51 protein-coding genes, 3 pseudogenes and 1 riboswitch are annotated in these 57,671 nt (G+C 36.3%); of the genes and pseudogenes, 42 read left to right on the forward strand and 12 right to left on the reverse strand.

Annotation, left to right across the window (positions count from 1 at the left end; genetic code table 11):
• Window positions 1-256: 256 nt before the first annotated feature.
• Window positions 257-1,747 (reverse strand): DHA2 family efflux MFS transporter permease subunit, encoded by a 1,491-nt coding sequence (locus ACIQ0C_RS22240; RefSeq protein ID WP_403064090.1) that lies wholly within the window; start codon window positions 1,745-1,747, stop codon window positions 257-259.
• Window positions 1,748-2,277: 530 nt separating this feature from the next.
• Between ACIQ0C_RS22240 and ACIQ0C_RS22245 the strand changes: the two genes are divergently transcribed.
• The 5 genes from ACIQ0C_RS22245 to ACIQ0C_RS22265 all read left to right on the forward strand — a co-directional run bounded on the left by ACIQ0C_RS22245 (window position 2,278) and on the right by ACIQ0C_RS22265 (window position 7,255).
• On the forward strand, window positions 2,278-3,096 hold the full coding sequence (locus tag ACIQ0C_RS22245) for a TIM barrel protein (RefSeq protein WP_403064093.1): 819 nt from the start codon (window positions 2,278-2,280) through the stop codon (window positions 3,094-3,096).
• 24 nt (window positions 3,097-3,120) lie between these two features.
• Window positions 3,121-4,464 carry an amino acid permease gene (locus ACIQ0C_RS22250; RefSeq protein WP_403064096.1) on the forward strand — a complete coding sequence of 448 codons (1,344 nt, stop codon included), beginning with the start codon at window positions 3,121-3,123 and terminating at the stop codon, window positions 4,462-4,464.
• Window positions 4,465-4,600: 136 nt separating this feature from the next.
• Window positions 4,601-5,614 carry an SIS domain-containing protein gene (locus tag ACIQ0C_RS22255; protein WP_402842222.1) on the forward strand — a complete coding sequence of 338 codons (1,014 nt, stop codon included), beginning with the start codon at window positions 4,601-4,603 and terminating at the stop codon, window positions 5,612-5,614.
• A gap of 62 nt (window positions 5,615-5,676) precedes the next feature.
• The gene (gene frlD / locus ACIQ0C_RS22260; RefSeq protein ID WP_403064222.1) at window positions 5,677-6,459 is read left to right on the forward strand and encodes a fructoselysine 6-kinase; all 783 of its coding nucleotides are present in this window, start codon (window positions 5,677-5,679) and stop codon (window positions 6,457-6,459) included.
• A gap of 67 nt (window positions 6,460-6,526) precedes the next feature.
• Window positions 6,527-7,255, forward strand: coding sequence for a GntR family transcriptional regulator (locus ACIQ0C_RS22265; protein ID WP_403064099.1), 729 nt, complete (start codon window positions 6,527-6,529; stop codon window positions 7,253-7,255).
• A 56-nt stretch (window positions 7,256-7,311) separates the two neighbouring features.
• Here ACIQ0C_RS22265 and ACIQ0C_RS22270 read toward each other — a convergent pair whose 3' ends face one another.
• Both ACIQ0C_RS22270 and ACIQ0C_RS22275 read right to left on the reverse strand, forming a co-directional pair.
• The gene (locus ACIQ0C_RS22270; protein ID WP_403064102.1) at window positions 7,312-7,485 is read right to left on the reverse strand and encodes a hypothetical protein; all 174 of its coding nucleotides are present in this window, start codon (window positions 7,483-7,485) and stop codon (window positions 7,312-7,314) included.
• Window positions 7,486-7,528: 43 nt separating this feature from the next.
• Complete coding sequence (locus ACIQ0C_RS22275; protein WP_403064105.1) at window positions 7,529-8,035, reverse strand: DinB family protein; 507 nt, start codon at window positions 8,033-8,035, stop codon at window positions 7,529-7,531.
• Window positions 8,036-8,348: 313 nt separating this feature from the next.
• On the opposite strand from ACIQ0C_RS22275, the gene ACIQ0C_RS22280 reads away from it, so the two are divergent.
• The 4 genes from ACIQ0C_RS22280 (at window position 8,349) to ACIQ0C_RS22295 (ending at window position 12,107) form a co-directional block, all read left to right on the forward strand.
• Window positions 8,349-8,555: a hypothetical protein gene (locus ACIQ0C_RS22280; RefSeq protein WP_048678486.1), complete on the forward strand. Its 207-nt coding sequence runs from the start codon at window positions 8,349-8,351 to the stop codon at window positions 8,553-8,555.
• A gap of 858 nt (window positions 8,556-9,413) precedes the next feature.
• Window positions 9,414-9,593, forward strand: a complete 180-nt coding sequence (locus ACIQ0C_RS22285) for a hypothetical protein (RefSeq protein ID WP_403064109.1) — start codon at window positions 9,414-9,416, stop codon at window positions 9,591-9,593.
• A gap of 64 nt (window positions 9,594-9,657) precedes the next feature.
• On the forward strand, window positions 9,658-11,031 hold the full coding sequence (locus tag ACIQ0C_RS22290) for an aspartate aminotransferase family protein (RefSeq protein WP_403064112.1): 1,374 nt from the start codon (window positions 9,658-9,660) through the stop codon (window positions 11,029-11,031).
• A 215-nt stretch (window positions 11,032-11,246) separates the two neighbouring features.
• Window positions 11,247-12,107, forward strand: a complete 861-nt coding sequence (locus ACIQ0C_RS22295) for a MurR/RpiR family transcriptional regulator (RefSeq protein ID WP_402842237.1) — start codon at window positions 11,247-11,249, stop codon at window positions 12,105-12,107.
• Window positions 12,108-12,177: 70 nt separating this feature from the next.
• Here ACIQ0C_RS22295 and ACIQ0C_RS22300 read toward each other — a convergent pair whose 3' ends face one another.
• Window positions 12,178-13,584 carry an amino acid permease gene (locus tag ACIQ0C_RS22300; RefSeq protein WP_403064115.1) on the reverse strand — a complete coding sequence of 469 codons (1,407 nt, stop codon included), beginning with the start codon at window positions 13,582-13,584 and terminating at the stop codon, window positions 12,178-12,180.
• A gap of 228 nt (window positions 13,585-13,812) precedes the next feature.
• Between ACIQ0C_RS22300 and ACIQ0C_RS22305 the strand changes: the two genes are divergently transcribed.
• From ACIQ0C_RS22305 to ACIQ0C_RS22330, 6 genes are all read left to right on the forward strand, one after another.
• Window positions 13,813-14,604, forward strand: a complete 792-nt coding sequence (locus tag ACIQ0C_RS22305; protein WP_403064118.1) for a nitrilase-related carbon-nitrogen hydrolase — start codon at window positions 13,813-13,815, stop codon at window positions 14,602-14,604.
• A 549-nt stretch (window positions 14,605-15,153) separates the two neighbouring features.
• Complete coding sequence (locus ACIQ0C_RS22310) at window positions 15,154-15,762, forward strand: TetR/AcrR family transcriptional regulator (RefSeq protein WP_403064121.1); 609 nt, start codon at window positions 15,154-15,156, stop codon at window positions 15,760-15,762.
• Window positions 15,763-16,007: 245 nt separating this feature from the next.
• Window positions 16,008-16,715: an aspartate/glutamate racemase family protein gene (locus tag ACIQ0C_RS22315; RefSeq protein WP_403064124.1), complete on the forward strand. Its 708-nt coding sequence runs from the start codon at window positions 16,008-16,010 to the stop codon at window positions 16,713-16,715.
• A gap of 148 nt (window positions 16,716-16,863) precedes the next feature.
• Window positions 16,864-18,183 carry a purine-cytosine permease family protein gene (locus ACIQ0C_RS22320; protein WP_403064127.1) on the forward strand — a complete coding sequence of 440 codons (1,320 nt, stop codon included), beginning with the start codon at window positions 16,864-16,866 and terminating at the stop codon, window positions 18,181-18,183.
• A gap of 26 nt (window positions 18,184-18,209) precedes the next feature.
• Complete coding sequence (locus tag ACIQ0C_RS22325) at window positions 18,210-19,304, forward strand: S-methyl thiohydantoin desulfurase family protein (RefSeq protein WP_403064130.1); 1,095 nt, start codon at window positions 18,210-18,212, stop codon at window positions 19,302-19,304.
• On the forward strand, window positions 19,304-20,884 hold the full coding sequence (locus ACIQ0C_RS22330; protein WP_403064133.1) for a hydantoinase/oxoprolinase N-terminal domain-containing protein: 1,581 nt from the start codon (window positions 19,304-19,306) through the stop codon (window positions 20,882-20,884). Before ACIQ0C_RS22325 ends, ACIQ0C_RS22330 begins: the two co-directional genes overlap by 1 nt.
• 397 nt (window positions 20,885-21,281) lie before the next feature.
• On the opposite strand, the gene mscL is transcribed toward ACIQ0C_RS22330, so the two are convergent.
• A complete protein-coding gene (mscL, locus tag ACIQ0C_RS22335; RefSeq protein ID WP_403064136.1) occupies window positions 21,282-21,680 on the reverse strand; it encodes a large conductance mechanosensitive channel protein MscL in 399 nt (132 codons plus the stop codon).
• 532 nt (window positions 21,681-22,212) lie between these two features.
• Here mscL and ACIQ0C_RS22340 point away from each other — a divergent pair.
• Window positions 22,213-22,557 carry a hypothetical protein gene (locus tag ACIQ0C_RS22340; RefSeq protein ID WP_403064139.1) on the forward strand — a complete coding sequence of 115 codons (345 nt, stop codon included), beginning with the start codon at window positions 22,213-22,215 and terminating at the stop codon, window positions 22,555-22,557.
• A gap of 117 nt (window positions 22,558-22,674) precedes the next feature.
• Here the strand turns inward: ACIQ0C_RS22340 and ACIQ0C_RS22345 are convergent, their stop codons facing one another.
• A complete protein-coding gene (locus ACIQ0C_RS22345) occupies window positions 22,675-23,511 on the reverse strand; it encodes a DUF2935 domain-containing protein (protein ID WP_402842265.1) in 837 nt (278 codons plus the stop codon).
• Between the two features lie 390 nt (window positions 23,512-23,901).
• The gene (abc-f, locus tag ACIQ0C_RS22350) at window positions 23,902-25,539 is read right to left on the reverse strand and encodes a ribosomal protection-like ABC-F family protein (RefSeq protein WP_403064142.1); all 1,638 of its coding nucleotides are present in this window, start codon (window positions 25,537-25,539) and stop codon (window positions 23,902-23,904) included.
• Window positions 25,540-25,951: 412 nt separating this feature from the next.
• Between abc-f and ACIQ0C_RS22355 the strand changes: the two genes are divergently transcribed.
• The gene (locus tag ACIQ0C_RS22355) at window positions 25,952-26,722 is read left to right on the forward strand and encodes a GH25 family lysozyme (protein ID WP_403064145.1); all 771 of its coding nucleotides are present in this window, start codon (window positions 25,952-25,954) and stop codon (window positions 26,720-26,722) included.
• Window positions 26,723-26,979: 257 nt separating this feature from the next.
• On the opposite strand, the gene ACIQ0C_RS22360 is transcribed toward ACIQ0C_RS22355, so the two are convergent.
• Entirely contained in the window at window positions 26,980-27,159 is a 180-nt protein-coding gene (locus tag ACIQ0C_RS22360; protein ID WP_402842273.1) for a small, acid-soluble spore protein, H family, read from the reverse strand.
• Window positions 27,160-27,468: 309 nt separating this feature from the next.
• Between ACIQ0C_RS22360 and ACIQ0C_RS22365 the strand changes: the two are divergent.
• Both ACIQ0C_RS22365 and ACIQ0C_RS22370 read left to right on the forward strand, forming a co-directional pair.
• A pseudogene (locus tag ACIQ0C_RS22365) lies at window positions 27,469-28,188 on the forward strand (penicillin-binding transpeptidase domain-containing protein); the annotation flags it as partial.
• A 275-nt stretch (window positions 28,189-28,463) separates the two neighbouring features.
• Window positions 28,464-29,210 carry a TerC family protein gene (locus ACIQ0C_RS22370; protein WP_403064148.1) on the forward strand — a complete coding sequence of 249 codons (747 nt, stop codon included), beginning with the start codon at window positions 28,464-28,466 and terminating at the stop codon, window positions 29,208-29,210.
• A gap of 167 nt (window positions 29,211-29,377) precedes the next feature.
• On the opposite strand, the gene ACIQ0C_RS22375 is transcribed toward ACIQ0C_RS22370, so the two are convergent.
• Window positions 29,378-30,517, reverse strand: coding sequence for a LuxR C-terminal-related transcriptional regulator (locus ACIQ0C_RS22375; protein WP_403064151.1), 1,140 nt, complete (start codon window positions 30,515-30,517; stop codon window positions 29,378-29,380).
• A 285-nt stretch (window positions 30,518-30,802) separates the two neighbouring features.
• Between ACIQ0C_RS22375 and ACIQ0C_RS22380 the strand changes: the two genes are divergently transcribed.
• From ACIQ0C_RS22380 to ACIQ0C_RS22410, 7 genes and pseudogenes are all read left to right on the forward strand, one after another.
• Window positions 30,803-31,558 carry an SDR family NAD(P)-dependent oxidoreductase gene (locus ACIQ0C_RS22380; protein ID WP_403064154.1) on the forward strand — a complete coding sequence of 252 codons (756 nt, stop codon included), beginning with the start codon at window positions 30,803-30,805 and terminating at the stop codon, window positions 31,556-31,558.
• Between the two features lie 55 nt (window positions 31,559-31,613).
• A complete protein-coding gene (locus tag ACIQ0C_RS22385; protein WP_402842284.1) occupies window positions 31,614-32,357 on the forward strand; it encodes an SDR family NAD(P)-dependent oxidoreductase in 744 nt (247 codons plus the stop codon).
• 1,440 nt (window positions 32,358-33,797) lie between these two features.
• On the forward strand, window positions 33,798-34,307 hold the full coding sequence (locus ACIQ0C_RS22390; RefSeq protein WP_402842286.1) for a DoxX family protein: 510 nt from the start codon (window positions 33,798-33,800) through the stop codon (window positions 34,305-34,307).
• Between the two features lie 606 nt (window positions 34,308-34,913).
• On the forward strand, window positions 34,914-36,113 hold the full coding sequence (locus tag ACIQ0C_RS22395) for a C40 family peptidase (RefSeq protein ID WP_403064158.1): 1,200 nt from the start codon (window positions 34,914-34,916) through the stop codon (window positions 36,111-36,113).
• 418 nt (window positions 36,114-36,531) lie between these two features.
• Entirely contained in the window at window positions 36,532-36,687 is a 156-nt protein-coding gene (locus tag ACIQ0C_RS22400) for a DUF1572 family protein (protein WP_367233714.1), read from the forward strand.
• 32 nt (window positions 36,688-36,719) lie between these two features.
• Window positions 36,720-36,794 (forward strand): annotated as a pseudogene (locus tag ACIQ0C_RS22405) (hypothetical protein); the annotation flags it as partial.
• Between the two features lie 534 nt (window positions 36,795-37,328).
• Window positions 37,329-37,751, forward strand: a complete 423-nt coding sequence (locus ACIQ0C_RS22410) for a hypothetical protein (RefSeq protein ID WP_403064161.1) — start codon at window positions 37,329-37,331, stop codon at window positions 37,749-37,751.
• A 560-nt stretch (window positions 37,752-38,311) separates the two neighbouring features.
• On the opposite strand, the gene ACIQ0C_RS22415 is transcribed toward ACIQ0C_RS22410, so the two are convergent.
• Window positions 38,312-38,482, reverse strand: a complete 171-nt coding sequence (locus tag ACIQ0C_RS22415; protein ID WP_402842295.1) for a hypothetical protein — start codon at window positions 38,480-38,482, stop codon at window positions 38,312-38,314.
• Window positions 38,483-38,814: 332 nt separating this feature from the next.
• Entirely contained in the window at window positions 38,815-39,285 is a 471-nt protein-coding gene (locus ACIQ0C_RS22420) for a DinB family protein (RefSeq protein WP_403064164.1), read from the reverse strand.
• 452 nt (window positions 39,286-39,737) lie between these two features.
• Here ACIQ0C_RS22420 and ACIQ0C_RS22425 point away from each other — a divergent pair, with 452 nt between their 5' ends.
• From ACIQ0C_RS22425 to ACIQ0C_RS22445, 5 genes are all read left to right on the forward strand, one after another.
• Window positions 39,738-40,214, forward strand: coding sequence for a NucA/NucB deoxyribonuclease domain-containing protein (locus ACIQ0C_RS22425; RefSeq protein WP_403064167.1), 477 nt, complete (start codon window positions 39,738-39,740; stop codon window positions 40,212-40,214).
• Between the two features lie 403 nt (window positions 40,215-40,617).
• Entirely contained in the window at window positions 40,618-40,740 is a 123-nt protein-coding gene (locus ACIQ0C_RS22430) for a hypothetical protein (RefSeq protein ID WP_402842304.1), read from the forward strand.
• A 267-nt stretch (window positions 40,741-41,007) separates the two neighbouring features.
• Window positions 41,008-41,292: a DMT family transporter gene (locus tag ACIQ0C_RS22435; protein ID WP_403064170.1), complete on the forward strand. Its 285-nt coding sequence runs from the start codon at window positions 41,008-41,010 to the stop codon at window positions 41,290-41,292.
• 391 nt (window positions 41,293-41,683) lie between these two features.
• Window positions 41,684-42,070 (forward strand): SMU1112c/YaeR family gloxylase I-like metalloprotein, encoded by a 387-nt coding sequence (gene gloA2, locus ACIQ0C_RS22440; RefSeq protein ID WP_402842309.1) that lies wholly within the window; start codon window positions 41,684-41,686, stop codon window positions 42,068-42,070.
• A 286-nt stretch (window positions 42,071-42,356) separates the two neighbouring features.
• The gene (locus ACIQ0C_RS22445; RefSeq protein WP_403064174.1) at window positions 42,357-43,241 is read left to right on the forward strand and encodes a DMT family transporter; all 885 of its coding nucleotides are present in this window, start codon (window positions 42,357-42,359) and stop codon (window positions 43,239-43,241) included.
• A gap of 80 nt (window positions 43,242-43,321) precedes the next feature.
• Here the strand turns inward: ACIQ0C_RS22445 and ACIQ0C_RS22450 are convergent, their stop codons facing one another.
• Window positions 43,322-44,008, reverse strand: a complete 687-nt coding sequence (locus tag ACIQ0C_RS22450) for an ArsR/SmtB family transcription factor (protein ID WP_403064225.1) — start codon at window positions 44,006-44,008, stop codon at window positions 43,322-43,324.
• 340 nt (window positions 44,009-44,348) lie between these two features.
• Between ACIQ0C_RS22450 and ACIQ0C_RS22455 the strand changes: the two genes are divergently transcribed.
• The 11 genes and pseudogenes from ACIQ0C_RS22455 to ACIQ0C_RS22505 all read left to right on the forward strand — a co-directional run bounded on the left by ACIQ0C_RS22455 (window position 44,349) and on the right by ACIQ0C_RS22505 (window position 57,508).
• Window positions 44,349-44,657, forward strand: coding sequence for a hypothetical protein (locus tag ACIQ0C_RS22455; RefSeq protein WP_403064177.1), 309 nt, complete (start codon window positions 44,349-44,351; stop codon window positions 44,655-44,657).
• A gap of 139 nt (window positions 44,658-44,796) precedes the next feature.
• Window positions 44,797-45,561 carry a hypothetical protein gene (locus tag ACIQ0C_RS22460; RefSeq protein ID WP_403064180.1) on the forward strand — a complete coding sequence of 255 codons (765 nt, stop codon included), beginning with the start codon at window positions 44,797-44,799 and terminating at the stop codon, window positions 45,559-45,561.
• 924 nt (window positions 45,562-46,485) lie between these two features.
• On the forward strand, window positions 46,486-47,898 hold the full coding sequence (locus ACIQ0C_RS22465; protein WP_403064183.1) for a DHA2 family efflux MFS transporter permease subunit: 1,413 nt from the start codon (window positions 46,486-46,488) through the stop codon (window positions 47,896-47,898).
• 1,841 nt (window positions 47,899-49,739) lie between these two features.
• Window positions 49,740-49,842, forward strand: a riboswitch (purine riboswitch).
• 241 nt (window positions 49,843-50,083) lie between these two features.
• Window positions 50,084-51,313, forward strand: coding sequence for an HD domain-containing protein (locus tag ACIQ0C_RS22470; RefSeq protein WP_403064186.1), 1,230 nt, complete (start codon window positions 50,084-50,086; stop codon window positions 51,311-51,313).
• A gap of 15 nt (window positions 51,314-51,328) precedes the next feature.
• A complete protein-coding gene (locus ACIQ0C_RS22475) occupies window positions 51,329-52,585 on the forward strand; it encodes a cytochrome P450 (protein ID WP_403064189.1) in 1,257 nt (418 codons plus the stop codon).
• 173 nt (window positions 52,586-52,758) lie between these two features.
• The gene (locus tag ACIQ0C_RS22480) at window positions 52,759-53,394 is read left to right on the forward strand and encodes a dienelactone hydrolase family protein (protein WP_403064192.1); all 636 of its coding nucleotides are present in this window, start codon (window positions 52,759-52,761) and stop codon (window positions 53,392-53,394) included.
• Window positions 53,394-54,596 (forward strand): MFS transporter, encoded by a 1,203-nt coding sequence (locus ACIQ0C_RS22485; RefSeq protein WP_403064195.1) that lies wholly within the window; start codon window positions 53,394-53,396, stop codon window positions 54,594-54,596. The genes ACIQ0C_RS22480 and ACIQ0C_RS22485 overlap by 1 nt, the downstream gene beginning before the upstream one ends.
• A complete protein-coding gene (locus ACIQ0C_RS22490; RefSeq protein WP_403064198.1) occupies window positions 54,583-55,008 on the forward strand; it encodes a hypothetical protein in 426 nt (141 codons plus the stop codon). The genes ACIQ0C_RS22485 and ACIQ0C_RS22490 overlap by 14 nt, the downstream gene beginning before the upstream one ends.
• 828 nt (window positions 55,009-55,836) lie before the next feature.
• A complete protein-coding gene (locus ACIQ0C_RS22495) occupies window positions 55,837-56,031 on the forward strand; it encodes a hypothetical protein (protein WP_403064201.1) in 195 nt (64 codons plus the stop codon).
• Window positions 56,032-56,552: 521 nt separating this feature from the next.
• Window positions 56,553-56,672 (forward strand): annotated as a pseudogene (locus ACIQ0C_RS22500) (CGNR zinc finger domain-containing protein); the annotation flags it as partial.
• A gap of 335 nt (window positions 56,673-57,007) precedes the next feature.
• Window positions 57,008-57,508, forward strand: coding sequence for a DinB family protein (locus ACIQ0C_RS22505; RefSeq protein ID WP_403064204.1), 501 nt, complete (start codon window positions 57,008-57,010; stop codon window positions 57,506-57,508).
• Window positions 57,509-57,671: the final 163 nt, after the last annotated feature.

Consider the following 57,671-nt stretch of genomic DNA (forward strand, 5'->3'; position numbering starts at 1 on the left):
AAGGGAGACCCCACAGGCGCAAGTGCGCCGAGGAGGCTCCCGGACCGCCCGCGGAAAGCGAGTGCCTGAAGTGGAAATCAACGTCAAAATTTGTAAAAGCCAAAAAAACTGTAGACAAACTCGATTATCATCGAGTTTGTCTACAGTCTGAGAGACTCTAAAAGAGTCTCTTTTGCCTTGTTTCATGGGGCAAGTCAGTTTAATGATATAAGAATTTTTTTACCTTGGAAAATAGGTTGATTTTAGCTTTGGTTATTCAAAGTGCTTTTTTTGTTAGGCGATTTGTAATGGTATCTTCTTGTGGTGAAGTTTGCCGTATATAAAAGGCCAGTATGAATGCAACTACGGTCAAACCTGTTGCGATCATGAATGCATCATCCACTCCCATTACGCTGCCTTGTTTAATGGCCATGGCCATTTGTGATGCATTATCTGGGGATATGTTCCTTTGAGATAAGATTTCCTGTACATGTTTCGTTCCCTGGTTTGACATGATGGACACAAAGAATGCCATGCCAACAGCACCTGCCACCATTCTCAATGTATTGACCATTGCTGTTCCATATTTATTTAGGCTAAGTGCCAATTCATTTAATCCGGCAGTGAAGATAGGCATCATCAGTATCGACATTCCGAACATTCTAATGGTATATACCCACACCACATAAGAATATGACGTATCTGTTTGAAGCCGCGTTAAAAGATAGGTTGTAATGATAGTGATGGCAAGTCCGCTCACTGCAAGCCATCTCGCACCAAATCGATCAAACAGCTTACCTGTGATAGGAGACATGATCCCCATTAAAATCCCGCCAGGCAATAGCATGAGACCGGATTCCATCGGAGTGAACCCACGGATATTCTGCATATAGATTGGCATGATGATCATTCCGGAGAACATACCCATAGTTGCGATGATGTTGATGATTGTCGTTAAAGTGAACATCCGATACCGGAAGATTCTAAATTCCAAAATAGGATGAGATACAGTGAATTGCCTCCAGACAAATAAAACTAAACTGATTCCTCCGACAAGGAACATCGTCAGTACTTCGGGACTGGCCCAGCCCTTGGTGCCGCCTGTAGCAAATCCATAAAGAACTCCGCCGAATCCGATAGTGGATAGAATTACACCCAGTTTATCGAGTTTAGGCCGGCTGGTTTTCCCTACTTTTTTAATGATGAAAATGGCAAAGATGAAGTCAAGCAGGGCGAATGGGAAAATGATGAAAAACAGAACCCGCCATGAATAGTTTTGGATGATCCATCCTGATAATGTCGGTCCTACAGCTGGGGCAAAATTCATCGCGATTCCAAATATGCCCATTGCGAAACCGCGTCTGTTAGGCGGAAATAAAGTGAAAATTACATTTGTAATCAACGGGAATAAAATCCCCGCACCTGCAGCTTGAACCACACGTCCGATCAATAAGACGGAGAAGCTGGGGGCAATTCCACATAAAAAAGTTCCTAATGCAAAGAGTCCCATCGAAGCAAGATATAATTGTCTTGTATTGAATCGTTCCATTAAGAAAGCGGTAATCGGGATGACAATCCCATTGACCAATAAGAAGATTGTAGTAAGCCAATTAGCTGTTGCAGCTGATATGTCAAAGTGAGTCATTAATTGAGGTAATGCGATATTGATTAAAGTCTGATTTAAGAAAGCGACTAGAGCACCAGCCAGCATCACCGCAAACATGGGGCCTGTACGAATTTTAGTGATGGCTGTTTTGTCGTGATTCATTATTATGGCACGTCCTTTCCGCTAGGATAGTACAAATTGTACTGTCTGCTATTTTTAAAAGTTATAGAAACTAATTCGTCTCACGAAGTATTAGTGTAACCAACCTATATTTTCCAATAAAATACACCATTTAAGGAGATTCATCTCAATTTACGGCTTTTTTGAGGTGTTTATTCTTTATTAACCACTCACTTGACGATATTTCAGGATACATTCTCTTGGAAATCCCCCAGGTTAACATCCATTCTACAGGTATATCATATTTCAAACAATAATCACCAATATAATACTTGCAATGAACCAGAGAAATTTTTTGCACTAGGTATAAATACTTTAACATTCTACCATTCGTATTCACTAAAAAATAGTTAATTGATAAAAAGGTGTGATGAACAATAAAAGCATGCCTTTTCCGTATTTTGTGAATTATTATTTTTTTGAATATTCAAAATAATAATTGCAATCATTGTATTGGTTAATTATAATACAAAACATAACAAATAAAAAGTCGTTTTGAGGGGGTGAAAGAATTGAATATTGCAGGGATGAATATCACTTTTAGGCATTTCCCTTTTCATTATTTTTTGGATTGCATGGACAACCTTGGGATTAAAAGCATTGAATTATGGGGTGGGGAGCCGCATTTGTATGTTTATCGCAACATACTAGGAAATATAAGGAGTTTGAGAAGGGAAATTAAATCTAGAAATATGAAAATCATCTGCTATACTCCTGAACAATGTATTTATCCTTATAACATTGCATCCTCGGATGCTCATTGGCGAAAAAAAAGCATTGAATATTTTATGGAAAATCTATACGCCGCGCTGGAGTTAGACACAAACATGATGCTTATCACTTCTGGAATAGGGGACTTTTCTGTTTCACAAGAGGAATCATGGAAGTATGCAAGTGACTCAATCTTTCAATTAACCAAAGTAGCTGAGAATGAAGGTTTGATTCTTGCTTTAGAGCCATTGACAAAATATGAATCCAATCTAGTAATTGACTCTAAGGGGCTAAAGAAAATGTTAGAGGAAATCCAATCTCCTTCGCTAAAAGGAATGATAGATACAGTTTCCATGCAACTGGCAGGTGAAACACTTGATGAGTACTTTTCCTTTCTTCCCGAATTAAGCCATTTTCACCTAATGGATGGAGATGGTCAATCAGATACGCATTTGGCACTAGATGATGGTGTTTTAAATTGGAGAGAATATTTAAAAAGCCTTCAAAGCCATCGTTACAAAGGGAGTTGTACTCTAGAGATTATGGGATCGAATTATTATCAAAATCCAAGTGATGCAATCATGAAATCTATTGAAAAAGTAAGGGAATTGGGAATTTAATCATCTAATTTGGAGGAACTCTTTATGAGTAATGGCACACTTACACGAAAACTGGGTTTTTGGTCTGCTCTGGCTATTGCTGTTGGAACTACTATAGGGTCGGGTATTTTTGTCTCATCTGGTGATGTTGCAAGGGCTGCGGGTACTCCTTCCATTTCTATTCTAGCGTGGATAATAGGCGGGGTGATTGCCATACCGCAAGTAATGGTACTGGCGGAGTTATCGACGGCATACCCCCAAAATGGAAGCGGTTACGTTTATTTGAATAAAGCTGGGTGGAGGCCCTTGGCATTTTTATATGGATGGGCCACTTTCTGGGCTTTGGATCCTCCATCCATATCGATTATGGCTTTAGCGATTGTTTCTTATTTAGCAACCTTTTTCCCATTTTTCTCAGGAGTTGCCGGGAAATTATTGGGTATTGCGATCATCCTGCTCATCACATCGATTCATTATCGAAGTGTGAAAGAAGGAGGCCTTTTCCAAGTCATCATCACGGCTATCAAAATCATTCCTTTCCTGATCGTCATTGTGCTGGGAATAATGTATATGAACCCTGGTAACTTTGCTTATACTCCAGGACCTGGTGCCCAAAAGTCAAGTTTAATAGGCGGTGTATCTGCAACCACATGGGCATATACGGGGATGGCTGCGATTTGTTTCATGGCTGGGGAGTTCAAAAATCCAGGGAAAATACTTCCCCGAGCTCTTATTAGTTCGGTATTCATCGTGTTGGCTTTATATACGCTGCTAGCCATTTGTGTCATCGGCTTGATGCCATTTGAAGAATTAATCAACTCCAATGCGGCTGTTTCCGAAGCTGTAAAATATATTCCGGGATTATCGGAAATTGCATCATCATTTGTGGCCATTACAGCGATTATTGTTATCTTGGGTTCGCTGAGCTCTTGCATAATGTTTCAGCCACGCCTTGAATATGCAATGGCAAAGGATGGACTATTCTTTCAACGCTTTGCAAAAGTCCATCCTAAATATGAAACTCCAAGTTTCTCCATCATCGTTCAGGTAACGTATGCATGTATACTTGTGTGCTTCAGTAATTTAACAATGTTACTTGGCTATTTCACACTGATTCAATTGGTTATTAACATTATGGACTTTGCGGCAGTTTATAAATGCCGTAAAAGGGACGATTATAACCCAATCTATCGTATGCCAATGTGGAGATTAACGACGGTTTTAGCTATTCTTGGAGCATCATGGCTGGCTTGGGGAACATTTACTTGGGCGCCTATCCAAGGAGTGATTGCAGCATTGATCGTCATCGCAACAGGTCTGCCGGTTTACTATTATTGGGAAAGGAAATATGGATCCAAGAAAAATAACGACAGCGATATCGTGGCTTAGCAGAATGTTAAGGGAAGTTAGGCCTTCTTTTGACAAACACACAGAAAATTAAAGAATAAAACAATTGTACAAATTATTATGTTTAGATATAATACAAGACATAACAAATAAAGAATATACAGGGAGGAAGATGTTGATGCTGAAGTTTGATGAAGAGTTATTTCTAAATCTTGTAGAAAAAGAGGGCCTTGCTTTTAGAAGCCAGATTGAAGAAATCGTAGATGGAATCACAAAAAGGGGTTTCAGCAATATTTTCCTGATCGGTGCTGGTGGCACGATAGCCATGATGTATCCATATGAATACATTTTAAAATCGAATTCTAACATTGATGTCCATGCAGAAATTGCTGCTGAGTTCATGGTGATGAATCATAAGCATTTCAGCAAAGATTCAGTCTGTATTTTTACATCTGTATCCGGGACAACTCAAGAAACAGTTGCAGCGGCTGAGTATTGTAAAGAAAAAGGGGCCACTACAATCGCTTTAGTTGCTGAGCCAAATACTCCGTTAACACAAATTGCGGATTACTGTATAACGACAGGTTCTGAAACGCACTCTTTTGATACTTTCTTTATGCTTTTGTACATGGTCGTCTTCCGTTTCATGTATAACAACAATGAATTCCCGCAATATGAACAATTCACGAAGGAGGTTTCTCTACTTCCGCGTGCAATTCTAGATGCGGTTAAATCTTTTGACAAAAAAGCGGAGGAATTTGCCATTACACATAAAGACACGGATTACCACATGATGGTCGGTTCTGGTAACCTATGGGGAAATACTTATTCATATGCCATGTGCATTTTAGAGGAAATGCAATGGATTCAAGCGAAATCCATCCACGCTGCAGAGTTTTTCCATGGTACGCTTGAACTTGTTGTTGAAGATACCAGTGTTATTTTACTAAAAGGGGAAGATGAAACAAGACCGCTGATGGACCGTGTAGAGAGATTTGTAGAAAAAATCTCTAAAAATGTAACGGTTATTGATACGAAAAGCTTTGAAATGGAAGGAATCAGCGAAGAATTCAGAAAGCACTTTTCTGTTAGCATCAACTGGTCAGTATTAAGTCGAATCAGCGTTTACCTTGAGCGTGAAAGAAATCATCCATTAACACTTAGAAGATACTATCGCCAAATGGAATATTAAGATATGTGGAGCACTACTTAGTAGTGCTCATTTCTTAAGTTTAAAGAAAGCGGGGGAAAATGATGAGAACGATTACAGTCGGAGATAACTGTATGGATGTCTATCAAAAGAGCGGGGAGGTCTATCCTGGCGGTAATCCTTTAAATGTGGCTGTCTATTTAAAAGGGTTAGGTGCTGAATCTGCTTATATTGGCTGGGTGGGATCCGATCAATACAGTGAAAAAATGGTTAAAGCGATTCAGGAAAAAGGTGTTGATATTTCTCATCTTTCGCGGAAAGAAGGAAAAACAGCTGTTACTTTTGTTGAAATGGTAGGAAATGACCGTAGGTTTGGAGAATACGACGAAGGTGTCATGAAACATTTCTGCTTAACGACGGAAGAACTCCATTACATTCAAACATATCAGCTCATACATTCAGGGATTTGGGGACATGCGGATAAGTACTATTCCTTTTTTAAAGAAAATGGAATGCTCACGTCATTTGATTTCTCAGATCAGCTAGATCACGATCTAGTGAAGACTTTACCGCAGTTTGTTGATTATCCTTTTTTCTCTTATACGAAGGATGATGCTTTTATCCGCGAATTTTTAAAGGATGTAAAAAATCAAGGATCTAAAATTGCTGTCGCCACTTTAGGTGAAAATGGTTCAATTGCCTATGACGGCATTCAATTTTATCAATGCGGTGTCGTTGAAGCGAATGTGGTGGATACTATGGGTGCGGGGGATTCCTTCATTTCTGGTTTTATTTATGGATTATTGAAAGGCCAATCCATCGGTAATTGCTTAGAATTGGGCACAGAGTCTGCTGCGAAAACAATTAGCTATTTTGGTGCGTGGTGACTGGGACTGTAAATAATGTATAATAGGTAGTAAATAATAAATTTTGACGGATAAGGATGAATCTAATATGAATTTAAATCCTTCAACCCCCCAGCCACTATATATGCAAATAAGGCAAATGTTGAAGAATGATATTCAGAACGGTAAATACAAACCAGATGAACAGATCCCAACCGAAGCGGAGCTTTGTGAAACTTATAACGTTAGCCGCATTACCATACGAAAAGCAATAGAGGAATTGGTGAAGGAAGGAACACTGACACGTATTCCGCGCAGGGGTACCTTTGTTGGATCTAATAAGTTTCATAATGAGTTGTTATCCATAAGTGGATTCTCAGAGTTTAGTCATCAGCTTGGGAAGATACCGAATTCCCGGATTTTAAGGAGTGAGGTCATAGCCGCACCAAAAGATGTTGCAGGTCATCTCCTCATTGAAGAAGGAAGCCCCGTTCTCGAACTTGAGCGACTCATGTATGTAGATGAGCGTCCGCTTTTCTACGATACCGCTCATTATTCGTTACTTCGTTTTCCGGATTTAGAAAAGAAGATTGCAAGGGATGAATCAACTTATAAGATTCTTTTGGAAGATTACCATACCGAAATAGTCAGTAACGATAAAATTATAGACGTGATTGGTGCTACAAAAATCTATGCTAAATATTTAGAATGCGATATTGGCGCAAATTTATTTAGAATAGTGAAGATTGCTTTCGATGCAAACGACCAACCTGTGCATCTCTCAACTTTCATGTGTGAAACGAACAAGGTCAATCTGACTGTTCATCGGGCAAAATAGGTCATGCCAATAATTTGGCATGACCTATTTAAACATCTAGTTTTGATTTTGGTGGATTACTCCTTCAACTTTTCCTCATCCCAACTTTCTTCTTTGATCATCGCACTTAAAATATCCTTACAATTAAAACATAAGATATTCTTGTTATCTAAAAGAATACCGTTCAGAAAACCAGCCGTACAATACACATCATGTGCACAGCGAACACAAGAGCCAACTAGTTCATCCATTGATACATCCCCCTATTCAGGAAATGGTATATAGCTTGGTGTTTTATTTTGTATATAGGTAAAGGCCAAAATCTTGCATAACGGAAGTGTGCCCCATTTGCCGTAACATGGTAGCTATATTGCCACGATGATATGATCCGTGAGTGACAACGTGTAATACCGATTCGGAAATGGTAGTTTCAAGCAATCCGGCATATGGGTTATCCACAACAATTACCTTTTCCAAATCCTCTGTACTCAGAAGTGCTTTGTTTCTTTCGTACAAGTCCATAAATATTTTTTTCATTTCCTCAATACTTTTCTTTTCCACATCTTCTTTTAATTGATTAGAAGATGCCATTGCTTCCTTCATACTTTTACCTGAGATAATATCAAACCACGCGTAATCTGTGAGATAAATGTGAGACAACACTTTTGATACCGACGAAAAACCACTCTGAATTTCCTTATGGTAAATGTGTTCTGGAAGTTCATATAACCGATCGATAATGACTCCATTTGCCCACGCGTGATAGTTATACATTTCTAATAATGGCTCGGGGTGATTCATTAAAAAAACCTCCATATACACTAGTTTTTTCGTATTGAACAATTATGCAGTAAGAACAAAAGTATTCAGGTGAATTCAATACAGTATATTCATTAATATGTTGTTCTCTAATTTATATAACAATTCCTCCTAATGATTCTACCGGTATATGTGCCCCTCAAATGTAATATATATAAATAAGGGGTTTTGAGATAATACGAACAGCGAACAATCTGATTATAAAATGAATAGATAGTGGAGCATCACATATAGGCATTTTTTCTTGCAGGAAAATAGCTCCCTATATCGAACTGATAGTAAAGGAGATGGTAATATGAATCTGAGGATCAAATATAGGCTTTATATCCATGTAGACGGAAAACTTATTCCAGAACAGTATGACCGATACGAGATACTAAACGTCAGAGAAGGTATAGATCCAAATGATACTAAGGATTACCAAGAGCTTACTAAAAAATTGAGTAAGTCGATTAATCGTCCCTTAAATGAATTTGAAATAAAAAACTATGAAACAATGTAAGTGCACCCCTTCTGGAGGGAAACGAATATTTCGTTTTCAATTTTTTCTCATTCATTAGAACGAAATTCTTAAAGTTTAAAAGTGTAAAAAATAACAGAAACGCGTTTATATACTGTAGCGTGCTATATGAGCCTCCTCCTTATATTAATAAATGTAAAAATATAAGGAGAGAGGAGATTTATGATCATGCGCATAATCAGTAGTCTTTTTAGTAGGCTGGATTATAGAAAATGGGTATAAATAATCATGGGAGATCTTTGTCTACCAAACGCCTTTTAAATGTTTTTCGAATCAAATGTTTAGCAATATTGTTTAGCACCGTTTAAGCTAAAACCTCCAAGGTGATCAGTCCAATTTTTCTAACCTTTACTAGTAGCTTTCTGCGAACGGTCGGAAGTGTCTTGGGTGGGTATATTTTGAAAAAGACCACGATAGAATATGTAATCAATACAACATCTCCAATTAGCTGCGGTGCTATAGGAATTTCAGCCCTTATCTTGGGTAGTTGCCAAGGAAGATGCAATTATGATTGAAGTGCTGGGTGAATAAAACGCGAATTAAGCGCTCCATTTTTGGGAGCGCTTAATTCGCGTTTTTTCATTAAAGTCATCATCTTGAACAATAATTTAGTCAAAATTATTGATTGATCTGGAATTTTTGGTTTTTTAAATAGTCGTTGAATCTACTTCACCCTGATGTATCATATTTCTTTGAAATGTTGCAATAAAAATGCCTTTATTATCCTTGACTTTGAAATATTTATTTCATATTATTATTTATAATGAAATGAATATTTAAATCCAATCTTTGTATAACTTTTTAATTGGATTTAAAAACACATATAAACGTGGGGTGATTATGGGGTTGCTTTTTGAGGGGTTAGCTGCTAATGATCATATAAACATTGCAGTTCTGGATGAATTAGCGAAAGCAGAAGTCGTGGTTGTTATGAAGGAAATGGAATTAAAGTTACTAGAAAGTATGTTTTTGGCCGAGGCATTTTCATTTGTATACCTTATCTGGCCCTCATCTTCTTAAAGTATGGTTGTTTAATCAATATTATTTAAATGAAAATAATAATTTTTTAAAGGGGAAATCAATTATGATCCTGCAAAACAACTCTTTATTATCAGAAAAAACAAATAAATCGGCTGAACTATTTGAAAAAGCCTGTGAAGTGATTCCAGGCGGTGTTACAGCACATATTAAATACTTCCCGCCACATCCACTAATGATGGAAAAAGGAAAAGGCAGTAAGTTATATGATGTAGATGGTAATGAATATATCGATTATTTATTATGTTATGGAGCCCTTATTTTAGGTCATGGTCATCAACAGGTATTAGATGCTGTGACAAAACAAATGATGGAGTCTGGAACTACCATATTCGGTACGCCCCACAAGATGGAAACAACAATGGCGGAAAAATTGGTAGAGTTATATCCTGGTATTGAAATGGTTCGTTATACGAATTCGGGCTTAGAAGCTACGCTTCTTGCGATTCGTACCGCGGTGGCTTATACCGGAAAACCGAAATTGGCGAAGTTTGAAGGACATTATCATGGAGGATATGATCAAGTATTGGTGAGTGTTAACCCTGATATGGATCAAGCAGGAAACGCAACAGCTCCAAAAGCGGTAGGAGAATCAAGAGGAATGCCAGATTACTATATTGAAAATACCATCATTCTTCCATTCAATGATTTAGAATCCACCGAAAAGATTTTACGTGCCCATGCTCATGAATTAGCAGGTGTTATTTTAGAGCCGATTCAAGGAGGGTTCATTCCTGCTGAACAAGAATTTATGGAAGGACTTCGAAGAATAACAGAAGAACTTAATATAGTGCTTATTTTCGATGAAGTAAAAACAGGATTCAGGATATCAATTGGGGGAGCTCAAAAAGTATATGGCATTAAACCGGATATTACTACCTTAGGAAAAGTACTGGGCGGCGGATTCCCAGTAGGGGCAATCGGCGGTAAAAAAGAAATAATGATGATTACCTCAGTTAGAGGCGGAAGGGATATTTTAACAGCTGGGGAAGATAATGTAAATAAACAAAATCCTTTATATCACAGTGGAACATACAATGGTCATCCAACCATATTGGCTGCCGGTTTAGCAACTATTGACTTATTAGAACAAGAAGGAACAATGGAAGATTTATTTGCTAAGACGCAATCATTACGTAAGGAACTTGAGAATGTGTATGAAAAACATGGCTTAAACATGCAAACGGTCGGTATGGGAAGTATCTTTAACATTATCTTAGCCGAAGGTCCGATTAAAAATTATCGTGATATGAGCAGGGCAAATACGAAATCAAGGAAAGAAATTGACTATGAGTTATTAAAATTAGGTATTTATACAAAGCCGCTTAATCGTTATTCGATGTCTGTTGTACACACGGATGAAGATATACGTCGAACTGTGGAAGCACATGACGAAGCTATTGGGCGGATCCTGAAATAATTCAGTTTAGCTAAGTCCTAGATGAAAAGTGAATTATACAAGGCCTGATCAAAGCAATTTTAATTGATCTGGTCTTTTTTTATCCCACGATAATACTTGCAATTAACTTGACAACAAAGGATGAAAAAACCTATTGTTAAAATATAAAACATACAGAAAAGGGTTACACGATACTCCCGCAATACATAAATATAAATAAAGGGGCGCTCTTTTTAATGTCAAACGTCTATCAAAACATCGCTGGACAAATAGGGGAAATGAGTAAGTCCCACGTGAAAATAGCTACATATATATTAGAGAATCAAACGACCGTTCCTTTTTTTACAGTTGGAAAATTAGCAAAAATGGCTGGGGTCAGTGATGCCACTGTTGTTCGGTTTGCAACCTCGCTTGGCTATTCGGGCTATCCAGAGATGCAGCAGTATATGCAAAATTCTGTTAAGCAGCAGCTAACAACGACAGAGCGATTAAAGATGTCCCAAAAAGTATACAATAAAGAGTCTTCAGGGGTATACGAAGTTTTCCAAGATGATATCGCAAACATAAAATCCACTATGGAGAAATTGGATGAAGATGCTTTCCATCAAGCGGTGAAATGCTTATTACAGGCGAAAAGGGTATATGTAATCGCAAACCGAAGTGCCACTTCACTGGGTGTGTTTTTGGAGTATTATCTTCAAATCGTTCTCAATAATGTGGAACTCCTGCAGTCATTAGAGAATTCATCGGAAAAGTTATATAATTTAAGTGAAAAAGATGTAGTGATTGGTGTCAGTTTTGATCGATATACGAAAAGTACCATTCAAATGTTTTCTTTTGCAAAGGAAAAAAATGCGACAACAATTGCCATTACTGATAATTTACTATCACCGCTAATTCCTCATGCGGACATTCCGTTGACAGCATCCAGTCAGATGCCGAGCTTTATTGACTCTTTTGTTGCACCATTAAGCTTGATCAATGCTTTAATAATGTTTGTCGGAAAAGAAAAGCAGGAAGATATCCACGATCGATTGGAAGTTTTAGAAGACATCTGGAGTCATTTTGATGTTTTTCAAAGAAAGAAAATGCAATAGAAAGAAGCCTTGCTTTTCCAATGTGGAAGAGTAAGGCTTTTTATTGATCCCAATAATACTCTGCCTTAACTTATTTCAAAGGAGGCAAATTACTGGATAGTTTACTTTTCTCCTCTGCGCTGCTGATATTCTTTTTTCCAAAAAAATGAGTCAACACAATGATAACCACAGTTAGTAATAGTGTTGAATAAAGCTGGCTTCTTGTAGAATCGATAAATGCCATTGAAATCAATATGATGGAAATCCCCAGGATTGTAGCATATGTCAAATATGGGAACAACCACATCTTCACTTTTAGAGCATCAGGATTTTCTCTTTCTAATTTTTTTCTCATCCTTAACTGAGAAATGGATATAACCAAATATACTAGTAAAATAATCGCTCCTGATGAATTAACTAGAAACAGAAAAACTAATTCAGGGGAAACATAACTCATCACTACAGCAATATAAGAAAATAGGGTAGCTGCAAAAACAGCTCTGGCAGGAACGCCTTTATTATTCAACTTGCTAAAATATTTAGGGGCATTCCCCTTTTTTGCTAAAGAAAAGAGCATTCGGGATGTAGTATATAATCCAGCGTTTAGACATGATAAAACAGCTGTTAATACGATGAAATTCATGAGGTGTGCTGCAAAAGGGATACCTAGGTTTTCTAAAACCGCAACAAATGGACTCTGTAATACATTAGCGGAATTCCAAGGAAGCAATATCACGACTACGGCTATTGAGCCTACATAAAAGATCAGGACACGCCATATTGTACTATTGATAGCTTTAGAGACGGACTTAACAGGATCCTTTGATTCTGCTGCTGCAATAGTGGCTACTTCTGTACCGGCAAAAGAGAAAAATACAGTGATGACTCCGACAAAAACGGAACTTATTCCATTAGGGAAAAATCCCCCATTTTGCACAAGGTTTGATACGCCAACCACCGATGATTCCCCTGAAAATCCGAATATATAAGATACTCCCAATATTAAAAAGGCGATAATGCTCGCTACTTTAATCATGGCAAACCAATATTCGAATTCTCCAAATGACTTCACTGAATAAATATTTGTCAAAGTCAGTGCGATTGTCAAGGCCAAAGCAAGAAACCATAAAGGAATGCCTGGATACCACATATTGATGATAGCTGCTCCTGCAATGGCTTCAATGGCAATGACGACAACCCATTGAAACCAATAAAGCCATCCAACTGTTGTACCAGCCCAAGGGCCAATTGCGTCCCGGGCATATTCTGAAAAGGAACCGCTTGATGGATTGGAAGTGGCCATTTCACCAAGGCTCTTCATGATCAAGAAAACTAAAACACCGGCAATTACATAAGAAACCAAGATGCCAGGCCCGACCTTATGTATTGCAGCACCACTACCTACAAAAAGACCTGCTCCAATGACTCCTCCGATAGCTATCATTGACATGTGACGAGAACTGAGTGATTGTTCTAATTCATTCTGTTGTTTTTTCATGTAAGACCTCCCTGAAAAAATGTTGTGTAAAAGTTTACAAATACCCAAACCGAAACTGGATTGATTATAGTTTACACAATTTTTAGATTTTTTGAAATAAAAGATTCAAAATAATATGTAAAAAGAAATAATATTTGCGTAATTTAAAGAAATAAAATATTATGATATTAAATACAGGTTTCTAAAAAATCTGATAATTTTTCATTTGTAGAAAAGGATGTGCTTTTGATGGTTAAGGTTGCTGCAGTCCAATTACAATCTATCCCTGGAGAAAGGGATAAAAATATTGAAAATTGTATAGAAATGGTTGAAGAGGCGGCTAAACAAGGAGCTGAATTAATCGTATTACCTGAACTTTGGGTGAGTGGTTACTATTTATCGAAGGAGCAATTCCAATCGTTGCAAGAGGTTCCGACTGGAGAGACCGTTTCATTATTTCAAAAGCTCGCAATAGAGTTAAAAGTAATGCTCATCGTACCATTTGTTGAGGGAGAAAATGGAGACCTTTTCATATCCTTAGTTGTAATCGAGTCAACAGGGGAAGTCATTGCCACTTACCGAAAATCATTTTTATGGGGAAGAGAGAAGGAAATATTCACTCCTGGTGAGAAAGTCTATCATGCAATTGAAACATCAAAAGGAAAAATAGGCGTTCTTATTTGTGCTGATATTGAATTTCCTGAACCAAGCCGAATTCTAGCTCTCCAAGGTGCAGAACTTATAATCGTTCCTTCAGTATGGAGTTACGGAGCAGAAACAAGATGGGATATTCAACTTCCTGCGCGCGCACTCGATAATACGGTTTATATTCTTGGCGTAAACACGGTAAATGAGGGAAGCTGCGGAAAGAGTAAACTTATTGCTCCGAATGGTGAGGTCCTTTGTCAAGCATCAAGATCGGAACAGAGTATTCTAATTCATGATGTAGATTTTTCAATTATATCCGAGGTACGAAAAGAGGTTCCATATCTTGATGATTTAGACAAGAAATTGTGGCCAAATGCTTCGTTATTTGAATGAGAAAAATAGTTTTTCCCAAAATTCATTAAACATTATGTGGGTGTATAACTATAATTTTATAAAAGTTTATTAAAATCCATTTTTCATTATTAAATGATAAATGGATTTTTTGTTTTTTTGAAATATAAACAAAATGATTTTTGAACCATGAATCGGCTATCTAGATCCAACAAAAAGTACATACTAGTACCGATGTTGCCAAACGATTGGTTTCTTTTGACCAGTGCCGAATCTCTTGAGGCATAATAAAAAATTATTCGAAAATTAAGGTTCCTAAGAGATCCGCTTTTGGTCAAGAGGTTAAGGAGGAAGCTGGATACCATTGTGGACTGCCATTCTGGATAACTAGTCCATTAATAGAAAAAGAAAAACGAGTGTTGGCCTTCACTAAGTTCTGTACTTAAAGGCCTTCTAAAGGTTAATGTTTTGTTTTCTTTATAACTACCGTAATCACAATATTAGTTATTCAAAGGAAAAAAATCAGAAAATTATTGTTTTTCTGAAATGTACGTTTTATAATTTACCTAATAAACGTTAGGTGGGGATGAATTGAAAAGGCAAGAATTAATAGATGCAGCTCTTTTGCATTATTCACTACATGGATATCAAGGAGCTACCATGAAGAAGATTGCGGATGAAGTGGGAATAAAACCAGCATCCATTTATTTTTTTTATAAAAACAAAGAGGAATTATTTATCGCTGCATTTCAACATTTACTTGATAACCATTTAGCTGAAATGAAACGAATTTTAGCGGCAACAAGTTCACGATCTGTTGATCGGATTTTTAGTGAAATGCTTCACGGGATCGTTAAGTATCACAAAGATGATGAGCAAGGGACTATGGCGTATATATCATTGGTTACGTCACCCATTCCGGAAATTAAATTATATTTACAAAAGTATTTGTTGCATTTTAATGAATGGTTGGTTAGTTCACTTGAGGATTTATTGAGGCAGAGTTATCCGAGCCTTTCTACCGAAGAAGTTGACCAAATCATAAAGCAATTTGTTCTACTCGGGAATGGATTATTCTGGGGTATAAACTTGTATGAGGGACAAGATTTAATGGAACAAGTTCAGATTGCAGATCGATTCATCAGCTCCATGTTTAGAGATATAGAGAGAAAATTTGGGCCTCCGTCCAAAAGTGAATAACCAAAAGGAAGTTAATGTCTAAGGGGAACATATGAAAGCCTTTAAAGCATTATTTTCAAATATGGAAAAGTAAGAAGATACTCACAGTTTGAAATAATGAGAATGGGAAGTCAAATAACGAAAGAAATGGAATGGTTACCTAAAAGGGGGTGATAGAAATAATAAAACCATGACAAAGAAATAAAATTGGTTTAGCAGGTCTAATAAAAATAAAGGAGTGTATTCCAATTAAAATTAAAGTAATCATGTCGGTTATATCGGATATTTTTAATGAAGAAATTAGAAGAGAGATTAAATCTTATGTTTCCGAAAACACTGAAGTAGGAGTTTGCAATCTTGATTATGGACCTGAATCAATTGAAAGCGAATATGATGAAGCACTATGTATACCGAATTTCCTGGAAAAAGCAAAGCAGGCTGAAGAAGAGGGGTATCAGGGTGTAATTAGTGATTGTTTTGGAGATCCAGGTGTGAAGCCTGCAAGAGAAATATTGGATATCCCAGTTGTTGGACCGTGTGAGTCTTCCATGCTTGTTGCGAGCTCATTAGCAAAATCCTTTTCTATTGTGACGGTGCTGCCCAATGTTGTGCCTATGATTGAAAACATAAGCAAAACTCTAGGTGTAGATGGGAATGTCGCCTCAATTAGGTATGTAAATATTCCTGTTCTAGAAGTTCAAGACAAGGAAAAGTTAAAGAGTGCATTGTTTGAAGAAATGATAAAGGCGATTGAACATGACAATGCCCATGCTTTAGTGTTAGGTTGTACAGGCTTTATGGGTGTTGCAGCGGAGCTTCAGGAACGATTGTTGCAAAAGGGTTATGATGTTCCGGTTATCGATCCCGCATTTGCAGCTACAAAGATGCTTGAAATTTTAATTGCTATGGGGGTTAAACAAAGCCGCTTGACCTACATGACGCCCCCTTCCAAACAGAGAGTAAAAAGGTCATAAACTTTTTCAAGAAAAAGAAAACACCGACTCTTGTAAGGACAATTAACGGAATATTCAGGATATTAAACATTCAAGATAGCTTTAAAAAGGCAGGGAAATCTCCAAGTTGATCGATAAAGTTAAGGAGAAATTCATAGGGGGTGAATTTATGGAAGATAATACAAAGTTGGGCGACGATTACTCTCTATCTAGAGTTCCGCAAAATGCGAGATTGCCAATGTGGGATATCATGATTGTCAGGGTGGGTGCCCTAGCGACACTTTCTCAATTTATGCTTGGTGCAGCATTAGGATACGGAATGACTTTTTGGCAGGCGTTTTGGGCCATGATGTTTGGAAGTGTCATTTTACAAGTTATAAGTTTCCTAATCGGTTATGCCGGTGCACGTGAAGGCCTTTCAACCAGTCTTTTGTCGCGTTGGACAGGATTCGGCAGGTATGGTTCGAGTATCATTGGCGCGGTCATTGCTTTTTGTACAATAGGCTGGTTTGGAGTGCAGAACACTGTTTTTGCTAATGGTTTGGTGGAAGCTGCCGACGGTAAATTGACCCTCCCAATTGCAGCTGCCATTACGGGATTAAGCGTAACTGTACTGGTTATATTTGGTTTTAAACTATTGAGCATGACAGCCAAAATTACCGTTCCTGCCTTTCTATTAGTGGTAGGGATTGGCATTTATCAAGTTCTCAATGATCATTCCATTTTAAGTTTAATGGGAACGCCTCCTCCAGGAGAAAGTCTTTCTCTGGGCGTTGGTGCAACAATGGTTGCTGGAGGATTCATTATTGGTGCCGTAATCACACCTGACTTCAGTCGGTTTGCCAGAAACGGCAAGGATGTTTTTTGGATGACTACCATTGGTACATTAGTGGGTGAACTTGGTGTAGGGATGATCGCTGTGTTAATGGCCCATGCAGCAAAAACGAGCGATGTTGTCAGCATCATGCTGCAAACGTCTGGCTGGCTTGGCGCTGCAGTTGTCGTTTTTTCCACAGTGAAAATTAATAACGTAAATTTATATTCCTCTTCTCTTGGCTTTACTCATATTTTCGATTCTGTTTTTAAGGTCAAGATGAATCGAGGACTCGTTACACTTGTAATTGGTGTTATCGGAACTTTGCTTTCCATAATGGGCATTCTCGATAGATTTGTAGACTTCCTTGTTTTACTTGGAATCATGATACCTCCAATAGCCGGAATTATGGTGGTTGATTATTTCGTGCTGAAAACGTATCGAAAAGCTCTTGATGAAAGCAGAGAGAAAGGAACATTGCCATCTGAGCCCGAAAAATTGAATCCAGTTACATTAGTTGCCTGGGCAGCAGGATTTGCAAGCGGCTATTTTATTACAGTTGGCATACCATCTATCAATTCCCTTTTAATAAGCGGAATTATCTATTACGCAGGTGTGTTATTAATTAAATCTATCAAAGGGAAAAGAGAGAATAGGGATCATATCGCATCATAATTTTTGAAATCGGGGGTTTTGAGAAAATGAGGAAATTAGGTAAACAGGAAATTGAAGATATTGCAGTAGGTGCGGCTTTACTCGGAACAGGCGGAGGAGGTGATCCTTACATTGGTAAACTAATGGCTTTACAGGCAATTGAAGAATACGGGGAAATCACATTGTTGGATGTAGAAGAAGTTCCTGATGAAGCATTAGTAGTACCTTCCGCAATGATGGGAGCACCGACGGTTATGTTGGAAAAAGCTCCAAGCGGTGAAGAAGCAACAGCAGCTTTCGAAAACCTAGAATCTTATTTGGGAAAAAAGATTTTTGCAACGATGCCGATTGAAGCAGGCGGAGTGAATTCGATGGTGCCCCTTGCACTTGCTGCAAATCTTGGCTTGCCTGTGGTGGATGTTGATGGGATGGGGAGAGCATTCCCGGAATTGCAAATGGTCACTTTTTATTTGGACGGAATTGCTGCTACTCCGATGGTGCTTGCGGATGAGAAAGGCAATACTTCACTGCTCTCAACCATAAACAATGTCTGGACAGAGAGGATTGCCCGTGCAGCAACGATTGAAATGGGCGGTTCCACAATGACAGCGATTTATCCAATGACAGGAAAGAATATTAAGGAAAGCGGAATTAGAAATATACTGAGCTTAGAAGAACAAATCGGCAAGACAATCAGGCTTGCAAAGCAAAATAATGTTGATCCAATAAAAGAAGTGTTGAATAAGGCAGACGGGTTTGAATTGTTCCGTGGAAAAGTGAGTGATATCAACCGCAAGACAGAATCGGGATTTGCCAGAGGTGTGGCAACATTTGAGGGAATCAATGAGTATAAGGGAGAAAAACTCGAGGTGCGATTCCAAAATGAGCATTTAATTGCACAAACAGAAGAACGCTTGCTTTGTGTCACTCCAGATTTGATTGCCGTGCTTGATGCAGAAACAGGCTTGCCGATCACTACTGAAGGGATCAGATATGGAGCAAGATGCGTGGTAATCGGAATGCCATGCCATCCAAAGTGGAGAACGGAAAAGGGAATTGAAGCGGTTGGTCCAAAATACTTTGGTTATGAAGTCGGTTATGTTCCTGTTGAGGAACTAATGAAAAAAGGAGGGCTAGTATAATGGGTGTTTATCGAATAGGAATTGATGTCGGGGGAACCCATACAGATGCAGTGCTTTTAGATCAATATAATCAGGTCATTTCGGAAACGAAATCACCAACAACTGAGGATGTTTCCGTTGGCATCTATACAGCAATGAGAAAAATAATCGATGAAGCAAAGGTTCCGCGGGAGCAAATTAAATATGCAATGCTAGGTACGACCCATTGTACAAATGCTATTGTTGAACGAAAGAGATTAAACAATATCGCCATAATTCGTATTGGTGCTCCGGCTACTTTAGCGGTTAAACCGCTTATCGGCGTACCTGATGACCTTCGCGCAGTCCTCGGAAAATATGTATATCTAATCCGTGGCGGACATGAATTTGATGGCCGGGAGATTGTTGAATTAGATGAAGCACATTTGTATCAAATTGCCGAAGAAATCAAGGGGAAAGTGGATTCCATCGCGATAACTTCTGTCTTTTCACCTGTATCGCAAACACACGAACAAAGAGCAAGTGAAATTTTCAAAGAAGTACTGGGAGAAGAAACCTCAATTTCTTTATCTTCAGAAATTGGTTCAGTCGGTTTACTGGAAAGGGAAAATGCGACGATTCTTAATGCTGCTGTCGTGAATGTTGCTAAAACGACTGCGGACGGATTCATCAATGCACTGAAGAATGAAGGAATTGAGGCAAAAGTATTCTTTTGCCAAAATGATGGGACATTAATGTCAATCGAATATGCAGTCAAATACCCAATTTTCACTGTTGCTTGCGGTCCGACTAACTCTTTAAGGGGAGCATCCTATTTGAGTGAATTAACCGATGCAATCGTTTTAGATGTTGGGGGAACAACTACGGATATTGGCGTTCTCGTTCAATCGTTTCCAAGGGAATCTTCTTTGGCAGTAGAGATTGGAGGAGCCAGAACAAACTTCCGGATGCCTGATTTAATCTCGATTGGACTTGGAGGAGGCACGATAATCCGCATAGGAGAAAAGGGAGAGTTCACGATTGGACCAGACAGTGTCGGTTACCGACTGCCAGAAAAAGCCTTGATTTTCGGAGGCGATACTTTAACAACGACGGATGTTGCAGTGGCTCTTGGAAAAGTGGAACTTGGGGATGCTTCAAAAGTGGCTCACCTTGAAAAGGATCTATTAAATAGAATCTATTTAAATATGGTCAATCTGGTCGAAGAAGCTATCGATAAGATGAAAACAAGTGCTGCACCAGTTCCAGTCATTCTCGTTGGGGGTGGAAGCATCCTTCTACCTGAGGAATTAAAAGGTGCATCTGAAGTCATACGCCCATTACATTCAGGTGTAGCGAATGCCATTGGGTCGGCCATCTCCCAGGTTAGCGGGCAGATTGAAAAAGTTTATGCACTAGCTGAAATAGGAAGGGAAACAGCATTGGAACAGGCAAAGGAATTAGCGATGTCAGAAGCGATCAGTGCAGGAGCCGATCCTCAAACGCTGGTTATTGTCGACATAGAAGATGTACCTTTAGCATATATGCCTGGGAATGCAACCCGTATTCGTGTGAAAGCCGCTGGTGATCTGGCCCAGGCTGTAATGAATGAACCGGTGTAGTCGAGGCAGGGGTGTAAAGTAGCTTTTTATTGTGCGGAGGAAGCTTTACTTCTTGATTTAAATAAGTGGAAAAAGCAAAGTGCTAAGGGTAGTGGAATTGACGAATTATTGTATTAAAGTTATTAAAATATGACGCATATTATTTCTTCCTCTCTGAAATTTTTACAATAAAGGGTAAAAAAAGTGCTTCCTTTTCATTGGGAGATCTGGTGAGTTAATTTTGTAAGGAAGAGTTTCCAGTCCATATGAAATAAACGGTTAAGTGTCGCCTGTCTAGTTATAGGAACGGATACGTAGTTCATTATGACAAGAAAAAGCCCCTCTCATTTAAGAGAGGGGCTTTTTCTTATTCTGATTTTTGACTATTTTTGCACTTTTTCACTGATTCAGTATATACTTACGATGTTTCATCCTGACGTGAATTTTTTTGTAAAAGATCACGGATTTCCTTTAAATATTGCTCGGATGCCGGTACCGCTTCCAATACCTCTTCCTCGTTCGCTTGTTTTTTTCTAATAAGAGAATTCGCTACCTTCATAAACATGAAAATCGCAAATGAAATGATCAAGAAATCAATCACAGCTTGGACAAATTCACCGTATTGAACATCTGTGTTTCCAACTGGGATAGATAACGAAGAAAAATTGACCCCACCTAATAAAATTTCTATTAGCGGTGTGATAATATTTTCGACTAGTGATGAAACGATCTTCCCAAAAGCAGCACCCATTACTACAGCTATCGCAAGATCGAGAACGTTTCCTTTGGTAATAAATTCCTTGAATTCCTTTATCATTGTAACTACACCTTTCTTTTTTCAATTAATAAAAGCATATCAGAAACATGATGAAAATTAAATAGTGTTAAAGCATCCATAATTCCAAAGATAGGTCCATCCCCCGTTTAATCATTGAATCCGTTAATATAATGCAATGGCGGAACTCCGATCAAAGGAGATAGAACGCAATTTTCGATACAAAAAACATTAAAGAGACGTTATAATAGCAGGTCTTAATGTAGAAGGATTTAAGAATGGTCATGGAACAAAGCAAAAAAGTAATTGAAGGTAGGGGGGAACGAATAAGGTGTTAATTTTCAATGTCAGGTAAAGCCGTTTCACCAACTTGAGGAAGGGGGTGAATATAAATGTATTCGTTTGGCGATAATTATATTATTGTACTACCCCCTAAGTGGTACTCCTCCATTGTTAAAAGCCCTTCTCTTAATTGAGAGGGGTTTTTTGTTTTGGGATTTGTTAAATGGTTTTTGTTAATAGGAGGATTTTACGTTTCATTTGGAGAATGTTTTGACAAACGGGGGTGGATTATTTGAGACAACATTTTGAACAGGATTTATCTAGAGAGGATATATTTAGGATGATTGTTAAGCACCTTGATGTATTTCCGTTGACTAGTCTAGAGGCTATCAGAGAAGTGATCAGGAGTTCATTAAATCAAAGAGGCTTGATAGGGGGGATGACCACACAAACAGGAGCCGCTACATATAACCGGAAAATATCAGACCAGGATATCCAATTAATAAATGATTGTATTTGTGACCTCTTAAATAGCCGCGTTATCCAACCTGGTATTAATGAAGTCAATCAGGATTTACCATGGATTTCTGTTTCTGATAAAGAGAAACTTGAAACATTGGTGAACTCCCAATCTTAACTTTTTACATATAAAAGCCCTTCTCTAAATCGAGAGGGGCCAATTTTTATTGGAATTTATTAATCCATAATAGCAATTTTATAAAAACCATTATTTTTCTATATACTTCATACTCAATTAATTGTATGTTTCACCTGTAAGGTGGGATTCAAACATATCGATGATTTCAAGGAAACGTTCGGCCTCACGGAAAACGTGATCAGCCAACAGTGGATGGATAATGCTCTTGATTTTGCATTCCTCGATTAAATCCCTAGCGGTTTTCTTAAAGTCTCGAAGTGATACGACGGAAACACGGTTCTGATCTAGAAATTGATCCAAAAGAGGAGCGGTTTGAGATTGCGGTTTCATGGACTCTAAGTCTACAGCTTGAAAGACTAATTGATCAAAATCATTGCTGAAGTTACGCGCCATATCCACCAGCTTTCTTTCCGATGGATCAAGGAGATGTCCGATGAATTTTGCATGATCCGCCATGATCCTTAAAAAGAAAACATTTTCTTTGATGATCGCATCAGCAAGAGGTTTCAATTTACCCTCATTTAATTCTTTTAATCGTTTTCTAAAATAATTGGCTTCCCTGCTTGTATGGTCGACTAATAGCGGGAAATTGTTCGCACCAGGCAATTTACACGTGAGTATTAATCCCAATACTTTTCTTTTAAATAAAAATATGCCAGTAGCAGCTTGTTGCACTTCCGAGTTAAATCTTCTGATCTGTTCTGGATCAGCTTGATTTGTTAATGAATGGGATTGCTGTTCTATCCGTTCAAATAAATGAAAAAACTGATTAGCTTCCTCAATTAGCTGTGTATCTTCACATCTAAAACCTAGTCTTAGAAATAACGAGTGTTCCTTCATTATTCTTGACCAAAAACGAATCTCATCCAAAGAGCGTGCAACAAACATTCCAGAGTTATTCCTCATGTTAGCTTCCTGCGTGTTCTCATTCATAACTATTGCCCCCTTTTTAAAACAAATCCATCATTAAAAGAATATTAACGAGGGGGCATTAGTATTCTGCTCAAATTGCAAATCGAATCATTACGGATATCCTTAGCACCTCAAACCAATGAGTTTTTTTGTTTTCTCCTTGTAGGGGAAATATCGTATCCATCGTCCTTGAAGAGTGGCAAGCGTGCATTTTAGAGAGGAAGGAAAATGGATTTCGAACGAAGGGTATACAAAAATCCTGACCGATTTGAGTCTGAAACCGTACTTTCTAAGATCTTCTATAATACTTCATCAGGCACTCCAGGGTAGTATTTAAAGAACCCTTAGACTTAATTCATTCTAAGGGTTCTCGCATTTAATTTATCAGTTTCATTAAGTTACATTTGATTGTCATTTGTCACAAAGTTCATTAATTTTTTTCGTAAGCTCATTAAACTTTTGGTCGAGTTCTGTGTACGCTTTATCGTTTGGAGTCATAAAGCTAAGTTTTCCCAAAACTTCTTGTCTTTCTGTTTCAAGCGTTAATCGAAGTTCTTCCAAATCATCTCTTTTTGGGGAGGATTCATACAATTGTTTTTGTATGCGATCATTCGAAATGAGGAGTTTGCTGCTTGTCGTTTTTTCGAGAAAATATCGATCATGCGAAACGACGAGTAGCGTTCCAGTGAACTGTGCTAAGGTATCCTCAAGTTGTTCCCGTGAAGCTAAATCCAGGTGATTTGTCGGCTCATCCAAAATGAGCACATCTTTTTCCTCTAATATATATTCCATTAACTTACATTTAACACGCTCACCCATACTCATATTCTTAATCGGTTCTGTCCAATGAGATGCCGTGAAGCCTAAATGCTTCATTAAAGTTTGAACGCGCCCTCTCGACTCGAAAGTTTCTTTATGAAATAGTTGGGCGGGTGCTAGTTCAAACGGTAAATCAAACACTTCCTGCGTCAAATAGCCTATTTTTGCAGATGGTGAAATCCATACCTCGCCCGCAAAAGTTTGATGTCCAAGAATTATTTTTAATAATGTTGTCTTTCCGCTGCCGTTGGGACCTACAATGGAAACCTTCTCACCATGCTGAACCGTGAAATTGACGTTTTTAAAAAGTGTTCGGCCGTTAAAAGTCTTAGTTAAATTCTTAACTTCCAAAAAACGTTTTCCCATCTTGTTTTTTGCATTAATTGAAAAGCGTACAGTGTATTCTGGTTCAACAGGTTCAGTTTTTGCTTTTTCAAGCTCTTTTTCAAGACGCTTTTGTTTAGATTTTACCTGTGCATCCATTCGCTTTGCTTTTACACGATAGTATTCCTTAATCCCTTCCTTTTTCGTCGATTGGGAATGGGCTTTTTTTGACCAAGAAGTGATTCCTTTCATTTGTCCCTCAATCCGTTCAACCATTTTTTGCTGTTTTTCATATTCACGTTGTTGTGTAAGTCTTTTCTGTTTGCGAACCTCCATATAACTAGAATAATTCCCTCTGTGCTCAATTAGCTTTTTATCTTCAATCGACCAAATTTTCGTTGCTACAGCATCCAAAAAATAACGATCGTGCGAAACAAAAATAATGGTACCTCTATAATTTTTAATTTGTCCTTTGAGGAACTCTAAACTTTCCTCATCAAGATGGTTCGTCGGTTCATCTAATAGTAAAAGGTCTGCATCCTTAGAAAGTCCTTTTGCTAGCCGGGCTTTCAGTTTTTCTCCCCCACTTAATCGTTGGAAGTCATGGCTTGGTACATGCATTTTATCAAGTAATTTAACTTCGGAAGGCGTCTTATCTTCTGTTGAATGGGACTCGACTTCTTGTTCAACGATAAAAACCTTCACGTCTTGCTGCAGCCATTGGATTTGTCCATGTGCAGGCTCTAAATCATTATTAATTAATTGCAACAACGTAGATTTACCGGCACCATTTTTGCCAATGATACCGATTATCTCCCCTTTTTGAACACTAGCATTAACATTTTCAAAAATGTTATGGTCCAGTACTCCATAGCTGATATTGGTTAATTTTAATAATTCTTTCATTATGATTAATCCTCTCCTTAAAGGGAGAATAAAAAAAATCCTCCCAGTTCATATGGAAGGATTAGTCGTACCTGTGCATTATCAAATAAGAGCTTTTTTCATGATAGCTCTAAAATTTATAGAAAATGGGCAGACTAATCCTATTTTGTATGATTTGAAATATGTGATTTCAAATTTTTAAAAATAAGATTAGTTAATCATCGGCCACCCATCATCCCTTCTGATATTAATAAAATCAGTATAGCATAATATGATCGTTTTAAACAAAGGGAAGCGGCACAATACTATAAGATTTATAATTGTTTTAACTCAATCAAATACCTTATTATAAGGTGTACAAGGACTGAATATTTCCTGTGGAAACCATAAACATTTACCACCCATAGGGTTGTTCCTTGAGGAGGTCATTAATATGGAATATATAAAGGGAATCGATGTTTCACATTGGCAAGGTGCTATTAATTGGGAGGAAGTTGCAAAGGCAGACGTGAAGTTTGTATTCATTAAAGCAACAGAGGGAACAAGTTATTCTAAGCTTTCCTATTTCAAAGAAAATGCACCACAAGCATTGGCAGCGGGATTGAAAGTCGGGGCCTATCATTATGCAAAGTTTGCAACTGTTGCAGAAGCAAAGGCTGAAGCTGCTTATTTTTTAGATTCTATCAGCTCTTTTGCTTTAAATTACCCTGTTGTCCTTGATCTTGAGGAAAATAAAAAAAAGGCAAATAAAAAAACGCTAACCGATGCAGCAATCGCTTTTTTGGAAGCTATTGAAGAAGCTGGATATACGGCTATGCTGTATAGTGGTAAATACTTTCTCGAAAATGCCCTAGATGAATCAAGGTTAACGAACTACGCTTTGTGGATTGCCAGATACAACAGCATGTTGGGACGTAGCACGGATATTTGGCAGCATTCTGATTCAGGTAAGGTAAGTGGGATCAGGACAAAGGTGGATTTGAACATAGCCTATAGGGATTTTACAGATCCAATAAATACTTTTAGGGCCCGCAACTCCCGTGCATTGAAAACAGAACCAGCCACAACGTATACTGTAAAAAAAGGTGACACTCTTAGCTTCATTGCAAAAAATCATAAAACAACGGTGAAATCGCTTGTTAGTCTTAACGGAATTAAAGACCCCGACAAAATTTATATCGGTCAAAAATTAAGGTTGAAATAAAGGATCTTCTCATTACGAGAGGTACGAAGTATGGGGTTCATTCAAAAGGTCAAAACAAGGTAGATTGGAGCGGGTGTGCGAGACGGGAAAAGCGGGTCCAGGGAGACCCCATAGGCGCAAAGGCGCAGGAGGCTTCCCGGAATGCCCGCGGAAAGCGAGTGCCTGGAGAGTAAATCAACGTTCAAATTGTACAAATCCTTAATTTACTGTAGACAAACTCGGCTCTTCTCATTAAGAGGAGCTTATTTTAATGGATATTATATTTCTTTAAGTTCGTCTATTGCTACGTCTGATCTTTCCTCTAATGGGCCTCTTAGATGTACTGTAGCCGTTCTTCCATCTTCATTTAAATTATCAATCCATACTGAAGTGCCATTATATCTAACCTCAATGTCAGCTGATGAAGAAAGTATCTGCTTTACACGCTTAGCATCCATATAAATCCCTCCCTGTTAATTAGTCTTCCTATTATTTAGGAAAAGCCTTGATTTTATTCATTTGATTAATATTGCAACTAAATTATATAAGGAGAGCAATGATGTTTAATTTTCCACGTTATCCGCCGTAACTCTTTTTTAATTAAGCTTGTTATGAAAAGATGAGAATTCTTAATCTTAAAAATATTGGATTTATCTGCTAGAATGGATAGGATTGTAAATGATTTTTTTGAGGTGATGAATTTTTAAAAAAGCAGGCTTCTGGCAGCCCTTTTAATACTTATTTGCGCATCCGTACTATTTACATGCATGCAACAGCCAAGCGGGGCCAATGCCGCCAAAGATAAACTTAACATGAAGAAGCTCGAAATTGATGAATTTTTGCTGAACGTGATGGAACTTTTATATTACATGAAGTGAAAACAGGCAAGACTTTTATCTATAATAATGAACGTGCCGAACAAAGATTTGCGCAGCAATCGACTTTTAAGGTGCCTAATGCACTCATCGAATTACAGGTCGGGGCTGTAGAGGATGAATATGACATTAAATACTGGGATGGTGTGAAAAGGGAAATTGAGATATGGAACCAGGATCATACGCTTGGGTCCGGTTTAAGGAACTCAGTTGTTTGGTATTATCAAGTAATGGCCCGCGACATTGGAGAGAGTCGAATGGAGGAATGGATTCATAAGATTTCTTATGGCAACCAAGATATTAGTGGAGGGATTGATCAGTTTTGGCTAAGCAGCTCACTCAAAATTTCTCCTAGTGGAATATATGGAAAATTTATACATATAAAATCTTCCTTTTGATAAGGATATCATAAAAACCGTTAAAAGAATGATGATCCAGACTGAAGGGGACAACTATAAACTTTACGGAAAAACGGGGCAGGGGTCAAACGTTGGCTGGTATGTTGGTTTTATTGAAACAAAGGAACTTGACTATGTTTTTGTAACGAATATCTCCGATACATCGGCAGACGCCAGGAACATCATGAAAGACATTTTACAGAAATACCATTTAACGTCAGATTGGGAATTAAGTTGGTGCTTTCCGAAGTGTGAAGATATAAATCCCGATTTTTCCCAATCGGATGAAGTCTAAGCATAAAAGATATTATAGAGCTGACGGATGCTTTACTTTAAATAGGGAGCTGCATCGGTACCCTATTTTTATGAAGCTAATGGGACGGAAGGGTTGAATAAGGAAGTAGATAAGATGGGACAATATTGGAGGAGAAAGTGTTGTTGGGTTTGAAGTCATATACGCATTCTTATACATGCTTTTAGGGGGGTATCATGGAACTATCGTTATTATTGGAATATGGCTGGGTGTTAATTATTCTAATTTTTTTAGAAGGTTTATTATCTGCTGATAATGCATTGGTTTTAGCCATAATGTCAAAGCATTTACCAAAAGAACAGCAAAAAAAAGCGATTAATATTGGGTTGCTTTTGGCTTTTATATTTAGGATTGGTGCAATCTTCATCATTTCGTACCTTTTCCATGTTTGGCAAGTTCAAGCCATTGGGGCTGCATATTTGATTTTCATCTCATTAAAGCATTTATTAAAAAGGGATCACGGAGAAAAAGAAAAAAAAGGGAAAAGCTACCGTATGACCGTTGCGCAAATTGCATTAGCTGATATTGCTTTTGCTATTGATTCAATTTTAGCTGCAGTCGCTCTTGTCATTGCCTTGCCAGATACGCCGATGGGTGATATAGGAGGTATGGATGGGGCAAAATTCATTGTTATTTTATTAGGGGCAATTGCAGGTTTAATCGTCATCCGGTTTGCGGCAGGATACTTCGTTAAGATACTGACGGAGCGACCTAGCCTCGAAACGGCAGCCATGTTAATCGTTGGTTGGGTAGGGGTTAAATTATTAATGCATACTCTTGCGCATCCAGCCGTGCACATTATCTCTCACGATTTTGTTGAAGGACCGATTTGGAATATAATCTTTTGGTCAGTCATGCTTCTCATTGCTATAGGCGGATGGTTTTTATCTGGAAAAACAGAGAAAAAAAGTGAAAGTAAATAAAGTATATTCTTTTGTAATAAATGAAAATTTCAAGAAGATCAAAGACCGGAAAAAATTTTTCGGTCTTTTTTTTGGTTATTCTACAATGCCCTTCTATATAGATTCCTTAATGTTGAAAATATGACAAATCGTCATAAAGATCAGTAAAGCTATTGATTGATTCAATTTTACTTCAATAACCCTAACCGAAAGCCATAAACGACTGCCTGTGTACGGTTTTTAGCTTTAAACTTTGTCATTAAACTGCTTACATAATCTCTAACGGTATGCTCACTTAATAGCAGCAATTCAGCCATTTTTTTATTGTTATAGCCCTCAGCCAGTAAATTTAAAATCATGGCTTCCCGTTCCGTCAGTTGTATGTCGGTACCAATTGACACCTCATCATCTTTTCTTGATAAATATAAACCGAGCCGTTTTCCGACCTGTTCAAGTAAAGTCAGTTCATCTATTGAATAATCGAATTCCTCCCCTAATTGATCAAAGGTCAGCCATCCGAAGACTTGCTGGTCATGAACAATGGGTACAAAAATGACAGATGAAAGATTAAATAGCTGTATATGTTCCTCTTTAATGTGATTACGGGGATTCTTTAAAAATACCGGCTTTTTTGAATTGAATACCATGGATTGCTTGGAGCTGAGTTGCCCCCTCATGCTTTGAACTTTTGGCAGCTCCGATCCAATGGTGCCGTAAAATTGATTGGACCAAGGAATATAAGCATAAAAAACACATCTTTTATAGTTAAAGAACTCCTCACATTTTTTTAGGATAAAAGAAAAATCCTTAAATCCTGCCGAGTTAATTAAAAGTTCATCTAATCGGTTCAGTAACTGCAGTCTTTTAAGTTCTGCATTCTCTTGTTTGGTTTTGGGATGTTGATCCGGTTCATCGCCCGTCCACTTGTTATAGCAATGGATGAGATGAGAGAAAATGGATAATAAGAACATAAGAATGGAAAGGGGTTGGGCATGTTTCAGGTTTACCATTAAGGTAACAATCGACTTTTCAAAGATTAATCGGAACATGCTGAAATGAGAATCATTTAAAAGGGGTAAATGTGATTGAAGCCAAGTATCCAAATGCTCTTCGAATGAGTCTTTTATGTCCTCGATATTTGGAGCGGATAAAAATAGTAAAAATGATTCCAGTAATGTTTGTATCATCTTACGTTCAGGTTCTAATATGAAGGGCTCTAGATTCAAATAAATATTGATATTTTCTTCAATCTGTTTGTTATGACTTTTAATGAATAATATGTATTGCTGCAATGTTATTTCTTCATATGCATGAAAGGGATGAGCCATGTGAATTCCTTCTCCTTAAAACAAAATACCCTATAAATAGGGGGAACTAACCTTATTATTATACAGCACTTTATAGGATAGTAATTCAAATTGTAAGGAGTAAAATAAATGTATGAACACAGAATGAAGCTATTAGATGACCATTTTCTAATTCAATCAAGGATTTCAACGTTGTAGTCAGCTATTTGCTTGTATAAGAATGGTCGTCCAGGGAGAACCTCTAGGGATGGAGATTTCTGGTGCTTAAGGAATCTGTTGCGTAGTAAGCAAAGGAGATTTGGTAATATGAAGAGACTTGAAAACAAAGTGGCAATCATTACAGGCGGGGGTACAGGAATCGGGAAAGAAACAGCTTTGTTATTTGCTAGGGAGGGAGCAAAAATCGTCATCACTGACATCAACCAGGAATCCGGTGATCAAGCTGTGAATGACATTCAGGCAATCGGCGGTGAAGCCCTATTCATCCGTCATGATGTCAGCAATGAAGAAGATTGGAAAAGGGTTGCAAAGGATACGATCGATACTTTTGATAAGGTGGATGTTCTGTTCAACAATGCGGGTATTTATATCATTAAACCGGTTGCGGAAATTGAACTGGTGGAATGGAATCGCCTCATGTCGATTAACGTGACCGGCGTATTCTTGGGAATGAAACATATTATGCCACTCATGGCGAAACAAAATAAAGGGTCGGTCATAAACGCTTCCTCCATTGCAGGCTTGATTGGCGCGCCTGGTCATGTTTTATACGGTGCAAGCAAGGGAGCGGTCCGGACTATGACTAAAGATGCTGCCATCGAGTATGCTTCAAAAGGGGTCCGTGTAAACTCGATTCATCCAGGATATATCGATACCGGGATGGCGGACTATGCATCTGAACAAACGGGCAGTTCAAAAGATGAATTGGGTAAAGAATTTCCGTTAGGACATCTGGGCAGCGTCAATAATGTGGCGAATACAGTGCTTTTCATTGCCTCGGACGAATCTTCCTATACGACGGGTACTGAATTTGTGATAGATGGCGGAGCGACTGCTCGCTAAAATCCCAACATTATTAGGGGATATTAGAAACTAAAAAACCAAGGAGTGTTTAGATATGAGATTAGAAAATAAAGTGGCAATCGTAACAGGGGGAGCAAGCGGGATTGGAGCAAGTACGGCTCAATTATTTGCAGAAGAAGGAGCAAAGGTGGTCATTGCCGATTTTGCTGATCATGGACAAGCGGTGTCAGAAGAGTTAAATGGCAAAGGGTATGATACTCTTTTTGTTAAAACTGACGTGACGAATGAAACGGACGTAAAGAATATGATCGAAGAGACGGTTAACAAATATGGAAAACTGGATATCATGTTCGCTAACGCGGGAATTGCCAGAGACGGAAACATTCATGAGTTAAGCTATGAGCAATGGCAAAAAACAATTGATATTAATTTATCCGGTGTCTTCCTATCCGATAAATATGCGATAGAGCAAATGCAAAAACAATCTACTGGCGGCGCAATTGTCAATACAGGCTCCATCCATAGCCATGCAGGGAAACCTGGGGTAACAGCCTATTCTGCTGCGAAAGGAGGGGTCAAACTGTTAACACAAACGTTAGGTGCGACTTATGCAAAAGATGGCATTCGTGTCAATGCAGTTTGCCCAGGATATATTGATACACCACTTATTGCCCAAGCTCAAGGTGAGATCAGACAAGGTTTGATCGATTTACATCCAATCGGCCGTTTAGGCAGAGCGGAAGAAGTGGCTAAAGCCGTTCTCTTCCTTGCAAGTGACGATGCATCTTTTGTTACAGGCACAAGCCTTATTGTCGACGGCGGTTATACGGCAGTATAAAAAGGCCTCGTTTAAGGGTTAATGGCTGGTTCTATCAATCAGTCAAATTCGTTTGATATGAAAATTACATGAAAAATAGAGCTTCTTCCGTAAGGTGAGTGGTGTTAGATTACTCAACTCTACTGGAGGGCTCTTTTTTTTGCATATAATGAAAAAATCCCCGGGAATGCTAAAAACATTTCCTTGGAAGAAGAAACGATACAAGCAGTTGCAGGGGAGAGGGAATTCAGTAATTTATGTTTATGGAGGATACTTTTATCCTCTTTTTGAATGTGCGGCGATAAATAATGCCAAACGGATAATTCGATTACGATCTAGATCGGTCGCATATTAGATATTCTCTATATAACTTTTATATACGTTCGGGCATCTTTCAGTAGGTCTATACACCATTTTCCTACTCATTTCAAATAGCATATGGACGTATGCTAATATCTTTACGTTTAGATTAGTCTGGTTTTGAGAAAAAAGAATAAATTAAACTAGATTAGATTAATTTTATTTAGTCACATTATTAGGTATTTTTGTTTCTTTTGAGCAAAGTATTTCCTCAATATTAGGGGCAAGTTCACTACTTTACTATTGTTAGAATTAATAAAGTAAATAACTGTCACGTTACCAAGTGAAAAACCTGTTACATATAAGAAGTAGAAATGGAGCGTTCACATTTAAACGTTTTTCTTAAGAAAACGCATACCCAGCCATCCCGAAGATAAGGGTAGTAATGGCTCCATTTTGATTGACAAGGTTTTACCTTTAGCTTAAAATTTTCCTTAGGGAAACTTTTTTACCTTAGTGCATATAATGCAGTTAAAGTGAAGTGTGATAGATAACCACTTTATTTTTTTAGATTGATGTTACCTTTGGTAAACATTATTAGTTTATAGAAAAATTATTTACAAAGGAGATGTTTGCAATGAATTCCGCACTTACCATTAAGAGTTTGTTTGTATCCTAACATGGTAATGAAGCGGTAAACGTGAATTGGTTGGGGTTATCGGTCCAAATGGGGCAGGGAAATAAACATTATTAATAGGTTTGTTAAACTTAATCCCGAAAGATAAGTCAATATTCAAATATCCGGAAAAAGTTTTAACGAGCTAAGAAAATCTGTCCATATGTCCCCAAGAAGCAATATTGAATGAGATTTTCTAATTACTGTTTTGGATCTGTATTTCTCGGAACGTATCCCCATCTAGGTTTATTTTAAAAAAAAGAAAAAGAATGAGCACTTAAAGGTTTGCAAATGGTTAGTTGGAGAAATTTCAAGAGGGCAACAAACAAGGGTCTTTTTTAGCAATGGAGCTTGCTAAAAATACTGATAAATTTTTACGGATTATCTTTTTTTGAATAGATACGACTAAGAGTAAGACAATTTAATAGCCTTGTGAAAATTGTTGTTAACCAGTATAACTACTTATTTTTAAGGAGGATTTAATAATGTTAGTTAAGTTTATAAGAGAAAATGTTTACGCGTCATTTATGCTGACAATACTTCGTATATTTATAGGGTGGCAGTGGTTGAATGCAGGGTGGAGTAAAATAACTAGTGGGAAATTTGATGCATCTGGATTCATAACAGGTGCAATAGGAAAAGTAACTGGTGAACATCCATCTGTTCAATCTTGGTGGGCTGACTTTTTAGGTGACTTTGCATTACCAAATGTAGGGATATTCAACATTCTAGTTCCGTGGGGTGAATTTTTAGTCGGACTTGGATTAATTTTAGGAACTTTTACAACTTTTGCTGTATTAATGGGAGTGCTAATGAACTTTTCCTACATGTTCTCTGGAGCAACGAGTACAAACCCACAGATGGTTTTAATTGAAATATTTATCCTTGTTGCAGGCTTTAATGCAGCGAGAATAGGTTTAGATCGTTGGATAATCCCATTCTTAAGAAAACAAATATTTAGAAAAAAGGAACAAGAAGTCACTATGCAAAGTTAAAGATAAAGTTATTTATTCATAACTTTACAACATATAAGAGTGAAGAAAATAATTAAAAACTCAGGAGTTTGTAGACAAAAGGGGGTCTTATCTAAATTTCAAAACAGAGTTGATTGGAGCGTGTGTGGGAGAATCCTGCGGGAAAGGCACGTCGAGGAGAGACCCTACAGGCGCAAAAGCGCCGAGGGCGGACCGCCCGCGGAAAGCGAGTACCCTATGTTCCAAGCGATGTTCAAGGTTTTATAAACCTAAATAAAATTGAGACAAACTTGTTCTTCATCGAGTTCGTCTACAGTCTGAACTCAGTTCTTTCTTACTTTGGAACTGAGCTTTTTGTATTTCGCGTCATATCCTTATTATTGTTGATCCTATAATTAGCTTAATAGCGTATTTCGTAAAAGACACTTTTACGAAGGGGCATTTTTTTACAATATGGCCTTATATTAATATCGCAAAAGTATAAACAAAAGAGCAGGTTAGTTCAATTTTATAAAAGTGGAAGTAAATCCAATTAATAGTATTTTTATGTTAAAGTTGTAAAGTTGATATTTTATTACATCATTTCATTAGGAAGGAACAAAATCTGTATGATAAAGGAAGGGTTAAATGGCGAAAAGAATATTAGGTAGTATGTTGCTTTTATTACTAGGCATGGTTAGTTTTTCTTTTTTATCTGGCTTGAAAGTTGAAGCGGCAGATCGAGTGCATACTGTATCCTCTCAAGAAACGGTAGAATCGATTGCAGCGATCTATGATATATCGACAGAGCAATTAATGAATATGAATGGTTTACCGGATGGTAAGTTATATATTGGCCAGAAGTTAACCATTCAGACTGCTTATACTCCTTCGAACTATCAGTGGTCAGAGAGAGGGAAACAAATTGGGAATTATGCGAAATCTTTTACAGGATTTAAAAAAACGGCTGGGGAAGAGACACCTATCAAAGGGTTTGATTCTAGCGGATTGATTCATTGGGTACTCTCCCGACAAAAGGTGCCTATCGACCGTTTGTCAGTTGAAGGCTATTATAAGCAAGGAATGGATACAAATACGCCTAAGGCTGGAGATGTTATATTTTTTCTGGAAATGGGAAGTTCAAAAGTCGTCACTGCTGGGATCTATCTGGGGGGAAATCAGTTCGTTAATTCTGGATACGGAGCAGAGACAGTTCAGGTGAGATCTACCGCAGAAAAATATTTTGCACAATACCAAGCCGAGTATAAAACGTATACACCAAAAGGAGAGCATGTCGTTCAAAATAATGAAACACTTAAAAGTATCTCGGATAATTACGGTGTATCGGTGGATACAATCAAAAAGCGTAACGCGTTACCAACTGATAGCTTGATGCAGGGACAGTATCTTCAAATATACAGCAATCCCTTGTATCCATTTTATACAAATCAAGAGGCTTCCTATGATAAAGCTTATGATGTCATAAAGTATGCCTATACTCTACGTGGATTTAACTATGTTTTCGGGGAATATGATCCGATGATTGGAATGGATTGCAGCGGTTTTATCTATTGGGCCATGAAGGAGCAGGGCATTTCCCTTAAACGTGGTTCAGCAGCGGACTACCATTCCTTGCTGCCGAAAATCAGCGATCCAAAGGCAGGGGACTTTGTATTTTTTAGAGATACAGACTTAAGTCAAGAGATAACCCACGTCGGTATTTATCTAGGGGATGGTCGCTTTATTCATACAACAAGGAATACTGGAGTTCATATATCTGATCTTACTTCAAGTTATTTTACTCAGAAGTTCGAAAGTTTTGGGCAAGTCCAAGTCCATATGGACTAAGATAGCCACGAGAGAGTTAGGCTACTTGAATTTTCAAGTCATATTATCCACTTAAGGTATGCAGTGTAACAAGATCACGAACAAACGATGTTACAACTACTATCTAGAGGGGTTTTTAAAAAAGTTTTGAGGAATATACAAATGAAAAGAAAATGAAAGTTGTTAAGTTTTATCGGTTATTAATAGATGTTTTAACTGCGATAAGAATCGAAATTGTGGATTAGAAAAAAGTTGTACTGTTTATAAAAAAGAAAAACCGAAATGACCTGATTTCGGTTTTTCTTAATGAACTAAATGGGCAGTTAGTTGAAGAAAACTTTATTTTAATGGTTGTGGTAAAAATTTCAAGTTAACTTTAAGAAAATAATATTTTTGGAAGGGACTGACTATGATATTGGAAACGAATATTTAAAGATTAATCGAAAGGTTTAAAAGTGTAAAAAGCCTTGGAGATAAAACGGTAAATCAATTATCCGAAAGGAAAATACATTGGACTCATAATATCGAGTCTGTTGCGGTAATAGTAAAGCATTTGAGTGGAAATATGATTTCACAAGGTGGAATGACTTTTTAACTTCAGACGGAGGAAAGGGATATAGAAATCGTGATGAAGAATTTATAGATGATATATCTTCAAAATCCGAGCTAACTATTGTTTGGGAAAAGGATGGAAAACCCTAATTGATATATACTTCAGAAAAAACCTGTTTTCTTAACGGGCGCCAGAGAATTTTATCTTGGTATAACCCATATGGATATTTCTATTTACTTTCATAATTTCTGCCACCAGCTTTTCTTGGTGAGATGATCTTAGATCCTTTTACTATATTCATCGATTTCGGTTAACATAGCAGCTGTTTTTCTTACTCTTCGAGTTGTTGAGCCTAATACTTCCCGCAATCGAATGGCACTGATCCTCTTGTCCCTATATCCTTAAACAATGTTTGTCTCGTTCTTTTCCTTACGTTATGAATGTGCATACTTCCAATTTTTGTGCGATTAATTGAATATTTAAAAAACATTTGTTAGTTTCTGTAGTTTTATATTAGATTCTGTGGTTCCTGTGATAAATTAAAGGTGTTTTTTTGTGAGAGAAAATACGAAAAAAACAATATATGTGTTTTGGGGTTTTATGGTATGCAAACTTTATAGAAACGGTAGAAAGAAACTTCATAATTCTTGCAAATGGAAACAAACTTAAGAGGAGAAACCAATATGAATCATCTACAAAAGCAAATACTTTTTTTCCTTGAGGAATGCAATAGAGAAAGATGTGTAAGTAAAATTGCTGAAAAGTACGATAAAAATCTTGAAGTGGTAAGGGCTGAGTTAGTGATACTTGCGAACAAGAACCTCATAGCTATCAAAAAGAGTACAACTGGGAAGATAAGCAGAGCAACGATTAGTCCAAAAGGTAAACAGTGCTTCAGGGAAGCTACTGCAATTAAGGGTTCAGTCCAAGAGCAAATCAATGAGTTGAAACAAAAGTTGTCAGCTCTGGAAGCCTCCTTTATACGTGCAAAAGAGAATCCAACTGGGGAGAATAAACAGTCACTATTGGATAATGCGAATACGGTTCAATCAGTGGCTTATGGATTAAACTCATACTTTAAAGTTGGATTGGATATCTTTAAGTAAACAATAACCTCAGAGGATAACCAGGGAACTCTTGTACATCTACATCATCAAGGTCAAAACAGGCTAGCTCACGGGTTTATTGTCGAGGTGAGCTAGTTAATAAGATCCACTAAAAAAGGTCCGAGCCTGGTTGTATTGATTATCACCCATTATTTATTGTCAACCCCTTAAGGGAGCGACAGTCTGTGATGCACCGAGGCCGTTGGAGTCAGACTAACGAATGGGCTCTATTGGCACCATAGTTCATCGCCTTACTCACCCAGCCATAGAATGAGTATGGACGATTTCCCACGATTTTCATTCTCTGTGGTGGAGCGCTGATTTTTGCGCTTAATGGATGGCTAACAGGTGCTTTACTTCATTACCATAGATGATCGGCATCTCCTTTTTAGTGAAAGGAAATGAAGGACTTGAGTCAAAAAAATTAAAGGAAGATGCCCTATATAATCTCTTATATTGTGTTTTTCTTTTGGAGTTTCTTCTTTGTTGATCTGCTTTCTTCATTAGTTGTTGAGCTTGAGAACTATATGATACTATCTGTTTTTTTAATGAGTTTGAAGCTAGATTTGCTGGGCCACCTTGTGGGAAATTTTGAAATGGAGATACGATTTAATTAATTGAGAAACTTCTTGATGAATATTTGCAAGCTCTTGTCCTAATTCAGTACCAGTAAAGTTTGCTACAGATAGTTGAGTGTCTATTTGTTTTTGCAGTTGATTGTTTTTTGACATAATAGAAAACCTAAGTTAGATAAATCATACCCTTTTATAATATTCTATAGCTTCTAAAAAAATAACGGGTATTTTTAATGGGGAAAATCTAATATATGTTTATTACGGGTGCTTTACTTCAATAAGATTGCTGAGTCAGCTTTTTTCTTATGGCACTAAGGGGCAGAATAGCTTAATAAAAATAGGTAGATTAAGGGTGTTCAAGAAGGAATAGTTTGTGGAGTAATGAGAATAGAGAGTGTTATGTAGACTAATGATGTATAAAATATACCAAAAGAAAAAACCAGCTTTATTAGACTGGTTTTTTCATCTTAATATAATACTTTGTTAAATTAGTTTTTAAGACTTACATGTTCAATCATACGCTTCATTGCCTGAATTTGCCCCATATGAGTCGCTTCATGCATTAATGTTAAACCTGCAAGTTCTCCAACAGTCTTACAACCTAGGAATGGTGTATCCAAATCTTGATCTAGCTGTTCTGGAGGAATTTGCTTTAAACGAGTTAATTGATCTTTCAACTGTACAACCAGCTCATCCATAGCAGGTATATTCCCTGTCCAATCAGCTGGCTTTGTGCCATTCCCAAACAATTCTATATAATTCGTGGGAAGATGGGTTGTTACATGCGGGAAACCAAACATAGTTTGTTCTGTAATTGTCAAAACGTGACCAGTATGCCAATGAATTGTGTTATTAAAACCTTCTGGCTGCTTATCGGTTTGTTCCTTAGGAACGGACACTACATTTTTGATGAAGTATTCTCTTGTCATCTCAAATTGCTCGAATACAAGTTGATTCATCTTTTTCTCTCCTCTCCTTAACAAAATCATCCATATTATACCAGTAAAAATCGGAAAAGAATATGGTTGAAACTTCCTGAAATTAGTTTTATGTCAGCTGGTTCTTTTTCCACAATAGGGAGCGATCAAGAATCGTTTTACTTATCGAACTTACGGGTGAGTTATTTTATTTAAGGCTCAATAAAAATAATAAATCCAATTGCACCTTCCATATTATTAGCATTCTCACAAAAAATAAAAAGTCCCATAAGTTTTTTCGGTTTAACTGAAAATTCAATACACTCAATTGTTATACAATTGTAAAATTATATAGTTTTATTTTCGGTATAATGGAAATTATTAGAAAAGTATTGTGGTGTATGAATATTTACATATAGGGATCTATTCATTTCTTCCCTCCTTGTAATAAATTCTCGCCACTTACCGAAGACAGTCCTAAAGAGAAGATCCGTATGGACTCTGCCGACTATATGTTTGTGTTGAACCCTCATTTCTATCATGAAGGGTCCATCTTTGCTAACGTACAACTGGTTTTCTACTATGACATGAATAACTCTTACTTCAACGTCATGTTGGAAGCTTTTCAACATCATAAGGACGCTCTAACGTCCCCAGGAAGTTTGATTCCTGGAATACAAGGGAGGCCGCCCCTTACCAGAATGTATTCTAAATATGATTTGGTGCAGTATAACGTCAATAGAAAGGCGAAAGATGCAGCGTGTTCCAAACTAAGTAAGCCTGAACGATATGAATGTGACAAATTTCCATTTGCCAGTACTTATGAAGGGGCTGGAATTGGAGATGGAAGATTCTCGGTTCGATACATTCCGAGAGCAGCGAATAATACACATGGACGCTGGCTTGCTCCATGGTATGCATATGATCGGATTTTGCACAAAGATCAATTTTATATTGGATTTAATGAGTAACTGTCGCTGTGTCGGCTGGATGAGACTTAGAGTTTGTACCGAACCACATCAATGGTACTTCCTCCTGAATAGAATGCACGATATAAGTACATCCATTGAAATCCTTCAGACTTATCAAGACCCGAGTTAAAGATTGACAGCTACAACCATGGTGAAGTACTCCTGCTTTTTGGCTTAACCACCATACAAGGCTTTTAAATCTATAGCTTGGTGCTTGTTCGTCCTTTGAACAAAACCTACTTTTTTGGCTAGTTCTGGAGAGCTTTTGGAGACAAAGAGCGTTGTCGGTTCCTGTGAACTACCCTTAAATAAATGTCGAATGCTAGATATGATACCCTCAAAAGAATCAACTATTAGAAGTAATGTTTGAGGATAAAGGTATTAAAAGGGAGGCGAATTGTTTTTGACTATAATAGATATTGACCAATTGCTTTTAGCTACTGAAGAACTTGCCGAAGAGTCAATTCCATTTCATCTCGATACATTTGATATTGATCAATTATTAGATAAAACGGATAACTGGTAAAGAAAAGCATACCCGAAGGGATATGCTTTTTTCTTTATTATAGGGGATAAAGGTTCAATTTTTAAGGCTGCTACCAATGTAGACATAACTCCACATTGGAAAATGGGAGAGTTATTGCAATTAAGCCTAGCATGTACAACATAAGCCTTTTTGTCACTTCTTTATGAACTGGTTAGATCCAGGTCGTTTTATAAGAGATGAGAAAGGATATATAGATATTTTTCATAAGAATGGTTATAAATGCGATGTTTTAAAGCGTTTTACAAAATGTTTCGTATACAACGAACTCTTTTTCTCGGGCTTGGTTTTATTTCATCACTATCCATCTTCATCATCTTGGAGGATAAGAACCTGTTAGCGATTGGGCATATAAATAAGCTGTATCTATTAAGTGGCGTCTTGGGAGTCCTACTCGACTATTGCATCATGCAGGCAATCTGCCACTTAGGACCAGCCTATGCCATATCAATCGTCCTTGTCGCACAACTAACCATGGCAGTTCTGATTGACACCTTAGGGTGGTTCGGATTTGAAAAAGCACCTTTACCATAAATAAATTGATCGGGATCATAATCATGATATCTGGAATCATCATGTTTAAGATAAAAAGAGCCTTTTCCACCTAAATATATATATAGGTGAAATAAAAGAATGGTGATATAAAAAAGGCTGGCTATTTAATTTGCTGATTAATTTTTATTTACCTTCTGATCAGTATGAAGTGCTATTAAATAACCTTAACATTAAAAGACTTGATTCAAGTCTTTAGGTTAATTGTCATTTATTTAAAAAGTAAAGCATTTTATATTCAGATGAAAGGGAAATGGATGCAGCAGTTTCGTGCAGTTGAGTCCGAAGGAAGTAAAGAAAACTAAGTTTTTGTCTAATGATAACTTTGGCAAAATTAGATTGAAAATAACCGATGTTCTTGGGGAGGAAGCAAATGAAGATTAATAAAATACATCATGTAGCAATAATTTGTTCCGATTATGAAAAATCAAAAAACTTCTATGTGAATATTTTAGGGTGTGATATCGAGAAGGAAACATATCGGTCAGAAAGGAAATCCTATAAATTGGATCTAATCGTCGGAGGGGAATATCAGCTGGAATTGTTCTCATTTCCTGATAGCCCCCACCGACCTAGTTATCCTGAAGCAAGAGGGCTTAGACATCTTGCTTTTGAAGTAGAAGATATTAATCAGGCGATTGAAGATTTAGAAAAAGAGAACATTCCAGTCGAACCTATCCGTGTTGATGAGTTAACAGGAAAAAGGTTTACTTTTTTTTGTGATCCGGATGATTTGCCTCTTGAAATATATGAAAAATAGGAATTACAAGCTTAGTTAGGTTGATGAGAGAAATTTAAGGCAGGAAGTTTGCTAGAAGAGATAAAACTTCAAGAATTGAGGTAAACTCTTTTTTAAATTTGATTTCAAAGATGAATACGATGATTTAAAGAGGTTACATATGCCAATTAAACTATGAAGATCCCTATGATATGTCGATACTATTAAATTTATCTCCACTTGTATTCCATATTTCGATGAGAGCTGAAATAATCACCAGCTATAATATCTGTAGATCGGTCATTTAAATATGTCAGGAGATAAAAAAATGAATGTTTACAAATTTACACTGTTGATACTTTTAACGACATTTTTGATGGGTTCTTCTTTTGCAGTCGTTAAAATTGGTTTACCTTATTCATCCCCATTATTATTAGCAGCATTACGCTTCACACTTGCCGGATTCATAATGGCGATGATCGTAATTTTTTTAAAAAGACCGCATCCAAACTCTAGAGGGGATTGGATAAAGATGCTTATTATCGGCACTTTTCAAACAGCCGGAGTAATGGGGTGCATTTTCCTGAGTTTACGCACTATTACAGCAAGTGAATCCTCCATTCTTACATTCACGAACCCGTTGCTTGTTGTTGTATTCGGTACTATCTTTTCACAAACACGCTATAAACTATATCAATGGATTGGAGTTTTATTAGGATTAGTTGGGGTAATTATAACGATGGGGGCGCAACTTGAATTCAAGGTTGGTATTCTTTTCGGCATTTTTTCTGCTGTTTTCTGGGCCATTTCCACTTTATTGGCGAAAAAATGGGGAGCGATTTCCGATACATGGGTTTTATCTGCCTATCAGATGCTTTTCGGCGGTTTACTGCTTTTACTTGGCAGCTTTAATCTTGAAAAACCATTTTTCATACTGAATGGTAATTCGTTGTTCATTTTATTATGGTTAAGTATCATGTCATCGATCGTTCAATTTGCTGTTTGGTATTACCTTTTACAAAAGAGTGATCCAGGAAAAACAAGTGCCTTTTTATTTTTGGCACCTTTCTTCGGTGTATTATCAGGGTGGGCACTATTAGGTGAACAGATATACACTTCAGTCCTAATTGGCGGACTGTTTATTATCATTGGCATCTATCTTGTGAATAGCAATTTCCAAAAGGAAAATAAATTTGTTAAAAGAGCTTTATAGTAATCGTATGAATAGTTCAACAGAAAATCCCTCGTGAAAAAGAAATGAGCCTCTTTTCTTTTTTACGAGGGATTATTAAATTATACCTCTATGCAAAAAACTTCTTTAAATCCTTCTTTCCCTTTAGGTGTTACTTTTACTGCGCGAATAGATGGAACACGGACTATCCAGCCTAAATCAAAAAAATGTGTAAGGAGCCCATTTCCTAAAGCACCGCCAAGATGATGGTGACGTTCACTCCAGTCTAAACATGAGTGGGAAAAGGAACGGCGTTTTTTTCTTAAATCAAGTAAATCTATGCCGAATTCAGAAAAAAAACGATCTCCTTTGGGTGAAACTGTAAACTCCCTCTCTTCCTTTTTCAAATATCCGGCCTTCAACATCGATTCAGTTAATTGGACGCCTAGTTTTCCTGCCAAATGATCATAGCAAGTTCTGGCTTCCTGAAGCATTTTGACTTGACTTGATTGTTTTAACGACCGAACTTGAGGAGATGGGGAAATGGCAAGAAACGATTCCAAAATGTGTGCAATTTCTCCATTTGCTAGCTGATAGTAACGATGTCGTCCGTGTTTTTCAACTTTAACAAGGTTACCTTCCACTAATTTAGAAAGGTGAAAGCTGGCGGTTTGAGGTGTTATTACAGCCATCAATGCTAATTCGCCTGCAGTATGAAAACGCCCATCCATTAAACTTGCCAGTATAGTTGCACGTGACGTTTCCCCGAGGAGGGAGGCTATCTCCACCATATTTGGATTTATACTCAACATAGTTACCAACCTTTCTGCCGATATTTTAGTTAAGTTTTTGTTTGTAAAAAGCTGAGCGCCATGTAATTAGCATTAAAATATGTAAACTTATATTTCTATTATACAGTACCGCTGTCCTAGTGATATTCTGTATATTCACGATCCCGCTTTAAATATTTGTTAATAAGCGGAAACGGTTATTTTCCTCGTTATTTATTTCTTGCTTCATTGCTTGCATTTCCTTTTTAATATCTTATAAAGCTTTCTATAAATATGTACAGGACATAACAGGTACATTACCTGATAAAGAAACAGCCGAAATATTGGCTGAAGCTCTAAAAATTCTTTAAGGCTGGATATGATCATTTTAGAATCTATCTACATGGCATTACCATTCTCACGTAATTCAATATCTGAAGGGGTTCTATATACCTTATTAAATCCGATTATTTCTCATCAGGAAAAGAACTCCAGTTTACGGAAGGTAAAAACATACGAAATCGATGCGAACCAGTTGTGTGTGCTGCATTACAAAGGTGAACCTCATAAAAATAGAGGAATTGAGCTTTTAGACCTTCGTAATTTGTCAACAGGAAATCATATCGAATATGCTGTTGGAAGCTTAATAGAAGAAAGACTGTCTATCCTTTGGATAAGCGTTTTTTAATGAAGTATATTCTTTGTAAACTAGGCATACATTTTTACATGTTCACTAACAGTAAACGTTCCTTAATATTCTTGGAATAAATAACGGTGAATAGTCCCTTTTGTCGAATTTAGTAGTCAAATAGGAGGGAATGAAGAGTATGAAAATATCAGACGTTGGATTTAAGGGTCAAGTTTTTGGATTTATAAAGTTCACATCTTATGTGGAAAGCTTCTTGTCTGGGGATTTATATATGAACAATTTCAAAAAGTATATTGATATGGAGCGTGCTTCGGGAGAAAAAGGGGTAGGAGATAAATTTGAAGCAGCACATGTTATTACGGAATTAACAATGAATTTCTTTACTCAAGATACCCATGAATTAATAATGTCGGGGCGAACTAAAAAGATGAATTTCAGAAAAAATATAAATGAAAAAAGACCATTATATTGTATGTTTGCAATTGTTGGCGATATGTTAAAAGTGGTTAAGGAGGATGAAAAGTATTACTATACCAAATTTGATTTACCTAAAGAACAAATCAATAAAATGATCAGGGAGTTCGGTGATAGCTTAATTTTTGTTACGCCATCGCAATTTATTGACAGAATTACTAGAGCACTCAATGAAAAAGGTTATGCTTACAGAGGCGGATTGGTAAAATATGACGATTATAACATCAATTCCTCAGCTAGGATGAGCTCTTATAAAAATCAAGGGACTGATATTTATTTTTGGAAAGATAAATATTTTGAAAATCAATATGAATATCGCATAGTTCTCACAGATCAAGAAGTTGATGAAGCTTTAATCGTGAACGTAGGTGATATTTCAGACATTAGTACTATATTTAATGCAAATGAATTTTTCAGTGAAAAATTCGAAATAAGATTACGAAAGAAAGGAAATCTTAGCATCCATTAAATAGGGTGCTTTTTATTTGCAGGAGGGATAAAGAAAATATAGGAACTTTTAAAGAATTAAATAGAAGTGTTAAATTAATCGGAAATTCTAGGGTAATTGCATCCACAAGGGGTTTAATAGCTCATTTATATTGACTAGTATTGGTTTTGTCTTTACCGAAGGTCGCTTTAATAACATTGGAAAAATATAAAGATGGGGATATGCAGCAAACTCATACAGGGTTTCGAATAAAGAAGTATAGTGATTATTCAACAAAAGAGGGCGACCAAGTCATCCAGATGACTAGTTCTCCCTCTTTTGAACTTTTTCCATATAAAAAGTTTTTAACCATTTATGGATCTTTTAAGAGAGTGCCATTAAATAGAGTCCAAAAGGGAGCAAAAACCCCTCTGAAACTGACGACTTTCTTCTATTGTTATTTATAGAAAACTATGAATATGGCGGAAAAACCTGTAGATAATGGCCCTTTTGACCAACCAAATTAAAAAAGTAAGTATCATTAGCTTTTAGTTCATAAAGGGATTACCGTATCAAAACCGAAAAACATACGTTACCTAAATTTCGACAACGTAATTTCAATGGCGAATAGTGGTTATCAGCCAGTTAAGTTTTTATGCAATGAAAAGTCGATCGCTTGATAAAATGTTTTGATGTCTACTGCGCCTATTTGTTCTGCCCTTATAGTGGAGTGGCTTTTGAAGGTGCTTTCGTGTTTGGCTCAACAGCAACCCTGTGACTAGGCCAAAACGGAAATCAATTTCAGCTTGCTCTTCAAAGGAAATCCCCTTTTATTAGTAGGGAAAGTAATGATTTAATGCTGACTTTATTGCTTTTATTTTTAACAGCAAATAACTGGATATCTGATGTGAATTCGTGTAATCTACAAAAGTATGTTTTTTTCCAAATCGTAAAGGGGGACCATAATTGAGTTCAACAAATAGTAAACAGACAACGATTGTTGCTCTTTTGCTTGCGGGTACATTTATTGCGATCTTGAATCAAACATTAATGATTACCGCCATTCCTCCTGTAATGGAGGAAATGAATATTACGGCAAATAGTGCACAGTGGCTAACTACCGTTTTTATGCTTGTTAATGGGATCATGATCCCTGTTAGCGCGTTTTTACTGGAGCGCTTTACCACCAGACAGCTTTTCCTTTCCGCGATGGGGATTTTTGCCATAGGTACATTGGTAGCGGGGCTAGCTCCTAATTTTGGAATGCTGCTGCTAGGAAGGATGATTCAGTCGAGCGGAGCCGGAATCATGCTCCCGTTAATGCAAACAGTCTTCCTAATGATTTTCCCTGTTCATAAACGGGGTGCAGCTATGGGACTGGTCGGTCTGGTCATTTCCTTCGCGCCGGCTATTGGGCCAGCTTTGTCGGGCTGGGTTACGGAGACCTACTCGTGGAGGGTGTTATTCTTTATCATTCTTCCAATTGCTATTATTGATATCATAGTTGCGTTCTTCGCTTTAAAAAATGTAACAGAAGTTACACGGCCAAAAGTGGATGTACTTTCGATTGTTTTATCTTCCGTAGGTTTCGGTGGATTATTGTATGGTTTTACAGCTGCAGGTAATTATGGCTGGAAAGACGAGAGTACCATCATATCCCTAGGCATTGGAACAATTTCACTTGTTTGGTTTATCAAAAGGCAATTGCGATTGAAGCATCCAATGCTGGAGTTCCGTGTGTTCACGTATTCATTATTCCCGATTGCCATCATTATTGGAGCCATTACCTTTATGGGTCTGATAGGTGCCGAAACGCTCATCCCGCTATTTATGCAAAACATGCGAGGATTTACTGCGTTTGAAGCTGGATTGGCGATACTCCCTGGAGCACTTATTACCGGGTTAATGTCCCCGTTCATCGGACGTATTTTTGACCGGATTGGGGCCAGGTGGCTGGTTATTGGCGGATTACTCCTCATAACCGCCTCCTCCTTTACTTTTATGGATGTTGGTCCTTCGACAAGTTTTACATTTATTATGGTAATGTACAGTATTCGGATGTTCGGATTAGCCATGGTTATGATGCCTGTTTCAACGGCCGCCTTAAACCAGCTGCCTAAACGGTTAATAGCCCATGGTGCAGCAATGGATAATACGATGAAAATGATTGCCGCATCTGTAGGTACTGCAATACTTGTTACTGTGATGACATCAGCAACCGAAAATGCTCAGCAGCGTCCCGAGATCGTACATCCTGATATGTATGGCGCGCAAATCTCATTTATTGTCATCGCTGTACTTTCGTTAATTAGCTTCCTCATTTCTTTTAAAATAAAGGATCAAAAATCATCAGGAAAAGAGTTCGGAGAGAAGAATTAAAGATTTGAATCCGAGTTTTTTAGATTGAAAAGAATCACAATATAGATTCATCTACTTGTGATTCTTTTTAAACTAAATATCCTTTTTTTCTCCGCCAGGCTCGCTCACCAGTAGGAGTTCTTTTGAATTTGGAACTACTTACTAAATTACTACAATGATTACGGTGAACTTGGAAAAACCTTTAAAACGGGTAAAGTTAAAACAACGCCTGCTATCGATCAAATACTGTATAACCTAAGAGAAATAAAGCCAGTTATCTTTCGAACAAACACCAAAGCAGTGCATCCCAATGGTTGGGATACACTGCTTTGTAGCTGAACAAGAAGGAATTAGTATTAGTAAATGGGTTAAGCGAAAATTATCATCGATAATAAAATAGCTATATACAATTTTTTTATGGGATTTGGGCACGTTTAAAGACCTTAATATGATTAGTGAGCGTTTCAAGCGTATTTTACATTATATCCAGGAGTTGACCCAAAATCCCTACTATCTGTTTTAATGAAGATGTGGTCCGTTCAGAATACAATACTGCAGGCTTAAATCGGACATTAAGCTATTTTTTTTAATTAGCATAATATATTAAATGAGGATGTGGAGGACTTAAAGGTTCAGTGCATTCTTCATTCGAAAAAGAAGGTTGGGGCACATATTAGACACTAACCGTTGAAAAGATTGTATGGAATAGTATGGAAATAAAGGTAATAATCACTTAAAGGATATGAAAACATTACGTGAAAGTTGCGGACCAATTAAAACAGTTAAATTGGGAAGATGATAACATTCCTAATTGGAAAGAGTAGAAGGAACTCCTACATAAGAATCAGGAGTATAACCAACAAGTTAAGGTTGAACTAACAGGTGTAATAGTTGTTTTAAAAGCTGTGACGAACAGCTCTTTTCCTTCACAGGTCCGTACATTCCTTTTTAGATATTTAATTCCATTTGGAGGGAAATTGTAATATGTTAACTATGAAACTCTAAGAAAAACACGAGATATCGAGAAATTTCGCTTTCTATATTGAGAGAGTTTAGTTATATAACTAAATATTTCCTTATCTTGTATTTTCGTGAAACTTATGCTTTGTTTGAATAAAACCTAAATAGCTACTCCTAAAGACTGGTATTTCTGGAGTTGCTCCCACTTAATACCTTTCTATACTTTTCTGGTACTCTGGAAGCGAATAGGGGAACATCCTTTCTTATTTGGGGTACTTTCTCTAAATCTAAAGTGGCCTTTAATTCACCAACTTTCTTGAGCTAATTTTCGAAAAATGTCTCCTCCTGGATCTACAATTTGTGAGCAACCTGCGAATTCCACTCCTAACTTTGTCCCCGCTACATTTAATGTAACCCATACATTTGGTTTTCAATTGCTCGCGCACGGTAGCGTATTCCAATGTGTTTCCCTTGCAAGTGGCCATCTACGACGATTGTAAACACCTTGTAATGCTAAGTCACGAATAATTTCTGGGAATCGTTAATGGGAACAAATGATATTATTCATTTTCACACCTTCAAGTTCAAACACTTCCACTTGATTATACCCGACCGTTAAAAACGTGTGCTCATCTAACATCGAAACAAGAAGCTATATGGTTGACGGCTTGTCCTTCTTCAATTAAATCGAAAAGAAATGTTTAGTTGAGGGCTAAATATATAAAGCAGCTATCCAACATAGACTTTTGAATCAGAATCAATTTACTTAAAATACCATAAATGCCTAATATACTATTTTTTTGGATTTAGTTGAAATGTATTTTTAATCAATGTATTATAATTAGAATAATTCCCTGCAGGTTATTATTGCTAAAAAATCAATATTACCCCACTTTGTGTTGTATGATATTTAGTTTAAAACTCGTATATCCTTGGAAATATGGTCCGAGAGTCTCTACCTAATTCCCGTTAAAGAATTAGACTACGAGGTAATTTTTACTTTATTGGTATTAGGAAATTGATTTTAAAAAGAGGAAGAGTGTTAAGTGTATTTTAAGTAATATTTAATTTAAGCATATTTACTTATTATTATACTAAGCTAACATATGTATCTTTTTAATATTCACCTTTTAAAAAACCAAGTGAAAGTAGGACTTATCTCTCTTTAGAGAAAATAATCCTTACTTTCTCTTGGTTTTTTATTGAGTACTTTAAAATTAATTCTCGATTGAAGGGATTTATTGTTATGTGTAAAGCCATGTATCACAATCATGATCATTTAAGATTATCTGGTGAGCCAAAAGAATGTAATAATCCTTTTCTACATGACTTTAATACAGTATTAAAATCACAACAACTTCAAGTGTTGTCAGAAAAAACTCAGTTAATCCCTAGTTCTAAAAATTGTAATAATCGGTTATCCCACAGTATTGATGTTTGTAATGTTTCAAGCTTAATTGTGGATTACCTTAATATCAGTATGAAAAAGAATAATATTTCGCTAATTAATAAGGATTTGGTTAAAGCAATTAGTCTGGCCCATGATATTGGACATCCTCCGTTTGGTCATACAGGTGAACGTTCTTTAGACACCATTATGGCTAGAAAGGGAGGCTTTGAATCAAATGCCCAGACAATTAAAATGTTAGTCAACAGTCAGTTTAATGGAACCTTTAGAACATTGACTTCGTTATTAAAACATAAACGAATAATTCCTGAGGTTAGAGAAGAGTATACGGGGTTGATTAAAGGATATTACGGATATATGGCTACTACTCTAGAACCAATATTCTCATTATATCAGGAGAGTGTTTTGGAACAAGGGATTGTAGACATAGCAGACACACTATCATATGTAATTTCGGATATTAAAGATCTTATTGAATTTTTTGGAAAAATAAAATTTTCACAATTAATCAATGCTCATTTTACAAATAGTGTAGTTTTTGATGAAGCAAGGCATGCTTTTACAAATTTAAGTACAACAGAATTACGTCACTTAGTAATTAATACTATAAAAGATATTAATGAAAATGTTCTTAAAGGATTATTAAAAAGTAATATTAAAATAAAGTCAATGCACGAGAAGTCTTTAATTAATGGTTTTATAAGTAACATATCTATTGAAATAAATGTTCAAAAACCAATGTATAGTAAATTGAAAATTCCTATACAGGATCAATTGAAACTTTTTTTACTAAATCAAATTACGCGTAAGTGCTTCTTAGAGCGAGAAATTAATTTAGAAATTGATAGGAAGATAGATAATCTAATGAATAGAACTTTTGAATACCTGTTTTATTTAAATTCTGAGGTATCTATGTTTCCTTTCGAAAAGCAAGCAGTTCATAAAGTAGTCAATACCTCTAGTGATATTGAGAAAGCAAGATATGTTTGTGATTTAATATGTCATTTATCAGAGAAACAAATTATAAATCTTACAAATAATTTAGAGGAAAAAATAATTTCAATTTAGTAGGAGGAAGTAAAAATGAGTGTTATCGAGAAACAATCATTAGAACAGTTAAGTGTATATAGCAAGGAGTATTTTGAGAATCGTTATACATATTACGAGCATTTAAGAAACGAAGCACCTGTGTACTGGAATGAAGAGATGAAATCATGGTTTATTACAAGATATGAGGATGTTTCTAAGAATTTACCAGGAGAAAAATTCATTTCAACCCCTGTTATTCCAAATAAAATGAGTAACCTTGCTGAAGGAGAAGATAAACATTTTAGCGATATTATAGATATAATTAAGACGTGGATGGTGTATAATAATCGCCCTATTCATACACAGCTTAGAGGGTACATGAATAGAGCATTTTTAGTGAGTGAAATAGAGCTTATTACACCTGAAATTAAAAAGATTGTTTCAGATACTATCGATAAAGTAGTAGAGAGTAATACTAGTTCTTTTGATTTTGTTGAAGAAATTGCCCATCCTATCCCGGCAATGGTTCTATGTAAGATGCTGGGGATTCCAGGAGAAGAAGTTGAAAGGTTTATTAAGTGGTCTGATGACCTCGCATTATTCATGCAAGATTTTGTAGTATCTCATGTTCCTAGCAAGGAAATTAGTGAACAAGTCAGAGGAAGTGTAAAAGAAATTTATGCCTATCTTTCTGAAGCAATTGCAGAAAGAAGAAAAGACAAGAAAAATGACTTATTAAGTCGCCTAATCTCTGATACTCCTGGTGTAGATGGGGAATTAACTGATGAACAACTAATTGCTCAAACGATGCATTTAATATTTGGTGGCCATAAAATCCCTCAATTTGTACTAAGTAATACTTTACATTTATTGTTTGAAAACAAAAGTGTACTTGATACCCTAAAGCAGGATAAGTCACTCCTATCAAAAGCGTTAGATGAAACAATGAGATTAGAGGGGCCAATTCAATATATTATTAGACATGCAGCAGAGGATATTGAAATACACGGTCAGCAAATTAAGAAGAACGATTCTGTATACTTCTTTTTAGCATCGGCTGGTAGGGATGAGAGAGTATTTGAAAATCCTAATGTAATGGATATAAATAGAACAGGTTTCCGCCATGTTGCTTTCGGTGGGGGATACCATACTTGTATAGCAGCAGCTTTTGCTCGTGCAGAGATTGTTGAAATTCTTAAAGAAGTTCTAACACGTTTCCCTAATATTGAAGCGTTATATGATTTAGAAAAACCAACTTGGTCTTCTAATCCTACTTTTACAGGAATTGCAAAGATGCCAGTAAGATACTAAGAAATAAGATTTTTAGAGAATCGGTATTAGAGATTTTTCGCAAAATAAGAATAGAATTTAAAAGTCTATTCTTATTTTGCGTGTTTAGTTCAAGCCCCTTCCTAGTAGCATTATTTTTAAATTTTTATATATTTAACGTAATGCCAATTATATTTTATTTGGAGGTGTACATAGTGGAAGATCGTAGGGATAGGATAGCTATTTTAGTTATTCATGAGATATATGGGCTCAACGCTCATATTAAAGATATTTGTGCGAATTTAAAGCAGCTGAATTATACTGTTATAAGCCCGAACTTGCTGGAGAAGGTTGAGTATTATACGTACAAAGAGGAAAACAAGGCGTACTTACATTTTGTTAAAGAAATTGGTTTTGAAGTAGCAGCAGAAAAAGTAAAAGTTCTAGCAAGAAAATTGAGATCTGAATTTTCGGAATTATACATATTAGGTTTTAGTGTAGGAGCCACTATAGCGTGGCTATGTAGTAATGAATTTAACTTATTTAATGGTGCTATTGGATTTTATGGTTCGAGAATAAGGGATTACTTAAGTGTTACACCAAAATGTAAAACCTTATTATTCTTTCCTGAAAAAGAAAAATCATTTGATCCTAATGAAATTATCAAAGAGTTAGAAGAGAAAAATAGCACCCAGGTAATAAAGGTAAGTAGTAAACATGGTTTTATGGATAAATTAACATCTAATTACAACGAGAACGATTTTAAATTGTGTTTCAAAATAATGAATGAATTTATTTTGGAACAAAGTAATAAGAAAGATCAAATTTATTTTAAACATGGAGAAATATAATGACTAACCAAAGATGGATGTCTTTACAGTTTTTTGGATTTTTCTTTACCTTTGGAATTTTTGTACCTTATTGGTCTTCTTGGTTAATTTTAAGTAAAGGTTTTACGGCTGATGAAGCTGGTCTTATTATTGCTATGGGTCTAATAACAAGGGCAATAACAACATTTTTTATATTCCCACTTGCATGTAGATATATAACTTTAGCTCAATTAAATCGGATAGTTCCTTTAGCATCTGTCGTATTAATAATAGTTTTGATACCTTTAGATAATGTAATGTCAGTTGTTTTAATCACTATATTATTAAGCCTAATTTATCCAATGCCTTTAGCAATGCACGAAGCTATGGCGTCCACACTTATTAGAGAAAGTGGAATACAGTATGGAAAAAGTAGATCTTACGGATCCATTGGATATATTATTTCTTTGTCATTAACTGGGGTAATAATTTCATTAAAAGATGAAACCGTTATTATTTACTTAATGATTATTGGGTGTATCATGTTTGTTTTAATTGCATCATTTAACGCTCCTGTACCTTTAAAAACAAAAATCGCATTAAACAAAGTACCATCTTTTCATCTTTTTAAATCTAAGTCATTTTTGCTAGTTTTAGCTATGTGCAGTATCATCCAAGCTGCTCATGCCGCATATTATAGTTACGCTGTTTTATTTTTAAAAACTATTGGTATAAAAACTAGTTTTACAGGGATTATACTAATTATTGCTGTAATTTCTGAAATAGTCTTTTTCTATGTATCTGATACCTTATTTAAGAAACAATCAGTTCCTAAATTACTGATGTATAGTATTAGTGCTTCCATTATAAGGTGGTTATTAATAGCTTGTTTTAACAGTATTTCAGTCTTTATATTTTCACAGCTTTTACATTCTATTACTTTTGGACTTACTCAGTTTGCATTTGTTAAATATTTAGATGAACATGTAGAAAATAAATACTTTCCTTTTGCTCATGGAATCTATGCTGCACTTGCTTTAAGCTTAGGCAGTGGGATATTAACTATAGTTAGTGGGTATCTATACTCCATTTCTCCATCTTTTTCTTTTTTAGGTATGGCATTAATCTGTGTTCCCTGTTTGATTCTATGCTATTCATTAAGTTTAGTACTTAACTTAAATGATAAAAATAAAAACTTGCAAGTTAATATTGTGGGAGAGGTGAAGAAGAATGCTACTAACTGAGGAAAGACTATATAACACTGGTAATCATAGGGGATATAATGGAGTTATCCGAACTGATGTTCATAAAATCAATCAAGAACAAACGATTAGATTGAAATTTATCAGTTCAAATTCATCGAGAAACCAGGGAATAGCACTTATAACAACTAATGGAATTTCAATTCAGGATCAATTAGAACAAAAATCAGCTGTTATATGGAAGAACGAACATTCATCTGAGCTAATCTTAAATTGTTCCAAGGGTGTTTTAAATGTTTTTAATGTATGGGAAGAAGAACGAATGATAGGATATCATGATTCCCAATCTGGAATGAAATTAAGGAAAGAAAAAGGTGTATACATATATAGTTGTAATGATTTTTCTTTAAGCAGTAATTTTACTTCTTTAGTGTTCTCTATTCAAATATTATAGGATTTGTTCGTTTTACTGACCGTAAAGTAAAGTAAAGTAAAGTAACAAAAGTACTATTGTTATGGTAATGATTTGGGATATGTTTTTTTGAAATTGCCTGGTAACAGATAAATTATTAATCCATGGGCAGGGGATTACATAAACGTGGTTTTGGGTATTTTCTATAGATAATAACAGTTAAAAAGAAGTGATAATAAAGTTAAAGCAACTTTATTATCACTTCTTTTTCCTTTTTCTTTTTTAGTTTCTTCCATACTAATTAATTACGCCTATCTTTTTGAACGATAAGAGGTAGACCTCTTCTCTTCAATTCTTCTTCTAGAACGAGGATAAATAAAGAATAGGTCAAAGCCCCAAACTGGAAACCATTATGAGTATACATAAGGATAAATGATTATGTTTGTTACTCAACAATCGGGCGATTATGGAAGATTAGGCTCTCTAAATAAATGGTAGCTTTTCATAAATTTTCTTGTGTCACAAATCTCAAAAACGATTGTTTTTGAGACTTTTTATTTTGAACGATTTAATAACCTTTTTGATGTTTAAATAATTGCTCAAAATCTATATGTCTATAACTACCGTTTTTGGTATCCTAATTGTTTATGTAAACATCAATATTCAGATACTATATTCATTAATTTAATCAAGCTATAGGAACCAAAAGTTCCGGTATATCATTCATAATCGTTTATAAAAATGATAAAACCGAAATCAATACTTGATTATGATTTTACTAATGAACTAACTGGGCGGGATAATTTATTAAAGAAAATAAAAATATATCCCCTCTACAGAATGGTAAAATAAGTTAAGGGGTGGAAGGTAATGAAAAAATATTTTGGAGTTATTTCATTTACTTTAATAATGTTGGTGATTGGATTCTTTGGTATGGCTGTAACATTTATCATTAATCCTGAAGTCTCAACGTTTCGTTTATTAATGATAACAGGAATTATTTTATCTTTGATTTTCGCTGGATTCAGCGAAAAGGGTTTGGAAAAGGGTATCTTTAGGTCTTAGTATTTTAGTTGGTTTATTTTACTTTATTGGTATTGAAGCAAAGAGATTTTTATTTCAAATGTTTATTTAATTATAGGGTGCTTTACTTCAATAAGGCTTCGGCAGCTCTTTTTTGCATGAAAACACAATTGTAAAAAAGCCATGCTAAAATAAACCCTCCGTATTCTCATTTTTTTTGATGGACGTAAATGTACTATGTCGTTATTTTAACTGGTTATGCAGTTTGTATGGAGCGATTGTATAGCTTTTCTTTTTTAGGTATTCGCTTATTTTTAATTCATTGTTATTTTGTTTTTCTTCAAGGTAATTTGAGACTAGTTCATGATAAGGTTCTCCTGTTTTTAAGATGTTGTAAGTAATCGTTAATAATAAATGGGCAGAAGCGATTCGTCCCTTCATTTTTCCTTGCCGTTTGGTAAACCTTTTTCGATGTGAAGCAATTCGATTATTTTGTCCCTTGATGTTGCTAATACACACTCTACGGCCATTGTTTTTAATGCTTTATTTCCTTTCACTTATAAATTAATAGATGCTCCAATCCGGATTGTGTACTTTTATTTATTGATGAAAATGGAAGACGCAGGTGGTGTTCAATGAAAATATGTGGAAACAAAAAAAAGCAGCAGGTCCCAACAAAGTAAATCCGATGATTGATGAAGAACAGACTTATTTCAAGAGTCGTTTTTTTTGTATACAACATAACTAACCTTTAAAATATATCTTGACGGGTTAGTTATGTTGATTTAAAGTAAAAAATAGGTAAAGGAGGGGGAATATGGGGCGCACTACAACAGTAAAGTGAAAAGAAGCACAATTATTTCAGGTACGTTATTTAGCTAAAATGAAAGGGAAAGTGAGAAGTTCATTAAAGATAAATGTAAGTACAGGATAACCGGGTTAAACGGTAGATTTTTAACCATTTTGCGTTAGTACTTTTACATTTTGATATGATTAAGAATGTTCAGGAGGGAATAAAGTGGAAAACTATATTTTTAAACAATTAAGATTTGTTCGGGATAATACGATTGGTCTTGTGGCAGAAATAAATGATGAGATATCACTTTCCATTCCAGAAGGATTCAATAACAATATTAAATGGAATCTCGGGCATATATATGTCGTGCAAGAAATATTCGCCTTTCATTTCATTGGAGAAGAAATGAAGATACCAGATCAATTTACAGAATTATTCAGTCCCGGCACTAAACCAAGCGATTGGGCAGAAGAGGTGCCACCAATTCATGAATTAATATTATTGCTCGAAAATCAAGTCCGTAGGATTGAGCAAGTATTGAGATTTAGAATGAAAGAAGATGTAGAACAACCTTATACAACATCCACAGGTCTCACATTATCAACAGTAGAAGAATTCCTTAGCTTTTGTTTATACCATGAAGGCATGCACTTTGATGCGATTAAATCAATCAAACGAATTATTCAAAGTGGGAGAAAGAGTGAAGTATTTAGAGATAAATAAAAGTATTAGTTTTAAGATCTTATTTTTTAAAATAACTTTATTTTAACACCCTCTGTTAAAGTAAACAGTGTTATGCATGTTTTCCCCTTTAAATTAAACGAATTTTTTTGTCACACAACATTAAATTTTCAATGATTCAAATCAATCTAGTTGTAGATTAAAC

Origin of the sequence: Peribacillus sp. NPDC096448, from assembly GCF_044762675.1 — a bacterium.
In the GTDB taxonomy this organism is placed as follows: Bacteria; Bacillota; Bacilli; order Bacillales; family DSM-1321; genus Peribacillus; species Peribacillus frigoritolerans_B.

Bases quoted from the DNA above. Each gene is read 5' to 3' on its own strand.
- ACIQ0C_RS22290 (WP_403064112.1), top strand. From the start codon at position 9,658: ATGATCCTGCAAAACAACTCTTTATTATCAGAAAAAACAAATAAATCG.
- ACIQ0C_RS22285 (WP_403064109.1), top strand. From the start codon at position 9,414: ATGGGGTTGCTTTTTGAGGGGTTAGCTGCTAATGATCATATAAACATT.
- ACIQ0C_RS22395 (WP_403064158.1), top strand. From the start codon at position 34,914: ATGGCGAAAAGAATATTAGGTAGTATGTTGCTTTTATTACTAGGCATG.
- frlD (WP_403064222.1), top strand. From the start codon at position 5,677: ATGAGAACGATTACAGTCGGAGATAACTGTATGGATGTCTATCAAAAG.
- ACIQ0C_RS22435 (WP_403064170.1), top strand. From the start codon at position 41,008: ATGTTTCGTATACAACGAACTCTTTTTCTCGGGCTTGGTTTTATTTCA.
- ACIQ0C_RS22425 (WP_403064167.1), top strand. From the start codon at position 39,738: ATGGACTCTGCCGACTATATGTTTGTGTTGAACCCTCATTTCTATCAT.
- abc-f (WP_403064142.1), bottom strand. From the start codon at position 25,539: ATGAAAGAATTATTAAAATTAACCAATATCAGCTATGGAGTACTGGAC.
- ACIQ0C_RS22265 (WP_403064099.1), top strand. From the start codon at position 6,527: ATGAATTTAAATCCTTCAACCCCCCAGCCACTATATATGCAAATAAGG.
- ACIQ0C_RS22250 (WP_403064096.1), top strand. From the start codon at position 3,121: ATGAGTAATGGCACACTTACACGAAAACTGGGTTTTTGGTCTGCTCTG.
- ACIQ0C_RS22415 (WP_402842295.1), bottom strand. From the start codon at position 38,482: ATGTCAAAAAACAATCAACTGCAAAAACAAATAGACACTCAACTATCT.
- ACIQ0C_RS22445 (WP_403064174.1), top strand. From the start codon at position 42,357: ATGAATGTTTACAAATTTACACTGTTGATACTTTTAACGACATTTTTG.
- ACIQ0C_RS22325 (WP_403064130.1), top strand. From the start codon at position 18,210: ATGAGGAAATTAGGTAAACAGGAAATTGAAGATATTGCAGTAGGTGCG.
- ACIQ0C_RS22380 (WP_403064154.1), top strand. From the start codon at position 30,803: ATGAAGAGACTTGAAAACAAAGTGGCAATCATTACAGGCGGGGGTACA.
- ACIQ0C_RS22460 (WP_403064180.1), top strand. From the start codon at position 44,797: ATGAAAATATCAGACGTTGGATTTAAGGGTCAAGTTTTTGGATTTATA.
- ACIQ0C_RS22275 (WP_403064105.1), bottom strand. From the start codon at position 8,035: ATGAATCACCCCGAGCCATTATTAGAAATGTATAACTATCACGCGTGG.
- ACIQ0C_RS22420 (WP_403064164.1), bottom strand. From the start codon at position 39,285: ATGAATCAACTTGTATTCGAGCAATTTGAGATGACAAGAGAATACTTC.
- ACIQ0C_RS22345 (WP_402842265.1), bottom strand. From the start codon at position 23,511: ATGAATGAGAACACGCAGGAAGCTAACATGAGGAATAACTCTGGAATG.
- ACIQ0C_RS22270 (WP_403064102.1), bottom strand. From the start codon at position 7,485: ATGGATGAACTAGTTGGCTCTTGTGTTCGCTGTGCACATGATGTGTAT.
- ACIQ0C_RS22475 (WP_403064189.1), top strand. From the start codon at position 51,329: ATGAGTGTTATCGAGAAACAATCATTAGAACAGTTAAGTGTATATAGC.
- ACIQ0C_RS22455 (WP_403064177.1), top strand. From the start codon at position 44,349: ATGATCATTTTAGAATCTATCTACATGGCATTACCATTCTCACGTAAT.
- ACIQ0C_RS22280 (WP_048678486.1), top strand. From the start codon at position 8,349: ATGAATCTGAGGATCAAATATAGGCTTTATATCCATGTAGACGGAAAA.
- gloA2 (WP_402842309.1), top strand. From the start codon at position 41,684: ATGAAGATTAATAAAATACATCATGTAGCAATAATTTGTTCCGATTAT.
- ACIQ0C_RS22300 (WP_403064115.1), bottom strand. From the start codon at position 13,584: ATGAAAAAACAACAGAATGAATTAGAACAATCACTCAGTTCTCGTCAC.
- ACIQ0C_RS22355 (WP_403064145.1), top strand. From the start codon at position 25,952: ATGGAATATATAAAGGGAATCGATGTTTCACATTGGCAAGGTGCTATT.
- ACIQ0C_RS22485 (WP_403064195.1), top strand. From the start codon at position 53,394: ATGACTAACCAAAGATGGATGTCTTTACAGTTTTTTGGATTTTTCTTT.
- ACIQ0C_RS22320 (WP_403064127.1), top strand. From the start codon at position 16,864: ATGGAAGATAATACAAAGTTGGGCGACGATTACTCTCTATCTAGAGTT.
- ACIQ0C_RS22470 (WP_403064186.1), top strand. From the start codon at position 50,084: ATGTGTAAAGCCATGTATCACAATCATGATCATTTAAGATTATCTGGT.
- ACIQ0C_RS22490 (WP_403064198.1), top strand. From the start codon at position 54,583: ATGCTACTAACTGAGGAAAGACTATATAACACTGGTAATCATAGGGGA.
- ACIQ0C_RS22360 (WP_402842273.1), bottom strand. From the start codon at position 27,159: ATGGATGCTAAGCGTGTAAAGCAGATACTTTCTTCATCAGCTGACATT.
- ACIQ0C_RS22330 (WP_403064133.1), top strand. From the start codon at position 19,304: ATGGGTGTTTATCGAATAGGAATTGATGTCGGGGGAACCCATACAGAT.
- ACIQ0C_RS22495 (WP_403064201.1), top strand. From the start codon at position 55,837: ATGAAAAAATATTTTGGAGTTATTTCATTTACTTTAATAATGTTGGTG.
- ACIQ0C_RS22370 (WP_403064148.1), top strand. From the start codon at position 28,464: ATGGAACTATCGTTATTATTGGAATATGGCTGGGTGTTAATTATTCTA.
- ACIQ0C_RS22385 (WP_402842284.1), top strand. From the start codon at position 31,614: ATGAGATTAGAAAATAAAGTGGCAATCGTAACAGGGGGAGCAAGCGGG.
- ACIQ0C_RS22240 (WP_403064090.1), bottom strand. From the start codon at position 1,747: ATGAATCACGACAAAACAGCCATCACTAAAATTCGTACAGGCCCCATG.
- ACIQ0C_RS22410 (WP_403064161.1), top strand. From the start codon at position 37,329: ATGAATCATCTACAAAAGCAAATACTTTTTTTCCTTGAGGAATGCAAT.
- mscL (WP_403064136.1), bottom strand. From the start codon at position 21,680: ATGATAAAGGAATTCAAGGAATTTATTACCAAAGGAAACGTTCTCGAT.
- ACIQ0C_RS22255 (WP_402842222.1), top strand. From the start codon at position 4,601: ATGCTGAAGTTTGATGAAGAGTTATTTCTAAATCTTGTAGAAAAAGAG.
- ACIQ0C_RS22315 (WP_403064124.1), top strand. From the start codon at position 16,008: ATGTCGGTTATATCGGATATTTTTAATGAAGAAATTAGAAGAGAGATT.
- ACIQ0C_RS22375 (WP_403064151.1), bottom strand. From the start codon at position 30,517: ATGGCTCATCCCTTTCATGCATATGAAGAAATAACATTGCAGCAATAC.
- ACIQ0C_RS22390 (WP_402842286.1), top strand. From the start codon at position 33,798: ATGTTAGTTAAGTTTATAAGAGAAAATGTTTACGCGTCATTTATGCTG.
- ACIQ0C_RS22295 (WP_402842237.1), top strand. From the start codon at position 11,247: ATGTCAAACGTCTATCAAAACATCGCTGGACAAATAGGGGAAATGAGT.
- ACIQ0C_RS22305 (WP_403064118.1), top strand. From the start codon at position 13,813: ATGGTTAAGGTTGCTGCAGTCCAATTACAATCTATCCCTGGAGAAAGG.